The organism is Sporichthyaceae bacterium (genome assembly GCA_036493475.1).
Taxonomy (GTDB): domain Bacteria; phylum Actinomycetota; class Actinomycetes; order Sporichthyales; family Sporichthyaceae; genus DASQPJ01.
In genome coordinates, this window is sequence record DASXPS010000031.1 from 1 (window position 1) to 45,530 (window position 45,530).

Sequence of the window (45,530 nt, forward strand, 5' to 3'; positions counted from 1 at the left end):
CGGGTACTGCGCCACAGTCGGGTGGCGCCGAGGATCGCCGCGGCCACCAGCAACACGTTGCGCACGGTCACCAGCAGTACGGCGTTGCGCTGCGAGGCCATCAACTCGTCGAACCAGTACGGGAACTCCAGACAGCTCAGCGCGGTGGCGGCGAGGATCAAACAGATCGGTAGCCGCATCAGCGAGCCGTGCAGCGCGCACACCGCGGCCAGACCGACCAGCCACACCATGTACTGCGGGCTGATCACCCGGCTGGTGACCACGAACAGCAACACCGCGACCAGACTCGCGTCGGCCACCGTCGAGGCCCGCCAGGTGCCCACGCTGACCCGCCACAGCACCAGCCAGCCCAGGGCCAACACGCTGGCCGCCAGGCTCAGTTGGGTGACCAGGTGCACATGCGGGCCGAGGTACTCCATCGAGCCGTAATTCAGCGCGACCCGCCCGGACCAGCCGTGATGGATCGCGATGTGGAACGGCAGGGCGCCCAGCGATTCGATCTCGATGCCCCGACCGCCCTGCGCGGAGACGAACGACAGTGCGTCAGGCATGGTCCACCAGAACGCAAGCAGCACGGCGGCGGCGGTGACCGCCGCGCTCGCCCACACCGCCCGCGCCCGACGCACCGGGCCGATCGGCAGCAGCAGCAATGCCGGCCACACCTTCAGCAGCGCGCCGATCGAGATCAGCGTCCCGGCACCCACGCGGCGCAGCAACGGCCGCGGACCCTCGGGCAGCCGACCCGCGACCAGGACCAGACCGCACACCGCGATGGCGGTGGTGATCAGGTCGTACCGGCCGTAGGCGATGGGACCGCCCAGGGCCACCCCCACCGTCCACACCCAGGCCGCCCACGGCTGGCTGCGCCACTCCACCAGCGCGCGCCACCCGATGGCGCGCCCGACCGTGCGCCGCGGCCGGCAGGCCCCGACCAATACCGCGAACGCGAGCACATCGAAGAAGAAGGAAATCCAGTAGAAGGACACCGCGTAGCTGAACGGCAGCAGCGCGGGCGCCAGGATCACCAGCGCCGCCGCGGGCGGGTATTGCCACATCACGTCGTGATGCGGAAAGCGCCCGTGGGAGAGCACGTAGTACCACTGCGTGTAGATGTACTTCACGTCGTTGGTCACCGAGGGCAGGATGAAGTGCCGCTCGCGCACCGTGAACAACAACAAGACAGTCCGGGTGGCCACGAAGAAGGCGCTGACCAGGACAAACGGTGCGACAACGGGCCACTTTCCCGTTATCGCGCGCCCACGTGTCAGAAGCACCTGGAGTCCACTATCCGGTCGGTCGGATGCGGGCAACCGCCCGCCGGTGTGATCAACGAGCTTATCGAGGACAGGGGCACGCCAGGGTCGATAGCCTCTAATCGATCAGTCATGCCGCGGCGGCGCAGATCACAATTTGTAATCGGGGAGCCGTACGTCCATGTCCTGGCAGGTCCGGCAAATCAGCCGGGAAGAGCACCTCGCTTTCATCAGCGCCCGACCCGCGGTGAGCTTTCTGCAGTGCCCGGCCTGGGGTGCGGTGAAGAATGAATGGCGATCGGAGTCGATCGGGTGGTGCGACCCCGACGGCAAAATCGTCGGCGCCGGTTTGGTGCTCTACCGCCAGATCCCCAAGGTCAAACGCTTCCTGGCCTACCTGCCCGAGGGCCCGGCGCTGGACTGGTCGGCTGTCTCCTCGCTCACCGATCTGCGCGGATTGATGGACCCGATGTTGGCCCACCTGCGCCGGCGTAAGGCGTTCGGCGTGCGGATGGGCCCGATGGTGGTCACCCGGCGCTGGTCCGCGGAGACCATCAAGGCCGCCGTGGCGGGCGGCGCGGCAACCAAGCTCGGTGACCTGACCCCGGACCTGGTGGACCCCGACGCCACCCGCATCGGCGAGATGCTGACCTCGCTGGGCTGGATGCCACCGTCGGGGGCGGCCGGTTTCACCGCGGGTCAGCCGCAATACGTGTTCCAGGTACCGCTGGCCGGGCGCACGTTGGACGAGGTCTCGGCGGGGTTCAACCAGCTGTGGCGGCGCAACATCAAGAAGGCGGAGAAGTCGGGGGTCACCGTCGAGGTGGGCGCCCCGGCCGACCTGCCGGAGTTCCACCAGCTCTACGAAATCACCGCTGTTCGCGACCATTTCACCCCGCGGCCGCTCGGCTACTTCCAGACCATGATGGACACCCTCGGCGGCGAGGACCCGGAACGCTTCCGCCTGTACCTGGCCCGGCACTCCGGCGAGCTATTGGCCGCCACCATCTGGATCCGGGTGGGCACCCACGCCTGGTACTCCTACGGCGCGTCGGCCGACCACAAGCGAGAATTGCGTCCGTCCAACGCCATTCAGTGGCGCATGCTGTCCGACGCGCATGCCGCCGGGGCCACGGTCTACGACCTGCGCGGCATCACCGACACCCTCGACCCGAACGACCACCTGTTCGGGCTGATCCAGTTCAAGCTCGGCACCGGCGGGCAGGCGGTGGAATACCTCGGCGAGTGGGACTACCCGCTCAATCCGCTGTTGCACAAGGCCTTCCAGCTCTACCTGGCCCGGCGCGGCTGATGCTGCGCCTGGAGATCGACCGGGCCCGGTTCGACGCCGGCCTGAAGAAGGTGGCCGGGGAGTTCCCCGGCCTGGTGCCGGTGGCCAAGGGCAACGGATACGGGCTCGGCATCCCGCGGTTGGCCGTCGAGGCCGCTGCGTTGGGCGCGGACACCATCGCGGTCGGCACCGCGGCCGAAGTGAGCTCGGTGGGTGCGGTGCCCTTCGAGCGGGTCGTCGTGCTCACCCCGCACCTGCCCGGCGACGCCCCGCCGAACGGGCAGCACGTGGTGCACACGGTGGCCGGCGCCGCCGGGATACGCGAACTCACCGGCCGGGCCGTGGTCGTCGAGTGCCGCACCTCGCTGCGTCGGCACGGCGTCGACGCGGGTGAACTCGCGGCGGTTGCCGACGCGCTGACCGGTTGCCGGCCGGAGGGATTTGCGCTGCACCTGCCGATGAACCGGCCGTCCGGGGTGAACCCGGTGGCCGAGGTCGACAAGTGGCTGGGTCGGTTGGCCGGGGCCGGGTTGCCCACCGACACCGTCTGGGTGAGCCACCTGTCCGCCGCGGAGATCAACGATCTGACGCAGCGTCATCCAGGTACTCGGTTCCGGCCGCGCATCGGCACCCGGTTGTGGCTGGGCGATCGGGGCGCGTTGCGCGCCCGCGCCCGGGTGTTGGACGTCGAGCAGCTCTGCCGGGGCGAGCGATTCGGCTACCGACAACGCCGGGCCCGCGCGGCCGGACATCTGTTGGTGGTGGCCGGCGGCACCGCACACGGCATCGGGTTGGCCGCCCCGCGGGCACTGGCGGGCGTGGTGTCCCGGGCCAAGTTGGCCGCCGAGGCCGGGTTGGCCGAGGTGAACATGGCGCTCAGTCCGTTCAGCTGGGCCGGGCGGCAGCGCTGGTTCGCCGAGCCCCCGCACATGCAGGTCTCACTGCTGTGGCTGCCGGCCGGTGTGTCGCCGCCCGCCGTCGGGGAGTACCTGGACGTGGACACCCGGATGACCACCACGACGTTCGACGCCGTGGTGGATGTCTCGGGGAGACTGAGCGAGTGATGGCCCGCGCGACCAAGGCCGCCCGCGCGCAGCGTCGGCGCCGGGTGTGGCGTTTCCTGCGCAACAGCGTGCTGTTCATGGCGGTGGCCGCGGCGGTCGGCTACGGCCTGGGCTTCCACCACCGGTACGGGGCCTGGCCGGGGCTGAACGTCGGCGACCGAATCAGCTGGTGCGGGCAGAACTACCGGGCTTCGGTCACCGACCTCACCCTGACCGAGGTGAACGCCGACCCCAACCACCCGGTCGAGCAGCTGTTCAGCTATCCACCGCACCTGCCGCGGGCCGACGTGTTCGGCGTGCCCACGCCGGCCGGCTCCTGCCCCACCGCCCTATTCGTGGACAGCGGTTCGGATCGCTACACCAAGTACCTCCCACCGGCCGGTTGATCCTCAGCGCTTCAGGTTGAACACCGACCCGGTGGTCTGCAACAGCTGGCACTCGTTGGCGAAGGTGCGCTTGTAGGTGACTACGTGCCCGCGGTAGACGCCGGTCGCCCGGGCGGTCACCGGCTGGTAGATCATCGGGCAGGCGACGAACTGCTCCCGCGGGTGCAGCTTGGAGATCTTGCCGTGCGCCAGGGCCAGTGCGTGGCAGGCGTCGGCGGCATGCGGGTGCGACCCGCGGGCCGGATCGCATTTGAGCGTGGCGGTGTGTTTGCCGGCGCTGGAGGAAACACTGAGCACCAGGCGCGTCGCCGGGTACCGGTGATGGTGCGTGGTGGATGCCGAGGCGGCCGCGGCGGGCACCACACTCAGCGCCGCGGCCAGGCCGATACCGGCGGCCAGCGGACGGATGAAAATCGAACGCATGCGCTCCCCTTCGTGTGCGGTCGTCCCTCCCCCGGGACTCACCCACTCCGACGGCCGGGCGGGTGAGAACGTTCGTCATGAACCGGTGATGATTTCCCGGGCACCTGCTCACGGTCGCGCGATGAGCATGGCCTCGTAGTCCCCGCGGGTGAGCAATCGGTTGGTTTGCGCACCGTTGGCCAGTGGGGCGTTGATCGGCTTGCCGTTGAACGTCAGCCGCACCCGGCGCACGCCGGGCAGCGAGGTGGTGGTGAGCACAATCTGGGCGATCGCGGTGGTCTGGTCGGGGGGCGGCTGGTCCACGGCAAGGTCCACGATCGCCACGTCGCCCTGCAGGGAGGTCACCCGCAACCGGGTGGCCGGTGGCAGCGCGCTGCTGTAGCCGCGCTCGCGGTCCCGGCCGTCGGGACCCGCGGAAAGGTCATCGAGCAGCTCCTGCAGCGCGGGTTGACCGGGTGCTGCGTTCAGGGTGCGCATGGCCTGCACCAACACCTCGTCGCTGCTGAAGTACACGTCGCCGGTGGCCCGCGCCGGTTCCGCGGTGTTCGTCGGGGACGGCGTCGAGCTGCCCACCAGTCGCTGCGGCAAGCTCATCGGGTCGATGTCGACCACGTTGCCGCGGCCCAGCCCGCAGCCGGCGAGCACCAGGGCGAGCAGTAGCACCCGGACGATCCGACCTCGCATCACTCAGCCTCCGTCCGAGCGGCCGGTAACCGGACCACGAACCGCGCCCCGGGCCCGTCGTGCTCGGTGCACCACACCGATCCACCGTGCGCCTCCACCGATTCGGCGACGATGGCCAACCCCAGCCCGGTGCCCGAGGAGGAGCCGCGGGCGGTCCGGTTGGTCGCGAACCGCTCGAAGATCCGCTCGCGTTCGGTCGCCGGTACCCCCGGCCCGTGGTCGTCGATGAGCACCAGCACGTCGCCGGTGGATTGCTCGACGCGGACCGCGGTCAGCCCGTGGCCATGCCGCTGCGCGTTGTCGATCAGGTTGAAGAAGGCCCGCTCCAGCAGATCCTTGTCACCGTCCACCATCGAGTCGCCGTCCACGCTCAACACCCCGGCGGGCAGCCCGGCGCGGCCCAATGCGCGAACGATCAGCTCCACCACGGCCACCGGCTGCAGGCGGTCCTCCAGCCCGGCTTCGGTGCGGGCCAGGGTGAGCAGGCTGTCCATCAGTTGCTGGAAACGGTCCAGTTCGGCGGTGACCAGGTCCAGGGCCAGCCGGGAGCGATCCGGCAACTCCTCGCGGCGACGTTCCATCACGTCCACCGCGGCGACCAACGTGGTCAGCGGGGAGCGCAGTTCGTGTGCCACGTCGGCGGCGAACCGGCTGTCCCGCTCGATGCGCCGACGCAGGGTGTCCACCATCGCGTTGAACGACCCGACGATGGTGGCCAAATCCGGGTCGTTGGTCGGCGGCAGCCGGGTGTCCAACAGGCCCCCGGCCACCTGGGCCGCGGTGGCGGCCACCAGGTTCAGCGGTTGCACCACCCGTCGGCTGGCCCAGCTGCCCAACGCGATGCCACCCGCCGCAGCCACGATCGCGCCGGTGGCCAGCACGATCTGCAGGATCCGAATGGTCTCCTTCAACTCGCGCAGCGGCACCACCCGGTAGAAGTCGGCGTCCGGTCGGTGCAGCGGGATGCCGACGATAACCGTGGGCAGCCCGGTGCGGTTGACGGTGATCCGGGCCGGGTGCCCGGACTGCACCCGGCGGCTCAGCGCCGCGGGGATCACCTCCGAACCGACGCCGAGTTGGGAGGAGTACCACTCACCGGCGCGCTCGATGAGGATCGACCCGGACCCGGAGCCGGACCCGGGAGGCCCGGCCTCGGTGAGGATCGCCGGGATATCCGCGTCGGCGCTGTCCAGTTGGTCGGAGACGTAGACGGCATCCAACGAGGCCTGCCGCACCGCGGTCTGCTCCCGCTGGTGGTACAGGTACGCCCGGGAGAAGAGGAACGTCGAGATGGCCAGCGTGCCCGCGATCAGCAGCGCGCCGGCACCGAACGTCATGGCGATGCGACCACGCAGACCGCGGGGCAGGACCCGGATCATTGCCGGTCGAGGCGATACCCCATGCCACGGACCGTGACCACGAGCTCGGGGTTGCCCGGATCCCGCTCGATCTTGGTGCGCAGCCGCCGGATGTGTGCGTCGACAAGGCGCTCGTCGCCGTAGAACCCGTGCTCCCACACGCGTTCCAGCAGAATGCCGCGGCTGAGCACCACCCCCGGGTTGGCCGCGAGCTCGTTGAGCAACTGAAACTCGGTGAGGGTGAGTGCGATCTCGGTGACGCCGAGCCGCAGGATGCCTGCGGCCGGGGCGAGCACCAGCGCCCGGCTGGAGTCGAGGACCAGGTCCGGGGTGGTGGCGCGATCGGTGTTCGCCGTCGCCGCCGCGGCCCGGCGGCGCAGCGCGCGCAGCCGGGCGCTGATCTCCTTGATCTGGAAGGGTTTGGTGACGTAGTCGTCCGCGCCGGCCTCCAGGCCGGCCACGATGTCGTGCGTGTCCAGTCGGGCGCTGACGATGATGATCGGTACATCGCTGAACCGGCGTACCTCGCGAATGCAGGTGAAGCCGTCCACCTCCCCGAGCATCAGATCGACGATCATCACGTCCGGCGCCACGCGACGCATCTGCTGCAGTGCCGACTCGGCCCGATCGGCCTCGCTGACCTCGTAACCCTCGTCCTCCAGGGCCAGTCGCATCGCCGCGCGGATCCGGTCGTCGTCCTCGACGATCAACAATCGGCCCGCCTGCACGGGCGCATCGTGGCAGAGCTACCCGGGGGCCCGGCAGGCCCCACGAGCCGTCACAACGCGATCATCACAGAACCGCAAAGATCGGCCCGCACCGTTGCAACACGACGCCGCGACACTGTGTGCGGTGTCGAAGGCGCCGCGGTGGCCGGTTGATGATTCGTCATCCGAGCCGGCGCGCACTGGATCAATTGGCCCGGACCGGGCTGTGGCGGGTGCTGGAGGTCGAGTCCCGGTGAATCTTCCGCCGCGTTCGGTGCCCGACGTTGCCGAGCAGCTGATGCGTGAGTTCGAGTCGGTGTGCTCGGTCTCGTTGGTGACCGAGATCGTGATGCGGTTGAGCCGCAACGGTGCGGTGTCGCTGCCGGCGCTGGCGGAGCTGGCGCGGCGGGAACTCGCTGCGCTGGCCGGTCCCCCGCAGCCGGTGAGCGAGTTCGGGTGCGCGCCGTAGCCTCCGCCGGGTCATACCTCGACGTGTTCGCCGAGCAGCACGGTCTGGTTGCGCGGTAGGCCGAAGTGTTCCGCGGCGTCCGCGGTGATGTGCGAGGTGGCGATGAACAGCCGCTTGCGCCACATCGCGAGACCGGGCGTTCGACCGGTCTGCAGTTCGATCTTGGACAGGAAATACGTCGCGTCGGACAGGTCGATGCCCCCCTCGGTCTGCTCGGTGGTGAGCGGGGCCAAAGCCCGCGGGACGTCCGGGGTTTCCAGGTAGCCGAAGCGGATAGCGACGTGCGTGATGCCGTCGCGGGGATCACCGAGGTGATCGACGACGAGGCGATCGTCCTCGGGCACCCGGGGGATGATGTCGATTTCGACCGAGGCGATCACCACGCGCCGGTGGCGCACATGATTGTGCGTCACATTCGTGCGTAGGGCGAGCGGCGCGGTCTCCCGGCCCCGGTTCAAGAAGATCGCGGTGCCGGGCACGACGGTGGTCAACCCGCGCATGGCCCGCATGTCCTCGACGAAGGCCTGCAGCGGCCCCTCCAATTCCAGCCGGCGGCGGGTGACCAGCTGACGTCCACGCTGCCAAGTGACCATCACGGTGAACGCGGTGATGGCGATAACCAGGGGCAGCCACCCGCCATGCACGAACTTGGTGGCATTCGCGGCGAAGAACAAAAGGTCAACCGACAGCAGGCCGGTGGCGGCCACCGGAATCAGCCATCGCGGCCCGCGCCAGGTGCGCGCCGCGATGTAGAAGAACAGGATCGTGGTGATCGTGATCGTGCCGGTCACCGCGATGCCGTAGGCGTAGGCCAACGCCGCAGAGCTGCGGAACCCGAACACCAAGGCGAGTACAGACACGGCGAGCAGCCAGTTCATCCACGGCACGTAGATCTGCCCATACGTCGAGCGGGACGTGTGCACAATGCGCAGCCGCGGTAGGTAGCCCAACTGTGCGGCCTGCGCCGCCACGGAGAAGGCGCCGGTGATCACCGCCTGGGCAGCGATCACTGTGGCGGCGGTGGCCAGGATGACCAGGGGTATGCGCAGGGCGTGCGGCGCCAGCAAAAAGAACGGTGCGCTGATGTGTGCCGGGTCCTGCAGGATCAGCGCCCCCTGGCCCAGATAGCTCAGCGCACAGGCCGGAAACACGAAGAACAGCCAGGCGATGCTGATCGGCTTCCGACCGAAATGGCCCATGTCCGCGTACAGCGCCTCGGCGCCGGTGACCGACAACACGACCGCGGCCAGCGCGAAGAACGCGACCTCGAAGTGACCGGTCACGTATTGCACTGCGTAGGTCGGCGACAGCGCCTTGAGGATCGCCGGGTGGTGGTGGATACCCCAGAGCCCCAGGGCACCGATGGTGCTGAACCAGACGATCATCACCGGCCCGAAGATGCGTCCGACCGCCGCGGTGCCGAAGCGTTGGGCCAGAAACAGCAGCAAAATAATCACCGCGGTGACCGGGACGACCGCGTGTGCGAACCCCGGCCGGATCACCTTGATGCCTTCGACCGCGGACAGCACCGAGATCGCGGGGGTGATCATGCTGTCGCCCAGGAACAGCGCGGCGCCCAGGACCCCGAGGCCGGCCAGCACCAGCGCGGTGCGACGACCGGTGCGGCGCCCGGACGATCCCCACCGGCGCAGCAGCGTGATCAGTGCCATGATCCCGCCCTCGCCGTGGTTGTCCACGCGCATGGCCAGCGAGACGTAGGTGACCGTCACGATCAACACCACCGACCAGACGATCAGCGACACCACGCCGAAGACCGCGGTGGACGACACCGCAACCGGGTGCGGGTCTCCCGGATTGAAGACGGTCTGCAGGGTGTAGATCGGGCTGGTCCCGATGTCACCGAACACGACCCCCAGCGCGCCCACCACCACGCCCGCGCGCACCAGGTCGGTGGAGGCCGCCACGCGCGGCACCCTAGTCTGCGGCGCACCGACGGAAAGAAGGTGGCCATGCCCGGTGAGCTGCAGGAGGCCTGGGCCGAGTACCGGGACGCGTCCGAGCGATCCCGCGAACTGCTGGAGTCCACCGCCCGGTTCACCGGTGATCCCGACCTCCAAGGCCCGGCCTACGCCGGTCTGCTGGAGGCGCAGGCGATGGCGTACAACTTCCTGATCGCGCCCACCCGCAGCGATACGCCCGAGGTCTTCTGGCAGTCCACCTGGCACGCCGACCTCTACTGCCTGGGGCAGCCCATCTCCGACTTCCAGTACGGCGGGCTGTTCCTGGACGGCCGCGGCCGCTACCGCGTGCACGGCGGAATCGGCGACCTGCGACTGCTGCCCCTGCAGGTGCACACCCGGGTGCAGGGCGCACCCGGGTCGGCAGAGATCGGCAACTACCTGCTGGACGACCACACCGATGACCGGGGCCGGTTCAGCCTCACCGTCGGTGCGCACGACGACGCCGACATCCGGTTGGACCCGACGTCGGCAGACAACTTCCTGCTGGTCCGGCGCATCGTGGGCGACTGGTTCGACGACGTCGGCACCCTCGACGTCGAGGTGCTGGATGCGCCACCGGCACGGTCCATTGACGCGGCGACCACCGCCGCCGCGATCCGCGCAGCCGCGGGGTTCCTGGAGTACCTGGTGCGGGTGTTCACCGTCGGCCTGCACGATCTCTACATCGCCCGCGCGGACGGCCGGACGAATGCGTGGGCGGTGATGCCCGGCCAGGAAGTGGCCACCTCGCTGGTCGGCAGCCCGTCGACCACCTACGTCCCGGCGGTGTTCCAGATCGCCGAGGACGAGGCGGTGCTCGTGGAATGGGAGCCGCCGAAATCGGCGTACTGGTCATTCCAGGTCGGCGATGTGTGGTCGCGGTCGCTGGACTTCACCCATCGTCAGACGGACCTGAACATGGTCCGTGCCGCCGTCGACCCGGACGGCCGGGTCCGGGTGGTGCTGTGCCTGACCGACCCCGGCTACGCGAACTGGCTGGACCCGTGCGGGCATCGCACCGGCACGCTGGTGGTCCGCAACTACCGAGCGCCCGACGACACCGTCGTACCGACAATGCGGGTGGTGCGGCTCGCCGACCTGCCCGCTCAGCTACCCGCCGGTGCAGCCCGGCGCACTGACGAGGAACGTCGTCGCGATCTCGCCCATCGCCGCGCGGGTATCCGCGCCTTTTTCGGAGGTGACCATGTCCGTTCCTGACCGCCGCGCCGTGTGGACGCCGCCGGCCCGTCCGGAGTGGGTGGCCCGGATCAATGCCGAGGGTGCGGGGATGGACCTGCGCCACCTGGTGCCGCTGGACGCCGACTCCCTGCTCACCGCGGCGCGGGAGGCCACCGGCCTGGACGATTTCGGCGTCGACGACTGGCGGGAACCGTTCGGCATCCTGCTGCGGGCCCTGGACGATGAGGCGCAGCTGACCCTGATGGGCCGGCTGATGACGCGCACCGATCTGCTGCTGTTCCTGCAGGCCCGACTGCAGGTCGAGCAGGCGTACTGCGACCACCCGCAGATCGAGGACGAGCAGATCACCCAGCCGCTGTTCATCGTCGGCCAGGGTCGAACCGGAACCACGTTCCTGCAGGGCCTGCTCGCCGCGGATCCGGAGAACGGCACGCTGCGCACCTGGGAGGTGATGTTCCCCTGCCCGCCACCGGAGGCGGCGAGCTACGACACCGACCCGCGCATCGCGGTCGCCGATCACCTGGCCACGCAGTGGAACCGGGTCACTCCCGAGATCGAGGCCATCCATGAGTTCGCCGGTCATCTGCCGACCGAGAACATCCACCTGCATTGTTTGTCGTTCCGCTCACCCGGCTGGTTGAACCTGCTCGGCCAGGTGCCCAGCTACGTCAGCTGGACGATGACGCAGGACCCAGCGATCGCCTACCGCTACGAGAAGCGGGTGCTGAAGCTGCTGCAGTGGCGCAACCCGCGGCAGCGCTGGATTCTCAAGAGCCCGGTGTGCCTCGCGCAGATGCCCGCGATCCTGCAGATCTACCCGGACGCGGGCTTCATCTGGACGCACCGCGACCCGGTTCGCGCGGTGGCCTCGGTGGTCTCGCTGATCGGCACGCTGTACTGGATGCGCACCGATCAGCCGTTCGTCGGTGACTCGCTGGAGATGTTCACCAGTGCGGACATGGCGGCCGGGATGATGACGTTGCCCATCGGGTGGCTCGAGGACGGCGCCGTGCCGCGCGACCGGGTGCATCACGTCGCCTACCGCGATTTCGTCGCCGACCCGGTCGCGAGTGTGGAGGACATCTACCGACATTTCGGTATTGCGTTGACGCCGCAGCGCCGGGCGATCCTGCAGGACTACACCGACACCCACGCCCGGTCCTCCCGCCCGGCGCACCGCTACGAGTTCGGTTCCGAGGAATTGGTCGCCCACGAGCGCGCCGCGTTCAAGACCTATCAGGACTACTTCAATGTTCCCGACGAGCCGTGAACCCTACGATGCCCGGGTAGCTTGATCATCGGCGACCGTGGGGGGAACGATGGACAGCGGCCAGGCGATCCTGCTCGGAATCGTCGAGGGCGTGACCGAGTTCCTACCGGTGTCCAGCACCGGCCACCTGACCATCGTCGAGAAATTGATGCACCTGCCGATTCGCGACGACGGCGTGACCGCGTTCACCGCGATCATTCAGCTCGGTGCGATCGCCGCGGCGATCATCTACTTCCGCAACGACATCCTGCGGTTGGCCCTCGGGTTCATCAACGGACTGATCAGCGAATCGGTCCGCCGCGGGCCGGACTTCCGCGAGGCGCTGATGGTGATCGGCGGGACGGTGCCGATCGCGATCGTGGGGCTGGCCGCCAAGCACGCGATCGAGGGTCCGTTGCGTCGGATGAGCGTGATCGCGGTGGCGCTGATCGCGTGGAGTGCGGTGATGTATTACGCCGAACGGGTGGCGAACAAACGCCGCGGCGAGTCCGATCTCACCTGGACCGACACGGTGGTGATCGGCGTCGCGCAATGCTTCGCGCTGGTGCCGGGCGTCTCCCGTTCCGGCGCCACCATCAGCGCCGGGCTGATCCGTGGCCTGGATCGGGTCGCCGCGACCCGTATCTCCTTCCTGCTGGCCATCCCGGCGTTGACCGCGGCCGGCGCCCTGGAAGCGGTGACCAAGGCCTCCGATGTCACCCGGGCGGTGGGCTGGGGTCCGACGCTGCTGGCCACCGGGGTCAGCTTCGTGATCGCCTACGCCTCGATCGCCTGGCTGCTGCGGTTGGTCGCCGGGCACCCGATCACCGTGTTCATCGGCTACCGGGTGGTGCTGGGCCTGCTGATCCTCGACGTGCTGGTGGTGCGCGCGCTCAGTTGAGCCTGCGGGTGCCCTCCGGCAGGCCACCGCCGGCGTAGACGTCAATCGCGAGGTTCGCCAGCGCGGTCAGGGCGACGTTCTGGCTCCAAGGGCCATAGGACACCCGGGCCACCCCGAGTCGCGCGGCGGTGGCCAGGTCGATGGCGGCGGGGATGCCGATGATGTTCACCTTCTGCGGGCCCAGGGCGTCGACCAGTGCGGCCACCGTGGCCTCGTCGAGTTTGCCCGGCGCGAAGAAGTTCGACGCGCCCGCGTCCAGGTAGGCGCGGCCGCGCTCGATCGCCTCGGCGAGCACCGCCTTGGGGTCGCGGTCACCGGCCTTGATGAAGATGTCGGTGCGCGCGTTCAGCACGAACGGCACGCCCGCGGACTCGGCGGCCTTCACCGCGGCCTCGACCGCGCGCACCGCGTCGGGCAAGGGCTTCATCTGGTCCTCGAGGTTCGCGCCCACGATGCCGACGTCGATGGCGCGGGAGATCGTCGAGCCGGCATCGCCGTACCCGCCCTCCAGGTCGGCGGTCACCGGCAGGTCGCCCGCGACCCACGCGATCAGCCCGACCGCGGCGATCATCTCCTCGACCGGGATCTTCTCCCCGTCCGGATAGCCGTGGGACGCCGCGACGGAGTGGCTGGCGGTGGCCAACGCCTTGGTGCCCTCGGTCTGGGCCACCACCTTCGCGCTGATCGCATCCCACACGTTGACCACGAGCAGCAACTCGGGATCGGCGTGCAACTGCTGCAGGCGCTTGGCCTTCTCCACGATGTCGGTCATGGCTCCACTGTGCCAACGCGCTACCGACCGCGGAGGATCGGCCCCCAGTCGGTGGTCTCGCGCAACTGCCGCTTCAACACCTTGCCGCCGGGGTTGCGGGGCAGCGGCGTCTCGCTGATCGCCACGTACTGCGGGATCTTGAACTCGGCCAGTCGTCCTTCGAGGTGGGCGAACATCGCGTCGGGGTCGAACGCGGCCGGTGCGGTGGCCACCACGACCACGCCGACCTTCTCGCCCATGACGTCATCGGGCACGCCGACCACCGCCGCCTCGGCGATGCCGGGCGCGCCGGCCAACGCGTTCTCCACCTCCACGGAGTACACGTTCTCACCGCCGCGATTGATCATGTCCTTGGCGCGGTCGACGATGTAGACAAGTCCCTCGTCGTCGATGCGGGCCAGGTCGCCGGTGTGCAGCCAGCCGTCGACGAACGCGGCCGCGGTTGCCTCGGGCTTGTGCCAATAGCCGGCCACCACGTTCGGGCCACGCACCAGCAACTCCCCCACACCTGACACCAAGTCAGGGTCCTTCAGCCGTAGATCGACCACCGGTGCCGCGAAGCCGACCGAGTCGGCGTGCTCGGCGGACCACTCGTCGGGCAGGTAGGTCGCGATCGAGGAGGTCTCGGTGAGCCCGAACCCATTGCCCAACCGTGCCAAGGGGTACGCCTTCTTCAGCCGTTCGACCAGCGCAGATGCGATCGGCGCCCCCCCGTAGGCGACCCGGATCACCGAGCTGATGTCAGTGCCGGCGAAGTCAGGGTTGGCAATGGCCATCGCGTGGATCGCCGGGACGGTGACCAGAATGTTGATCCGTTCGATGGCGATCGTCTGCAGGAATGTGCTGACCCCGAATACGGGCAGGATCACCGTGGCGCCGCCGACTGCCAACTGCACCAGCAGCTGGGTGTTGCAGCCGGTGACGTGGAACAGCGGTACCGACACCAGATTGCGCAACGTCGGGCCCTGTGCACGATCGATCGGCACCACGCGGACCGCGGTCTCGATGTTGGCCACGAAGTTCTCGTGGGTGGTGATCGCGCCCTTGGGCGCCCCGGTGGTGCCGCTGGTGTAGAAGATCGCGGCTGGGTCCTCCGGCCGCAGCCCCTGGACCACCTGCGCCGCCCCGCACGGCAGCGCCTCGCCCGGTCGGAACACGTGGGTGGCGCCGGAATCGGCGAGCACGTAGTCGATCTCCGGCTCGGCGAAACGGGTATTGACCGGCACCACCACCCCGCCGGCGAACAGCGTGCCGAGGAACGCGAGCACCCACTCAACGCCGGCGGGCAGCAGGATCGCGGCCCGATCGCCGGTACGGAATCCGTCCGCCCGCAGGCCACCGGCAACCTCGGCCGCCCGATCCCAGAGCTCGGTATAGGTGAGTCGCGGGCCGCCGACCTCGACGACCGCCTCATGGTCCGGGTAGGCCGCGACGGACGCCCGGATCGCCTCCATCAGGGACTCGGGCAGGTTGTCGTAGCGGGCCACCCCGGAGGCATCGCGGGTGATGCCGTCGAGGGCGAACGGTCCGTGCTTGGTCTCGGTCACGCCCTCAGTCTTTCGTTCGCCTCCTCGGCTGGGGAAGGTCGCAGCGGGCCGGGTCGCCGTTGCGATATCCGACGCTGAGTTCGCGTTCCCGCTGCCGGGGGGTGCCGTGGTGGTCCGGTGAGCGGTAGTCGTAATCCCCCAGCGCGTACAACGCCTGCCCGGCACCCGCCAGATCGCCCGCGTCGAGTAACCCCCGGTCCCCCGCATCGTGCGCCCACACCCCCGCCCAACAGTCGGCCTGCAGCTCGGCGATCTCCACCGTGGGCGGATGCAGTTTGTGCAGCCGCTGTACGTGGTGGGACCACTCGTGTGCCAGCGCCACCGCCGCGGCGAGGTCCCCGAAGTTTCGATAGATCACCCGGTACAGCCAGCCCGCGGACATGTACACGGTGTCGTCGCGCGGGCAGTAGAACGCGGGCGACGCATCATCGGCGCCGTCCACCGGATCGGCCACGGCCACGCCGCACGCGCTGTTGCGGGACCGACCCTGCGGCGCAAGTACCAGCCGAGCCGAGTGGTACGGCGCGGAGTGCTCGCGAGACCAACTCGCCCAGAAGCTGTCCACGTCGTCGGCCACCGCCTGCTCGAAGGCCACGAAGTGGTTGTAGGTCAAGCCGTCGTCGGCCCGCGCCGCTTGCATGGGCGTGCCCACCAGGGCCGCCGCCACCAGCACGCCGAGGAACCCCACCCGCCGCATAACCGCCCCTTCCGCGTCGGGCCGGGCGCCCGAGTGCAGCCGCGACGTTAGGCGGCCGGCGGAGGATTTCGCGGGGTTTTGGCGGCTCTGTGGATAAGCCCTGCGTCAATCAAAGAAGAGGTGAGCCGTACATATTGCCGAGCGGATCGGAGATGAGCTCCAGGCGCGCACCATCGGGGTCGGAGAAGTACATGGAAGAGCCGCCGTGGATCACGTGCTCCACCCCGGCTGCGGTCAACCTGTCGCGCAACCGCGTCCAGCTCTCCGGCGGTACCGAGATCGCCAGATGGTGCAGGCCGCCGAGCACCTCCGCGTACGGGCCGAGGTCGAGGCCGGGGAAGTCGAAGAACGCCAGCAGGTTGCCGTTGCCGATGTCGAAGAAGAAGTGGTTGGAGCCCTGGTAGTCCCGGTTCTCGAAGATCTCGGTCAGCGGGAACTCCAACAAGCCCTGGTAGAACTCGATCGTGCGCCGCACGTCCTGCGAGAGCAGCGCGATGTGGTGCACGCCGCGCGCGCTGCTCGGTGGTCGCTTCCCCGGTTCGGCCAGATATTGCGCCTGGATCCGCTCGCGGTCGGCGTTGATGGCGGCCAGATCGATACCCATATCTCCCCCTCAGACGCCCGCAACCGGTTCGGGATCGGTGAGGAAGGGTTCAGCGTCCAGGTCACGCGCGGAGACCGAGAACTCCAGGGAGATGCCGTTCGGGTCGGTGACGTACACCGACCGGACGATGCCGTGATCGATGATCTCGCTCACGTCGGCGCCGACGTCGGTCAACCGCTCGCGCAACGACTCCAGGTCAACGTCGGATTCGACGCTGACCGAGACGTGATCGAACTGTCTGCCCGACCCGGGCACACCGGAATCCTTCCGGGGTGGCAGTTCGGCGTCCTTCCACTCGAAGAACGCGATGGCCGCGCCGCGTCCGATGGACAGAAAATAGTGACGGTACGGCAGGTGCTCGTTGTTGCCCAGGGTCGCCACCACCGGCATGCCCAGCACGTCGCGGTAGAACCGCACAGTGGCGTCCATGTCGTTGGTGACCAGCACGATGTGGTTCGCCCCGGCGTAGTTAATCTCGGACATCGGATTCCCCGTCAGATCTGGAAGGACAGCGAACGGAAGCGATCGGCCACCGCCGCGTCGCCGCGAGTGGTACCGCCGCGGATCCGCCCGTAGGACGTGAGCACGAGCGAGGCCGGGTCGAAGTCGATGACGGCGGGCAGGTCGTCGACCGGGCCGGGCTCGTAGGCGAGGGGTGCAAGACCTGCATGCCCATCCAGTCCTCGGCGGAGAGGCTTTCGTAGATGCCGGTAGCGGTGTCCAGGTCGGACTGGAGCCGGTCGAGGGCCTCACTCTGCGACAGCACCCGGTGGGACCGGGCCCGCTCGTCCAGCCGGGCCGCCATGGCGCGCAGACCGATCGGCATGTCCGTGGATTCCTGGTTGGCCCGGGCCAACTCGAAGCCGGGGAAGTAGCCCTCGGTGGCGTCGATCATGTGCCCGACCTGGTCGCGCACCTGCCAATTGCTGCACGCGGTCGGCGCCTCCCACGTATCGGATTCGGAGGCCAATCCGATCAAACCCGCCGCCTCCCGACGGACCAACCCCAACAGGGTGTCCTTCGCGGCGAAATCCATGGCGTTGAACTTCGCGGACGTGGTGCCTCCTCGGTGGGGGGATCCGTCCTGTGGTGGCATCCTTCAGGACGCTTCGCGCTGCGTGAAGCCCCCGAGCGCCACCGAATACTCGTCGCGGGTCGCGTCGTAATGAACGGTGTACGTGGTCGGGTAGAGACCACTGCGCTGGTAGGCGGCCGGCTCCTTGAGCTGCTCGTCGAGCGGGGTGTGGGAGAGCAGCCAATCGCGGGTGATCATCGGCTCGAGAAAGATGACGTTGCCGTTCCAGGAGCCGCGGATCATCTCCTCGGTGAAGTCGTACTGGTGCGGCGTCCGGATGATTGCCTTGTCCGCCCAGTGCAGGCCCATCAGCGGAACGGTGTTGCTGACCGCGGTACCCGGCGGCGGGGCAAAGTCCGTCGGCATGTACTTGGTATCGGGTAGGTTCTCCGCCTTGGTGGCGAAGTCCTCGTTGGCCGGATCGACCTCCTTGGACACCGACTCGTCCGCGATGAAGAAGTGGTAGTCGAAGTGCGGCTTGTCCCAGATGCCGGGCGGCTCGTGCCCCATCGGGTTCCAGTAGAACTCGACGTGGTTGAGCACACCGGTACCCACCGCGCTGGGGAACTCGAGCATCACCGGCACGGGGTGTCCCTCGGGCATGTCGTTCGGCAGTGCGCGCAAGGCGGCCCCAGTCATCCGCACCCCGACCTCGACCGGCTTCCCCGCCGCGTCATTGACCACGTAGGTCCATACGGCGCCATCGCCCATCGGCTTGCTCGGCCCGGTCGCCGTCTGGCCCGGAGCGGCTGTGGCCGTGGCCGTGGGAACCACCGCGGCGGACGCGGTGGAGTGCCCGTCGGTGCAGCCGGCCAGCAGGGTCACCGCGACGGACGCGGCGGCCGCCGCACAGATTGCTTTCATGGCACAACCTCTCGGGTGCGGCCCACGACGACCTCGGAGCGGTCGATGGGCACCTCGTATGTGGGGACGTGGCGACGTGCGTTGAGGCGATGCACTGCGAATCAGGGATGCGCGGTGGCCTGGTGCGCTGTGAGCACGATGGTCGGCACCCGCTCCGGGCCGAGCCATCGCCCGAACCGGTGCTACTTGCGCGCGATCGCTGCGGAGGCGGGCCCGGCCAGCGGCAGGATCTCGACCGAACGGAAGCCGGCTTCGGCGCACCAGCCGCGGAAGTCCGCGCCGGAGAAGTCGAAGGCGTCCCCGAACTCGATGAGCATGTTCAGCGACATCATCAGACCGAAGGCGTTCTCCCGACGGTCGTCATCGATGATATTCTCCACCGCGATGAACACACCGCCGGCGGGCAGCGCCTCGTAGGCCTGGCGGATCAAGTGCAGTTTCCGCTCCAGGTTCCAGTCGTGCAGGATCATGCCCATCGTGATCACGTCGGCCTTGGGCAGCCGGTCGGCGAAAAAGTCACCGCCCACCGCCTCGACGCGGTCGGTCAGCTTGGCGTCGGTGATGGTGCGCTCGGCGATCGGCACCACGACCGGCAGGTCGAAGCTGGTGCAGCGCAGATGCGGATGGTGCTGCGCGAGGATGATCGAGAGCTGACCGGTGGCCCCGCCGACGTCGCAGGTGGTCTGGTACGGCGAGAAGTCGAACTTTTGCGCCAGTGCGGTGAAGTTGCCCACCGAGATACCGGCCATGGCCCGCATGAACTGCTCCAGCCGCGCCGGGTCGGCGTAGAACTGCTCGAACATCGAGGTGCCGGTCTGCTTGACCTCGTTCTGCGGCCGGCCCGTCTGCAGCGCCTCGGTCAGCCCACCCCAGAACGGGTACAGCCGCGCGTCGGCCATCTCCAAAAAGCCGCCGAAGTAGGCGGGCGACTTCTCGTCGAGGAAGGTCCCGGTGTCCAGGGTGTTGCGGTAGGTCGCGGACGGCCCGGAGCCGTCGCGCTCCAACAGCCGCAGGGCGACCAGCGTATCGAGGAAGTCATAGGTGGCCCGCGAGCCGAAGCGCAGTCGGTCGTGGAGCTGGTCGCCGGTCATCGGCCCCTCGCCGAGCACCGTGAACAGGCCGAGACCCACCGCGGACAGCAACGTCTTGGACGGCCAGAAACCCATACCGATCTGCAGGATCGCGGTGGGGTCCGGCGCGGTGGGTTGAGCGCTCATGGTGGCTCCGATCGGCAGTGGGCGCCCGGCAGGGCACGGGCGGGGTATTGCGGTCCGGCCGTCATCCGCGGCGGTACGGATACCGTGATACACGCTCACCTTCGGACGCGCCAGAGACGCGCGGGCACGGGCAGTCGGCACGCCACTGCCGGCCCATCGATTTGCCGAGATCAGTGGCTGACGTCAACGCGTAGCGCGAAGCTTGGGCAGCGGCGCCCAGGTGACTGGAACCTCCCGCATGATCAGCGCCGAGTCGAGCACCACGCTCCCGGCCGGGAAACGGGTCCGGTCGTCGAAATATGACGAGTGCGCGCGGATGACCACCGCCGGCTCGACCTTCCATGCGGCAGTGCGCAGCTCCAGGCCGTCGAAGTGTGCGGAATCACGGGTGGCGGAGAAGCCCACGGCGCCCCTTTCGAAGAAAGCCGAGGCCTCCGCAACGTTCCGGAAGATAGCGCTCCCTTCCAGCTCGTCGACGACGCGGATCGCGACGTCGACCTCGGCTGAACCGTCGCGCGCGGTGTACGCGACGTGCACCTCGCTCGGCGTTTCCTGCACCCGGAACGTGGCCGGGAAGTGCAACCCCGGATACAGCCGGCCGCCGACTGCTCGGTTCACCATCGAATCGCTGTCCCGTCGGGGAATGTAGACCCCGGTACCGCGCCCTTGCGGGGATTCCCATTCAACAGCGACCCGATGTGCCGCGTTCTCACTGCGCAACCCCAGCTGCCGGGGCAGGCCCTTGATGCGCATTCCGCCGAGCCGGATCAGACAGATCCCGGCCACCGCCGCACCGTCGACCAGGTGCGGCTCAAACGGTGCAGGAAGGTGGCGGGCCATAACCTCGGGATCCACCCGATAGTTAATGAGCAATCGGCGTTCGATCTCGCCCTGAATCAGCGGCGGCTTCATTGCGACCCCCTCGGGCTCCGGGCCATCCGTCTTCAGGATGCGCCACCACAACGTCGGCCGCGTCCTGACCGCCCAATTCGGGGCTCGGAATGCAGGTTGCAACGAGGGTGGCGTCAGAGGCGCCGCGATCGCCTCAATCGGCGCAACGTGCATCCCGAGCCGCGCCGCGGCCATCTTTTGTGGAGCTGAGGGGATTCGAACTCCTGACCCCTTCCATGCCATCACGGTCCGAGGGGTCCTTTACAGCCCGTGTAGTGCGAGGTCAGGATCCTGGCCGTCCGCCGCCGTCGGCCCAAATCCAGGGCGGTTGCTACAGAATCTGCTACACGCCGTAGCCGGAGAAATGGTCATCGGCTCGCGCCGGGCGCGGACTCGACCACGTCGATGATGCGGCGGCTACAGGGGCGGATCTTCCAGCGGTGGCCCGATGATCTGGATGCCGTTCTCGGCCGCTGCCCGCATCAGTCGGTCGATGTCAGGAGGGGTCGGCGCGGGCAGGCCGGGGGCCGACGCCGGTTCGCCGGCCGCCCGGACGAAGTCCTCGAACCCCGCGGGGGTGGTCAACAAGAGGAAGTGGGCTTCCTCGGAGTCGACGCGGAAGCGGTGCTCGACATTGCGTGGGCCGAAGACGAAACCGCCGTCCGTGACCGTGCGCTGCTCACCGGCGAATTCGACCGTGAGTTGGCCATTCAGCACGTAGAACATCTCGTCCGCGGCGGTATGCACGTGCAGCGGCGCTCCGTGGCCGCGCGGAGCGTGAAACTCGGCGAGGAACAGTCCGCCGCCGTTCTGCGTGCTCGTCGTCTTGTAGGTGACGCGGGCACCGAGGAACCAGTGCGGCTCTCCTTCGGTGGCGTCCAGTACGTAGCCGATCGGAGCACTCACTTGTGCCGTCCTGTCCGTGGCAACGGGTCGCGCCCAGCGGAACGTGGCCGCCAATAAAGACTTTCATATGGTCACGGGACAACGAGGCACTGATGCGGCCGTGTCATCGGCACGACGCGAGTCGCCAGGTGTTCGGCAATGCGTCAGGTGGCCCACGAGAAACGCCCCCGACCGATTCGGTCGGAGGCGCTCGGGCGGCTCGAGTGGAGCTGAGGGGATTCGAACCCCTGACCCCTTCCATGCCATGGAAGTGCGCTACCAACTGCGCTACAGCCCCGATCGACGCCCCTGGCGTCGGGGATGCAGGCTAGCAGCCGACGGCCGTCGCCCGCGAAAACACCGTCAGCGGGCGCCCTCTTCGCGGCTTTGCTGCAATGACGGCGCCCCGGCATCGTGGGAGTCCCACGGCGGGCGCACCACGTTGACGCAGGCCGACGTCGACTCTGCCTGCTCCGATCCGGACGCGTCGCCGCCAGGACGCGCGTCCTGCTCGGCGCCGCGCAGAAGGTCGCTCGTGGAGCCCGAGTTCACGCCCTCGGGCTCCACCAGGTCGCGGCGGTGTTTTCCCTCACTCATCCGGCGTGCAACGGTGCCTCGGCGGGCGCCTTCTTTTGGCCGGCCTGTGCGGCCGGGGGCGCTGCGGTTTCGGCGGGCATCCAGTCGTCGCTGTCGTGCGGCAACTTCCAGGCCTTCCAGGCCGCGGCGGCACCCGCGCCGAGCAGCGTCAGCATGAGGGCCTTGCGGCCCCAGCGGCGCGACTTCGGCTCCACCATCGCATGGCCGGCCAACGCCTGCGCGGCCGCGCTGCCGCGGCGGGCGGCCTCGGCGCGCCACGGCTCGGTGGCCGCGATGCCGTCCTTCACCCGGGGCAGCACCTCATCGACCATCATGTCGCGGGTCTTCATGCCTGCGGTGGCCAGCGCCGGGGCAACCACCTCTCGGGTCTTGGCACCCGCGGTGGCCAGCGTCGGGACGACGTAGCTCCTCAGGTCCTCGGCGTTGTCGCGCAGCACAGCAGTGGCCTGGTTGCGGCTCATTCTGGGTTCCCCTTTCAATTTCGTCTCCCCTGTTCCTTCCCGCCCGTGGCCCCGCCACTCCCGCGCGCTCTCGCGTGCAAGGATTGTCACGACCGCCGAGCGGGCGGTCGTTGTGCCGGGAAGAGGTGCCAGTGGCCGCGCAGCACGCCGTCATCCACACGAACTTGGGCGACATCAGGGTTCGCCTGTTCCCCGACCACGCTCCGACCACGGTGAAGAACTTCACCGAACTGGCCGAGGGCAAGCGGGAGTGGACCGATCCGCGGACCAACGCGCCCTCCACCGAGCCGCTGTACAACGGCACGATCTTCCACCGGGTGATCTCCGGGTTCATGATTCAGGGCGGTGACCCGCTGGGCACCGGCACCGGCGGCCCCGGCTACCGGTTCAAGGACGAGTTCCACTCCGAGCTGATCTTCGACCGGCCGTACCTGCTGGCCATGGCCAACGCCGGCCCGAGCACCAACGGCTCCCAGTTCTTCATCACCGTGGTGCCCACTCCGTGGCTGACCATGAAACACACGATCTTCGGTGAGGTGGCCGACGAGAGCAGCCGCGACGTGGTGGAGGAGATCGGCGCCGTACGCACCGGCCCGCGCGACCGTCCGACCCGAGACGTCGAGATCACCAGCATCGACGTCGAGTACAGCTAGCCCAGCGCGCTCGTGGCCAATATCGACAGCGTCCCCGGCGGTCCCCCGGTCTGTTACCGCCACCCGGATCGGGAGAGCCATGTCCGCTGCGGGCGGTGCGGCCGGTACATCTGCCCGGACGACATGGTGTCCGCGGCGGTCGGTTTCCAGTGCCATGAGTGCGTCCGGGCGGGCAACAAAGGGGTTCGCACCCCGCGCACGGTGACCGGCGGGGTCGCGCGAACCAACACCGGCGTGATCACCATGGCGATCATCGGGATCAACGTCTTCGTGTTCCTCGCCGTGCAGGGCTCGGATCGATTGCTGGAACGGCTGCTGCTGACCGCGTACTCCAGCGACGGTCACGGGGTGGCCCAGGGCGGCTGGTACCGACTGATCAGTGCGACATTCCTGCACCAGCAGACCTTCCACATCCTGCTGAACATGATCGTGTTGTGGATGTTCGGCCGACCGCTGGAGGCTCAGCTCGGCCGGGTCCGCTACATCGTCACCTACCTGATCTGCGGACTCGGTGGCTCCTGCGCGTCCTATTTGTTCAACCCGCCGGGTACCGCGTCGCTGGGTGCCTCCGGCGCGGTGTTCGGGCTGATCGGCGTGCTGCTGGTGGTGGAACGCCGGTTCGGCTCGAGCACCCCGAGCGCGCTGATCTACCTGGCCATCCTGCTGTTACCGGGCATCGTGATCAGCAACGTGGACTGGCGCGCGCACGTGGGCGGGCTCATCGTCGGCTTCGCGCTGGGCGGGATCTACGCCTACACCCCGCGGTCGAACCGCACGTATTGGCACGCCGGGCTGTGCGTGGCGATCACCGCAGCGCTGCTGGTCTCCGTCGGCGTGCGCACGCATCGGATCAAGGAGCAGGTGGCCCAGCGGTTCGGGCCGGGCATCTCCTTCGAGCTGGTTGTCCACACTGGGGACAACCCATGTGGAGAACTACAGCGGTGTAACTCGGTCCGCGGCTAGCGCCACTGGGTGGCGGTGACGAACCCGCCGGTGATGAACGCGAAGCCGACCAACAGATTGGCGTTGCCGATGCCCGGCATCGGCCAGTCGCCGTTGCTCACGTAATAGACGACGATCCACAGCAGCCCCACCATGAACAGGCCGACCATCAGCGGCGCCACCCAGTTCGCGCTCGGACCCAGCTTGACCGCCTTGGGCGTGGGCGCCGACTTGTCATCCTTCTTCCGCACCCGCGACTTGGGCATGTCCCCTCCTGCTGCGCACCATTCCCGACGTCAACGCTGAGCTAGCGTAGCGGCCATGACCGTGCCCGGGCCGCCGTCGGGGCGTTCCGCCTGGCGGGTCGGGGTGCCGCTCGTGCTGGCCATGGCCGGCCTGCTGTTCGCGATCACCGCGAACACCGCGCGTGGCACCAACCTGCGCTCCGCGGAGAACACCCGGTTGGTCGACCTGATCCGGGCCGCCGAGCAGCGCAACGACCGGGTCAGCGCCACCGGCGACCGGTTGCGCGCCGAGGTGGACCGACTCTCTGCCGGCGCGCAGGACCCCCAGGCGCAGCAGGTGCGTGCCGATGCCGACGCGATCGCTCCACTGGCCGGGCTCACGGCGCTGACCGGGACCGCGCTGACGGTCACCCTGGACGACGCCCCGCCCGCAGCGGCCGACCGCAGCTACCCCGGGCTGCCGCAGCCCACGCCGGACGACCTGGTGGTGCACCAGCAGGACCTGCAGGCGGTGGTCAATGCGTTGTGGTCCGGCGGTGCCAACGCCATCCAATTGATGGACCAACGGATCATCTCGACCAGCGCGGTGCGATGCGTGGGAAATGTGCTGATCCTGCAGGACAGGGTGTACTCCCCCCCATATTCGGTGACCGCCATCGGTGATCTGTCCCGTCTGTCCAACGCGCTGAAATCTTCCTCGGCGATTTCCAACTACCGGGACTATGTCGCCGCCTATGGTCTTGGGTATCGGGTGGTCAAGCATGCACGGCTGACCGTCCCGGCGTACTCGGGCACGCTCGATCTGCAGTACGCGTTGGAATCCACGGGGAACGAACCGAGCGCTTCGCCGACCAGGGGGAACGGTTGAGCACCATCATCACGGCGCGGCCTGCCGGGGTACCGCGCCCGCGGCGGACGTCTCCCGGTCGCGCCCTTGTGCACGTGGTCGGCGAGCTGATGATCACCGTCGGCGTGGTCATGCTGCTGCTGGTCGTCTATCAACTCTTCTGGACCAACATCGAGTCCAACCACAAGGCCCACCAGATCGAGTCGCAGCTGCGCGAACAGTGGACGCAGCCGCCGACCAAGGGCGCGAAGATCCCCGGCGACGCGATCGGGATCATGTACATCCAGCGGCTCGGCAAGACCTGGGAGAAGCCGATTGTCGAGGGTGTCGACCTCGACGACCTGGCCAAGGGTGTCGGCCACTTCATCGGCACCCAGGATCCCGGCGACGTCGGCAACTTCGCGGTGGCCGCGCACCGGGCCACGCATGGTGAGCCGTTCGCGAATCTGAACGAGATCCAGGTCGGCGACAAGATCGTGGTGGAGACCCGCACCGACTACTTCACCTACACCGTGGACAAGATGCCCGGTGGCTCGGCCGAGCACCCGGCCTGGAAGCTGGTCGACCCCAACTTCGGCGCGGTCGTGTTGCCGGTGCCGGAGAAGCCGGGCGCGGTGCCCACCAGGAAAGAAATCACGCTGGTCACCTGTAACCCACGGTGGGGCCACACCACCCGGCTGATCGTGTACGGGCACCTGACCGATGACGTGAAGAAGAGCTCGGGCCAGCAGCCCGCCGCACTCACCTACTTCAAAGGCTGAACCGATGTACGGATGGATCTGGCGGCACCTGCCGGGCAACACCCCGATGCGCACCATGCTGAGCGCCCTGCTGCTGGCGCTGGCGCTGTACCTGCTGTTCACCCAGTTCTTCCCGTGGCTGGACCCGAAGCTGCCGTTCAACCAGGTCGGCCCCGAGGGCGGAGCGACCACCCCGTAATCGCGGGGCGGTGCGGGCACCCGTCGGTTAGGTTTGCCGGCGTGACCCGCATCCTGGTCGTGGACAACTACGACAGCTTCGTGTTCAACCTCGTGCAGTACCTGCAGCAACTCGGCGCCGAGTGCGACGTCCGGCGCAACGACACCCTCGGCGTGGACGCAGCCGAGGACTTCGACGGGGTGTTGCTCTCGCCGGGCCCCGGCACGCCGGAGTCGGCCGGGGTGTGCATCGACATGGTGCGCCACGCCGCGACGGTCGGCGTCCCGCTGTTCGGGGTCTGCCTGGGCCTGCAGTCGATCGCCGTCGCCTACGGAGCAGTCGTCGACCGGGCCCCGGAACTGTTGCACGGCAAGACCAGCCTGGTGCGCCACGACGGGCTCGGCGTGCTGGCCGGCCTGCCCAACCCGTTCACCGCGACCCGCTACCACTCACTGGCGGTGGACCCGGCAACCGTGCCGGCCGAACTGGAGATCACCGCGCGCACCGATTCCGGTGTGGTGATGGGCGCGCGGCACCGGGTGCACGACGTCGAGGGCGTGCAGTTCCACCCCGAGTCGGTGCTCACCGAGGGCGGGCATCGCATGCTGGCGAACTGGTTGGTGCGCTGTGGTCACCCCGACGCCGTTGCTCGCTCGGCGGGCCTGGCGCCGGTGGTGGCCGGCAGTCAGTAGCCTCGACGACCCAGCGGTGGGGTCGCCGGACCGGGCTTGGCCGGCGCGGCCTGCGCCGGGTCCGGCTGCTGCACCGGCGGCGGAGGGTTCTGGATGCCGCAGAACGGCGGAGTGCAGTTGCTCGGCGCCGGCGAGGCACTCGGCTGCGGCTGGCCCGGCGTGGTCGGCTGCCCCGGTCCGGGCACGGGCTGTCCCGGCTCCGGGGCCTTGGCCACGATGATCGAGACAATGCCGCCCTGCGGGATGCGTTTGCCGGCGTTCGGCGTCTGGCTGAGCACGTAGCCGTCCGGTTGCTTGTCGGAGATCTGCTGACCGGCCTGCGGGACCTGGAAGCCGGCCTGGGTCAGTGTTGCGTACGCGGTCGCGTACGGCATGCCGACCACGTTGGGCACGTCGACCAGCGGGACGCCGTTGGACACCGTGAGGTCCACCTTGGTGCTCGGCGGCAGTGCCTTGCCCGCCGGCGGGTTCGCGGTCAACACCTCGCCATTGGGTCGGTCGGAGTTCTGCGGGGTGACCTTGCCCAGCGTCAACCGGGCGTTCTTGATCGCCTTCTTGGCCGCATCCAGCGGCAGTCCGACCAGATTGGGCACCACCGATTTCACCTCGCCCTGCGAGATGAAGATGTTGACGTGCGATCCGCTGGATACGGTCGACTTGCCGTCCGGGTCCTGGGAGATGACCAGGCCCTCGGAGACGTCGGGGGAGTTCTCGAAGGAGACCACGGGGTCCAGCCCCTTGGCCTTGAGCGCGTCCTCGGCTGCCTTCTGCTCCAGGCCGGTGACCACCGGAACCTCGATCTTCGACGCGGAGGAGCTGAACACGTTGTGACCCACGGTCAGACCCAGCACGGCCACCACGATCGCGGCCACCACCAGCGCCGCGATGGAGGCGTAGCGTCGACCGCGGCCGGTCTCCGGCGGCAGCGGGGGCATCGCGGTGGTGGTCGAGCCGACCCGTCGCACCTCGGTCGGCGCGTCGATCATCACGGTGGGTGCCTGCACCGCGCGGCCGTCCAGCGCCCGCTCGATGTCCTCGCGCATCTCCGCGGCGCTCTGGTAGCGGTTGTCCGCGTTCTTCGCCAACGACTTCATCACGATGGCGTCCATCGCCGGGGTGACCGCCGTGTCGATCTGCGACGGCGGCTTCGGGTTCTCCCGCACGTGCTGGTAGGCCACCGCGACCGGGGAGTCGCCGGTGAACGGCGGCACGCCGGTGAGCAGTTCGTAGAGCAGGCAGCCGGCGGAGTACAGGTCCGAGCGCGCGTCGGTCTTCTCGCCCTTGGCCTGCTCGGGCGACAGGTACTGCGCGGTGCCGATCACCGCGGCGGTGGCGGTCATCGTGGAGGACGCGTCGGCCACCGCGCGGGCGATGCCGAAGTCCATCACCTTGACCGTGCCGGCCCGGGTCAGCATCACGTTGCCGGGCTTGATGTCGCGGTGAACGATCCCGTTGTGGTGGCTGTAGTCCAGCGCCGCCAGGGTGCCCGCGGCGATCTCCATCGCCCGCTCGGGCAGCAGCTTGCGCCCGGAGTTGAGCAGCTCGCGCAGCGTCTGCCCGTCCACGTACTCCATGACGATGTAGGGCACCGGCATGCCGTCGGCGTAGTCCTCGCCGGTGTCGTAGACGGACACGATCGCCGGGTGGTTCAACGATGCCGCGGATTGCGCCTCGCGGCGAAACCGCGCCTGGAAGCTGGAGTCCAGGGCCAGGTCGGAACGCAGTGTCTTCACCGCGACGGTGCGACCAAGCCGGATATCCCGGCCCAGCCGCACTTCGGCCATCCCGCCGCGGCCGAGAACCTCGCTCAGCTCGTAGCGCTCCCCCAGGAGCCGAGCCTGCTCCATCACCGGTCGTTCCTTCCGCTGCTCAGCCATGAATACGTGCTGCCCCCCGGCGGCGGGTTGTACCTCGCCCCGCTGACGGCAGGTCCGACCACGCTGACCGTCACCGTTGCGCCGACCGGCACCGCTCCGTGCGGTGCGACGTCGGTCACCGTACCCGGCGCACCGCCGCCGACCACCTGACGACGCACGACCACCAAGCCCTGCGCGGTCAGGGCACGGGAAACCTCGGTGAACTGTCGGCCCAACAAGGCCGTCGGGTCGAGGGTCACCGCGTTCGGTCCGGCGGAGACCACGATGGAGATTGCCGAGTGGGTGGCCGCCCTGGTGCCCGCCGCGGGGGACTGGGTCAACACCACCCCGGCCGGTACCGACTCATCCACGGTGCGGGCCACCCGAATGTCGAAGCCGCCGGCCCGGATGACCTTGGTGGCGTCGTTCTCGGCGGTGCCGGCCACGGCGGGCACCACGGCAACCGCGGGACCGTCGTCGTCGTTCAGCCACAGCACGCTCAGACCGATCGCGGCCACCGCGATCGCGACGCCGAGGGCCACCGGGCGGTGCCCGGTCAACCATCCGGACTCCGCGGTGGCGCGGTGCCCGCGCCGGGGGGCGGCGCCCGCGGCGCGGTGTCGCCCCGCGGCGGATTCCTCCGGGCTGAGTTGGTTCGGAATGGCGGTTTCGCCGGTGCCCAGCACCACCGCCTCGGGCAGCGCGATCGCGCGCGGGTCGGGCGGGGCGGCCACCGCCACGGCCTGGGTGCGCCGGTGCCCGCCGAGCCGCGCGGAACGGGACGCGGCGCGACGCACCACGGCCGAGTCGGCCTGTGCGCCGATGGACCGGGCCACCTCGTCGGGGGTTGGCGTCCCGGCGGCCAACTCGATACGCAACGCCAACAGTTGATGGGCCAGGGCCTCCGCGGAGGCCGGGCGGTCGGCCGGGTCCTTGGCCAGCGCCCCGTCCAACACCCTCTGCACCGCGGGATGCAGACCGGGGATGGGCGGCGGTGTGGAGTTCAAATGCTCCATGGCCACCGACAGCGGGTTCTCCCCGATGAAAGGTCTACGCCCGGCCAGGCACTCGTAGAGCACCACGCCGAGGGCATAGACGTCCGAGGATGCCGAGGCCACCCCGCGGCCGTTGACCAGCTCCGGGGCCAGGTAGTGCGCGGTGCCCATCACCGTGCCGGTGCGGGTCAACGGCAGCGCGTCGCCCGCCCGGGCGATACCGAAGTCGGTGATCTTCACCGTCCAGGTCGGGGTGACCAGCAGGTTGGCGGGCTTCACGTCGCGGTGCACCACACCGCCCTCGTGGGCGGCGTGCAGCCCGCGGGCGGCCTGGGCGCACAGGTCCAATGCGCGGTCGCGGTCCAGCGCCCCGTCCCGCTCGATGATCTGGGACAGCGGCCGGCCGGGCACCAGCTCCATCACGATGAACGGCACCGTGGTGCGGGCCAGGGTGGCCTGCCCGAAGTCGTAGACCGCGGCGATGCCGGTGTGCACCAGAGCGGCGGTGTTGCGCGCCTCGTTACGGAAGCGCTCCAGGAACACCTGTTCGTCGGCGTACTCCGGACGCAACACCTTGACCGCCACCGGCCGGCCCAGCACCTCGTCGAAGGCGCGCCACACCTCGCCCATGCCGCCCCGGGCGATCCGCTCCACCAGGCGATAGCGGCCACCCAGCGCGGGCAGCGCGCCCTCGGGAGGTGTGGCCGTCATGGCAAAAGCTCCGGTTTGTCCGGGCCCGGGGCTACCGGGCGGTCAACAATCCAGGATCCCGCCGAGCGACCCGCCACGTTCGCGGTTCGACCGATTGCGCGCTCGGTTCGTGACGTCCTCACTGCCCCAGCACCGCCCGCATCACCGCGCGTGCAATCGGTGCGGCCAACAAGTTGCCGCCCACCTCGATCTGCCGGTCGCTGCCGCCGTTCTCCAGCACCACCGCAACGGCGATTGTCGGGTTCAACGCCGGGGCGAAGGAGACGAACCAGGCGTGTGGGTTCTTCCCGTTGCCCACCTGGGCGGTGCCGGTCTTGCCGGCCACCTGCACGCCGGAGATCTGCGCGTTGGTCGCGGTGCCGTTTTCCACCACCGAGACCATGATCTTGGTCAGCTCCGCGGCCACCTGCGGGGACATGGCCCGGCCCAACTCCTGCGGGTCGGTGCGGCTGAGCACGTCCAGGTCGCGGGCACGCAGTTCCTCGACCAGGTACGGGGCCATCAGCACGCCCTGATTGGCGATCGCCGCGGCCACCATCGCCATTTGCAGCGGGGTCGCCCGCACGTCGAACTGCCCGATCGCGGACTGCGCGGTCTGCGGAGCGTTCAGGTTGGACGGGAACACACTGCGGGCCACCGGCATCGGTACGGCGAGGCTCTCCCCGAAGCCGAATGCCTCGGCCTGGCGGCGCAGCGCGTCCTGGCCGAGGGCCATGCCGATCGCGCCGAACGTGGTGTTGCAGGACTTCTCCAGCGCGTGGGTGATCGTGGTCTTGTCGCTGCCCGGTGTGCAGGTGCCCTTGAAGTAGTTGGGCAGATCCACGCTGGTCTGCGGCAGGTTCAGCTTCTCCGGTCCGGGCACCGGCGAGGTCGGGGTGTACTGGCCCGAGGACAGCGCCGCGGCTGCGGTGACCAACTTGAAGGTGGAGCCGGGCGGGTAGGTCTGGCTCAGCGCCCGGTCCAGCAGCGGCGTCGCCTCATCGGTGGTGAGCTTGTCCCAGGCCTTGCGCACGGTGTCGCTGTCGTGCGCGGACAGGTCGTTGGGGTCATAGGACGGGGACGAGACCAACGCCAGGATCCGCCCGGTGGACGGCTCGATCGCGACCACCGCACCGCGCCGACCGTCCAGGCCCTTCCAAGCGGCCTCCTGTGCGGCGGCGTTGAGCGTCAGCGTGACGTCCCCGCCCTTGGTGCCCTCTTGAGTGAGCAGTTCGACGACCCGCTTGACGAACAACCGGTCGTCGGTGCCGGCCAGGATGCTGTTCTCGTAGCGCTCCACCCCGGTGGAGCCATAGATGTGGGAGTAATAGCCGGTGGCGAACGCGTACATCATCGCGTCGGAGTAGGTGCGCAGGTATTTCAGGACGTCGTCGGTGGCCTTGGAAATGACGATTGGCTCGTTGCCCACCAGGATCGCGCCGCGTTCCCGGTCGTACTCCTCCAACAGCACCCGACTGTTGCGTGGGTCGGTGCGGTAGTCGTTGGCCTTGATCACCTGCAGGAAGTTCAGGTTCAACAGCAGTACGACCATGAGCACGCCGCAGGCGACGGCGACGCGACGTAGCGGACGGTTCATCGCGCGCCTCCGAGCGGTAGCGAGGAGGCCATAGGCACGAGTTCGAGCGGTAGCGAGAGGGCAATCAACGCAGCACCATCGTTTCCGCTTCCTGGGTGGGCGGCAGTACCGGCGCGGGGCGGCGCGCGGTGTCGCTGATACGCAGCACGAGGGCGATCAACGCCCAGTTGGCCACCAGGGAGGAACCCCCGTAGGACAGGAACGGAGTGGTCAGACCGGTCAGCGGGATGAGTCGGGTGACGCCGCCGACCACCACGAACACCTGCAGGGTGACGATCACCGCGAGGCCCGCGGCGAGCAGCTTGCCGAAGGAGTCCCGCGCGGCCACCGCGGTGCGCAGCGTGCGGTGCACGATCACGGCGTAGATCAACAGAATCGCCATGGTCCCGGTCAGGCCGAGTTCCTCCCCTGCGGTGGCCATGATGAAGTCGGTCTTCGGGTAGGGCACCGTGCTTGGTCGGCCGTGACCCAGGCCGGTGCCCAGGATGCCGCCGGTGGCGAAGCCGAACAGCGACTGCACCAGCTGGTAGGAGCGGGAGCCGGAGTTCGCCGGGTCGAAGGCGTGCAGCCAGATGTCCACGCGCTCGTGCACGTGGCCGAACGCGTGGTAGGAGAAGTAGGCGCCGGCCATGAACAGGATCAGCCCGAAGAACAACCAGGAAACACGTTCGGTGGCGATGTAGAGCAGCACCACGAACACCCCGAAAAACAACAGCGAGGTGCCCAGGTCGTGCTCGGCGACCAGCAGCAGCAGACTGCCCCCCCAGGCCACGAGAATCGGGCCGAGGTCACGTCCGCGGGGCAGGTCGATGCCCAGGAACCGACGGCCCGCCAGCGCCAGAACGTCGCGTTTGACCACCAGGTAGCCGGCGAAGAACACGATCAGCGCGAGCTTGGCGAACTCACCGGGCTGGATGGAGAACCCGGCGAGGCGGACCCAGATACGCGCGCCGTTGACTTGGGAGTATCGCGCGGGCAGTACCGCGGGCAGGGCGAGCAGCACCAGACCGGCCGCGCCCAGGGTGTAGGTGTATCGCTGCAGCACGCGGTGGTCGCGCAGGGTCATCAGGACGCCGATGAACAACGCGATGCCGATCGCGGTCCAGACGAGTTGAACCCCGGAGTCGCCATGCGGGGTGAACGAGCCGATCTCCCGGCCCGCCTTCTTGTCGTCGAAGTCCAGCCGGTAGATCAGGGCCAGGCCCAGGCCGTTGAGCAGCACCACGCAGGGCAACAGCACCGGGTCGGCGTACCGGGCGAACTGACGCACCGCCAGGTGGGCGATGAACGCGTAGGCGCCGAGGGTCGCGGCGTAGCCGCCCAGGCCGCTGGGCCAGCGCCCGGCGACCCCGTAGCCGGCGTTGGCGTAGGCCGCCACCGAGATGCCCCAGGCGAAGACCAGCAGCACGAACTCGGTACCCCGGCGGGCCGGTAGCTCCTCGGGGGCGGCCATGGCGTTCATCCGGTCTCCCCCGAACAGCCGACTGCCGCAGGGGTTGGCTCCGGGCTGGGGGCGGTGCTGGGCTCGGAGATGTCCGTCGGGCTCGGGGAGGCGGTGGCCCGGCCGCTGCTCACCCCGGCGATCGGTTCCGTGGGCGTTGGTGACGGCGTCGCGGACGCAGCGGCCGCGGCCACGCCCGCAGCCGTCACGTTCGCCCGGTCTTGCCGGCAACTTGCCGCGGCCACCCGCAGTCGGGAGAGCACCTGGTGTGCCTCGTTCAGACTCGAGGCGAAGATCGAGTCCTGGACCTTGTCCCGGTCCAGCGTCGGCAGGTCGGACAGTGGCACTTCGGTGACTTCCACGCTGTGCGAAAGCGATTTGCCCAGCACCTGCTGGCGCAGCCCCTTGTAGATGGCGACCTGCCCGTTCTGCGCACCCACGTAGTACTGCGCCTGCGACCAGGCGTAACCCGCCCAGCCGACGGCGATCAACGCGACAACGACGCCGGCGATGAGCGCCCGCAACCACCAACCCTGCAGGCGCCGCCCGCCACTCTCGCGCAGCGCGGCCTGCGCGACGGGCAGCCCGGACAGGTCGATCTCCGAGGTGATCGGACCGCCCTGCTTGTATTTGCCGGCCGCGGCGCCCACCACCACCGGGTGGGTGGGGGACGGCTCCCCGACGTCGACCACGTCAGCCACCACGCAGGTGATGTTGTCCGGACCGCCCGCGCGCAGCGCGAGCTCGATCAGGGTGTCCGCGACGGTGGCCAGGTCATCGCCGGCCAGCGCCTCGGCGAGTTGGTCATCGGAAACCACGCCGGACAGGCCATCGCTGCAGACCAGGTAGCGGTCACCGAGCATTACCTCACGCACGGACAGGTCCGGCTCGGGGTTGCTGCGCCCGTCCAGGCAACGCAGCAGCAGCGAGCGCTGCGGGTGTACCGCGGCCTCGTCGGCGGTGATCCGTCCCTCGTCCTGCAGTTGCTGAACGAAAGTGTGGTCGTGGGTGATCTGCTGGATCTGACCGCCCCTCAGCAGATAGGCGCGCGAATCGCCGACGTGCACCAGGCCGAGCCGGCGACCGGACCACAGCACCGCGGTGAGCGTGGTGCCCATGCCGTCGAGTTGCGGGTGTTTCTCCACCATGTCGCTGATCGCCTCGTTGGCCTGATTCACCGCGCCGGCCAGGGCATCGAGCAACTCCGTGGACGGGACGTCGTCCTCCAGCGTGGCCAGCGTGGACAGCGCCACCGAACTGGCCACCTCGCCCGCCGCGTGCCCGCCCATGCCGTCGGCGACCGCGAGCAGGAACGGGCCGGCGTACCCGGAGTCCTCGTTGCCCTCGCGGATCAGCCCGACGTCGGAGCGGGCGACATAACGCAGCGCCAGAGTCATCCGGGCCCGTTACTTCCGCAGCTCAAAGGTCGTCTTGCCGATGCGGATCGCCACACCCAGCGGCACCGGGGTGGGTCCGAGCACCCGGTCCCGACCCAGGTACGTGCCGTTGGTGGAGCCCAGGTCCTCGACCAGCCACTGGCCGTTGGCCGGGTAGATGCGGGCGTGCCGGTTGGAGGCGTAGTCGTCATCGAGCACGAGCGTGGAGTCCGGGGCGCGGCCGAGGTTGACCGGTACGCCGTCGGTGAGGGTGACCGCGGTGCCGGACAGCGCCCCGGCAGTGACCACCAGTCGGGACGGGGTGCCGCGGCGTTGCTTGGGTTGCTTGGGCGGCTTCGGTTGCCGCGGCGGCGGGGCGACGGGGACCGGGCGGGCGCCGGTCGGCCGGGTGCCGAACAGGTCCGAGCGCATCACCGAGACCGTCGTGAGCACGAACAGCCACAGCACGGCAAGGAAGCCGAGCCGGATGACGGTGATGGTGAGTTCGGACACGGCGCCCCGGCCTACTCGGCGGGCTGCCGGTATACGAGCACGGTGTCGCCAATGCCGATGCACGCCCCGTCGTACAGCTCGGCCTTCCCGACCTGGGCGCCGTCCAGATGGGTGCCGTTGGTGGAGTCCAGGTCCACGATCAGGGCCGGCGGTCCGAGGTGGATCTCGGCATGCCGGCGGGACACGCCGGCATCGTCCACCCGCAGGTCGACCTGCGTGCCCCGGCCGAGGATGGTGATCGGGCGGGTCAGCGGATGTTGGTCCCCGTTCACCTCCAGGTATGGGGGCGCCGCCGGGGTCGGCGCCGGCTCCGGGCGCGGCTCGGCAATGACCTCGGTCTCCGCGCGGGCGTGCGAGGCGCGACGGGGGCGCGGGGGTTCGGCCTTTATCGGTTCCGGCGACTCCACCGCGGTCACGCTGGCCACCACGGTGCTCTTGATCCGGTGCACGCCGATGTCCAGGTCGGGCGCCTCGGTGAAGGTGACCTCGACGTCGCCGCGCAGTTGGTACTTCTGCTCCCGGGCGTGGTCGCGGACCACCTCGGCGAGTTCGATGCCGAGTGTCTCGGCGTACATGGCCAGGCGCTCGTAGTCGTGCGCGGACAGTTCCACGACGAACCGGTTGGGCACCAGCGTGGCGCCCTTTCCGACGATCGCCGCCCGGTCGTCGAGTTCCCGCTGCAGGGCGCTGGCGATCTCCACGGGCTGGACGTCGGCCTTGAAGGCCTTGGCGAAAGCGCCGCTGACCATGCCCTCGAGCCGGCGCTCGAAGCGCTGGAGAACTCCCACGTCCACCTCCCCTGGCGCGCGCCGGAATCCGGCGCGAGTCGAGTGCCCACAGTGCGCGCGACTTGTGCAGGGCCGATCGTATCGGCGCCGGGTGGTGCTGCCCCGGATCTGAGCCTTGCCCACAGGTCACAGAACGAACGGGCCGGGGCGTGATTTCCGCAGGGGTTTGGCTTGGTCCGAGCCCCATGTGGCTGGTGTTAGCCTGTCCCCCACACTCGCGCGGGTGGCGGAATAGGCAGACGCGCTGGATTCAGGTTCCAGTGCCCGCAAGGGCGTGGGGGTTCAACTCCCCCCTCGCGCACGGTACGAACATGGCCCCTGACCTGCATGAATAGGTCGGGGGCTGCGTTGTGCCGGTTGGGTGGGTCAGGAGCGCTCGGCCAGCACCGCGATGCCGGGGCCGGTGAGATCCCCAAGGGCGGCCTGGCGGCCGCCGGCCGCCAGCAGCAACGACATAACCGGGCCCTGCACCAGCGGCCCGGAGCCGACCCGGTAGTCGATATCGGTCGCGGTGAGGGTGAGCCCGGCGACCCTCTTGCGGCTGTGGATAACCGCCTGGCTTTTGGCGTAGAACGCGAGCGCGCGGGCCACCTGCTCGAGCGGGTAGTCCCGCTTGATCCCCAGTGGGCGGCGGATGTCCTCGCCGTGCACAAAGGCCTCGCCGAGCCACGTTTCCTTGGGCCCCGGCGGCGCGTTCGTCCGCCCCGACTCGGCGCGGAATGCGGCCAGCGTGGCTGCCGGGCCTTCCGCACCCTCGATGCGGACCTGCTTGCCGGCGAACCGGGCGAAATCGAAGCGGGCGGCGGCAATGTTCTTCAGGAACTTCGGCGGCGTCATCTTCGCCGCGGAGAGTTGGTGCGCCAGCACGTCGTGGATGGTCCACCCATCGCACAGCGACGGCGTGGCCCACTGCTCGGGCGTGAGGTCGGCCAGGTCGTCGGCGAGGGCGCGGCGTTCGGCATGGATTGTGGGCCAGATGCTCTCCGACACGGTGATCCTCCTCGATCGCCCGCATCATGGCACCACCCGGTCTGTGGTGGGCCTACGAGCGCCCGGGCAACCTGCGCCCGCTGCTCAAGGACCGCTGACCTCGGCCTCCAACCGCTTGCGGGCCTCGGCGAGAGCCTCAAGGCGCTCCGGGGTCTGTTCGGGCACCCGCAGCTCCATGTTCTCCAGGGTGTGCAGAACGATGCCGCAGACCATCGCGCGCATGGCGGGTTTGTCGTCGGCGGGGATGACGTACCACGGGGCGTACTTGGTGGAGGTCTGGCTGATCGCTTCTTCGTACGCATCCTGATACGCGTCGAAGAACTCGCGCTCGGCCAGGTCCGCGGTGGAGAACTTCCAGTTCTTCTCCGGATGCTCGAGGCGATCCAGCAACCGGCGGCGCTGCTCCTTGCGCGAGACGTGCAGGAAGAACTTCGCCACCGTCGTGCCGCTGCGCACCAGGTGATGCTCGAAGTTGTTGATGTCGGAGAAGCGGGCCTTCCACAGCCGGGCACCGGGCGGCGTGGCCTGCTCGGCCGCGAGTAGCTCCGGGTGCACCCGGACCACCAGCACGTCCTCGTAATATGACCGGTTGAACACGCCGATCAACCCGAGTTCGGGCAGCGCCTTCACGCTGCGCCACAGGAAGTCGTGGTGCAGCTCTTCCTGGGACGGTTGTTTGAACGAGGACACCCGGAATCCCTGCGGGTTCAGCGGGTCCAGCACCCGCTCGATCGTGCCGTCCTTCCCGGCCGCATCCATGCCCTGGAAGATCAGCAGCAGCGCCTTGCCGTGATCGGCGAACAACATCTCCTGCGCCTCGCGTAGCTCGGACTGCAACGCGGCGAGCCGTTCGTTGGTCGCGTCCTTGCCCTTGCCGGTCAACCAGTCCGCGGAGATTTCGTCGGTGCGGCGTTTGCCCAAATCGGCCGCGTCGCCGGGCGTCACCGCCAACTCCTTGATCGCCGATTTCGGCAACCGCACGTCCTTGCCCATGCACTGACCCTTCCACGCCGGCCGGGGACCACGCACGACCTACTCCGCGAACGAGGCATGTGGCAAGGTCGGCTTCGGTGGGTGAACGGCACCGAAATCAGCAACGAGAGGACCAACCATGCAGCTTCGTGGCCGTGATGTGCTGTTGCCGACGACGCAGGTCGGGTCGTACCCGCGGCCGATCTACATGCAGGGTCGGGTCTTCGACGTCGGCGCCGAGGCGCCGGAGTTCCCCAGCTACCGGACCCGTGAGCTCTACCGGGCCGCGGTCTCGGCGGTCGTGCACGACCAGGAGCGCATCGGTCTGGACATCGTCACCGACGGCGGGCAGCACTACGAGAACGAGACCGACTACGAGCTCTCCGAGCTGTTCCATTACCTGCCCAACCGGCTGGCGGGCATCCGTCCCTACGGCGATCGCGTCCAGGTCGGCAGCTACGACATGCCGATCTACAAGCCCACCATCGTCGGTGAGATCGGCTGGGTGCGTCCGGTGTTCAAGCCGGTCGCCGAGGCCACGCTGGACGCCACCGACGGCCCGGTGAAGATCAATACCGGGATGGGCCCGCTGACCATGGCGCTGCTGTCCACCGACACCTACTACAACGACCTGCCCGCGCTGGCGATGGCCTACGCGCGGGCCTACAACGCTGAGTTCTCCGACCTTGCCGCGCGCGGCGTGGATCAGATCCAGTTCTCCGAGGCCTACCCCGTCCTGTTCGCGTTGCTGGACCCGGCCGACTGGATGCTCGACGTCATCAACACCGCGCTGGACGGCGTGGACCTCTACAAGGTCGTGCACATGTGTTACGGCCACGAGGAGGGTCAGGCCGCAGTGCCCGACTCGGGGCCGATGGGTTCGAAGATCTTCCCCTGGGCGTTCGACATTCACGCCGACCAGCTGCACCTGGAGATGGCCAGCCAAAACTTCGAGGACACCAAGGCACTGGCCGCGTGGCCCGCGGACAAGGACCTGGGCATTGGCGCGGTCACCGTGAAGAACCTCAACGTTGATCCCACCGCGCGGATCGCCGACTGGATCCGGGCGACTATCGCTATGGTCCCGCCCGAGCGGGTGTGTATCTCCACCGACTGCTCGATCGCTTCGATGCGCCGCATCGTCGCGCAGAAGAAGCTGGGCTCGATGGTCGCGGCGCGGGACATCGTGCGCCGGGAACTCACCGGGTGAGCATCGTGCACCTGCCGTCCCGTTCCCCCACCGCGAGCGCCGACCCACTGCCCGGCGACATGCCCGAAGTCGCCCAGCTGCTCACCGATGCCGGATTCCTCGACGGGTTGAGCAGGGTGGCGGAAAAATACGGCATCCCGCCGGGCGCGGCGCCGAGCCAAGCGGGCGCGTGCCTGCGGGAGATGTCCGCCGTACACAATGCGCGGGTCAGTGAGCTGTGGCAGCGCGCCGGTCGGTGGATGATCCGCGGGTACGACGTGCTGGTCGACGACGACGGGCTGGCCGAGCTGCGTCGGCTGGACCGCAAGCACACACTGATCTTCCTGATCTCGCACCGCTCCTACCTGGACGAGTTCGTGCTGCCGGCCGCGCTGGTCAACGGCCACATGTCGCCGCTGTTCGGCATCGCGGGCGGCAACCTGAACTTCTTTCCGCTGGGCGATCTGGCCCGCCGCAACGGAATCGTGCACGTGCGCCGGGACACCTCCGACGCACCGATCTATCGGTATGCGCTGCGTTCGTTCATCGGACAGCTGGTGGCCAACAAGCACAACCTGTGCTGGTCCATCGAGGGTGGCCGGACCCGCACCGGCAAGCTGCGCCCGCCGCGCTACGGACTGCTGCGGTACGTGGCCGATGCGGTCGACGCGATCCCGGACGCTGACCCCCTGCTGGTCCCGGTGTCGCTGATGTACGACCAACTTCCGGTGCACGAGGTGTCCCGAATGGCCTCGGAGGCCCGGGGGCGCGCCAAGGAGGCGGAGAACCTGCGCTGGTTGGTCTCCTACGCCGCCGGGCTGAAAGAACGCCGCGGGCGGATCTACCTGGACTTCGGGGTGCCGCTGCCGCTGCGCGCCCGGTTGGACGAACTGCGCGCGGAATCGGTGACGCAGAATCAGGTGGAGCGGGTGGCGTTGGACGTCTGCCATCGACTGAACGCGGCCACCCCGATCACCCCGACCGCGGCGGTGTGCATCGCATTGCTGGCCCAGGACCGGGCGTTGACCCTGGACGAGGTGCTGGCCACGGTTCGTCCGCTGGCCGACTACGTCGCCACCCGGCATTGGCCGGTGGCCGGTGCGGCGAACCTGGCGGACCGGTCCACGCTGCGCTGGGCGTTGCGGGAGCTGGTGCGCTCCGGGGTGCTCACCGAGTACAGCGGCGGCACCGAGACGGTGTGGCGGGTCGGGCGCGACCAGCATCTGATCGCCGCGGTGTACCGCAACAGCGTGCTGCACGTGCTGCTCATGCGCGCGGTCGGCGAGCTGGCGCTGCTGGCCGTGGCCGAGGGCCGGGTGCAGGGCGCGACCGGTGGGCTGGGCGTGGCCACCAGGCTGCGCGAGCTGTTGAAGTTCGAGTTCTTCTTTGCCCAACGCGGCGGCTTCGTCGCCGACCTGCGCCGCGAGATCGAGATCCTGGCCGGGGACGTCGAGGAGTTCGAGGACCTGACGGCGGATCAGGCCGAGACATGGTTGGGTAAGTCGCGGCTGATGGTGTCCCCGCTGGTGCTCCGGCCGTACCTGGACGCCTACCGGGTGGTGGCCCGGTGCCTGGCCGATCTGAACGAGGAACCCGCCGATGAGGCCGAGCTGGTTTCCGCCGCGCTGGGCATCGGGCACCAGTGGGCGATGCAGCGCACGCTGGCCAACGAGGAATCGGTGTCCGGGGAGATGTTCACCACCGCGCTGAAGCTGGCCGCGCACCGCAACCTGCTCACCGCCGATGCACCGGAGCTGGCCGAGCGTCGGCGGCAGTTCGCAGAGGAGATCGAGGAGTTCGCGGCGGCCATTCGCCGGGTGACCGCGCGGCGCCCGGAACAGGAGGTCTGACGTGGCGGCGGAGCCGGGCGTGACGCGGCTCATCGAAGAGATCCGGGCCGGTGCGCGCGGGCCGAAGCTCGGCGCGATCTTCGACTTCGACGGCACGCTCATCGACGGGTATTCCGCGGCGACGCTGTACCAGTACCGGCTGCTGCACGGCGATCTCGGACCGTTCGAGATGTGGCGCACCATCCAACGCATGCGCGGTCCGACGCTGGACGAGGACGGCTTTGTCGAGTTGGTGCACGACGGTCTGAAGAGCTGGAACGGTCGGTCCTGGGAGGACTTCCTCGCGGTGGGTCGCGAGCTGTGCTGCGGCACCGCGGGTGGGTTCATCGGCAACCTGTTCCACGACGCCTGGCGTTTGGTGCGCGCGCACAAGGCCATGGGTCACACCGTGGTGATCGCGACCTCGGCCACCGAGATGCAGGTCGCGCCGCTGGCCGAACAGCTCGAGGTGCCGCACGTGTTGTGCACCCGGCTGGAGGTGGTGGACGGCCTGCTCACCGGCCGGGTTGCGGGCCGCACGCTGTGGGGCGCCGGGAAGATCGCCGCGGTGAAGGAGTTTGCCGACGCGCACGATATCGATCTGACGCTCAGTCACGCTTACGCGAATGGCGACGAGGACGTGCCGCTGTTGGCCGCGGTCGGAGAGCCGCACCCGGTGAACCCACAGCCGGAGTTGGCGGTGGCCGCTGCCGCGGCGGGATGGACCCCGTTGCGGTTCGACTCCGGGAAGGCCGGCCGGCTGGACGTCCGCCCGGCGCTGCGCACCGCGACGCTGTTCGGCACGTTCTTCGGCGCCGCGGGCGCCGGGGCGGCCTTGGGTCTGCTCAATCGCAGTCGCCGCGCCGGGGTGGACGTGGCGGGCACCTTCTTCGACGCCTTCGCCGGGCCGCTCACCGGCATTGACGTCAAAGTGATCGGCCAGGAGAACGCCTGGGCGGCGCGTCCCGCCGTGTTCCTGATCAACCACCAGAGTCACCTCGTCGACTTCCTGGCCACGGTGCATGTGCTGCGTCGCGGCTTCACCGCGGTGGCCAAGGCCGAGGTCAAATCGATGCCGTTGGTCGGTCCGCTGTTCGACCTGGCGGGCGTCGCGTTCCTGGACCGTTCGGACCGGGACAAGGCCATCGAGGCGCTGGGCCCGGCGTTGGACAAGCTGCGCGAAGGCACCTCGATCGTCGTCGCCCCGGAGGGCACCCGCTCGCTGACCCCACTGCCGGGGCCGTTCAAGAAGGGCGGGTTCCACCTGGCCATGCAGGCCGGGGTGCCGATCGTGCCGGTCGTCATTCGGAATGCCGGTGAGCTGATGTGGCGGCGGGCGCGCACTGTGCGGTCCGGCACCGTCGAGGTCGCGGTGCTGCCGCCGATCCCGACCGTCGGCTGGACCAAGCAGGACCTCGACGAGCACGTGGATGCCGTCCGGCAGTTGTACATCGACACCTTGGAGAACTGGCCGTCATGACCACCTACCTGCCCGCTGCCGGTGCCACGCACGAGGTCGACAACCAGCCGCCGCCGCTCGCCCCGTACGACGCGTCAGCGGACATCGCGTTGCTGGAGGCGTTGCGGCGCGAGGGTGGCGCCTGGGCCGAGCCGGACATCCGGCGGGTGGGACGGCTGGCCGGCAGCGAGGAAGCACAGGAGTGGGCCGATCTCGCCAACCGCAACGAGCCCGTCCTGCGCACCCACGACCGGTTCGGCAACCGGATCGACGAGGTGGATTTCCACCCGGCGTGGCATCACCTGATGCGGGTGGCGGTGGCCGAAGGACTCGGCGGTAGCGCCTGGACCGAGAGCAAACCCGCGGCGCACGTGGTCCGTTTCGCCACCGCGCTGACGTGGGATCACACCGAACTCGGGCACGCCTGTCCGATGGCGATGACCTATGCGGTGATCCCGGCGCTGCGCAAGGAGCCCGCGTTGGCCGCGCAGTACGAGGCGTTGTTGGGCAGCCGGGTCTACGACCCGGGTCTGCGTTTGCCGACGGAGAAGCGCGGCCTGCTCGCGGGCATGGGCATGACCGAGAAGCAGGGTGGCTCGGATGTGCGGGCCAACACCACGGTGGCCACGCCCACTGGTGAGGAGGGTGTCTATCTGCTGCGCGGGCACAAGTGGTTCACCTCGGCGCCGATGTGCGACCTGTTCCTGGTGCTGGCGCAGGCTCCGGACGGGTTGACCTGTTTCCTGGTGCCGCGGGTGTTGCCGGATGGTTCCCGCAACCCGTTCCGGATTCAGCGGTTGAAGGACAAGCTCGGGAACCGATCGAACGCGTCGAGTGAGCCGGAGTTCGACGGCACGCTGGCCCGACGGGTGGGGCCGGAAGGCCGTGGCGTCAAGACCATCATCGAGATGGTCAATTGCACGCGGTTGGACTGCATCAGCGGTTCGGCGACGCTGATGCGTAAGTCGTTGGTGGAGGCAGCGCACCATGTGCGACACCGTCGCGCGTTCGGGACGTTGTTGATCGATGCGCCGTTGATGCGCAATGTCTTGGCGGATTTGGCGTTGGAGTCCGAGGCGGCGACGGTGTTGACGTTGCGGTTGGCGGGGGCGACGGATCGGGCGATGGCCGGGGATGCGCAGGAGGCGTTGTTCCGGCGGATCGGGACGGCGGTGGGGAAGTACTGGGTGACCAAGCGGACGCCGCCGTTCACCGCGGAGGCGTTGGAATGCCTCGGTGGTAACGGATATGTCGAAGAGAGCGGGATGCCGCGGATTTATCGCGAGGCGCCGTTGAACTCGATCTGGGAGGGGTCGGGGAACGTCAACGCGTTGGATGTGTTGCGGGCGTTGGGGCGGGAGCCGGAGACGGCGGAGGCGTTTCTCGCGGAGTTGGAGTTGGCGCGGGGCGGGAACGGATACCTGGACGAGGAAATGACGGGGATCCGGGAGCATCTGGTCGCCGGGAATCACCTGGATACGCAGGCCCGGCGCGGTGTGGAGATTATGGCGGTGGCGCTGCAGGCGTCGCTGTTGGTGCGGTACGCGCCGAGTGCGGTGGCGGATGCGTTTTGTGAGACGCGGATCGGGCGGCGGGGCGGGTTGGCGTTCGGGACGTTGCCCTTGTCTGCCGACGTGAACGCGATCCTCGAGCGGGCTGTGGTGGCCTGAGTTCTCTGGTTGCCTGACGCGACTGTTAGTACGGCCTGGAGGTGGGGGGCGGGCGGGGTCTGCGTCACGGGTGCGGGCGGTCGGGGCGACGGGGGTCGAACAAAGATTCGAGTAATACTAAAATATTGCTTACAGGGTGACGATGCCGTGAGAAAATAAGTCATGTTCATCGACCGGGGGGACGACCCGCGGCACAGCGGCGGCGGCGGCGGCCGTTCGGGCGCGGCCGGGGTTGATCATCTGGGCGAGATCGCCCGGTTGGACGTCGAGATCGCGAAGTTGCAGGGCCGCCAGTTGGTGCACATGGCCGCCCAGGTCGCCGCGGTGGAGCAATCAGACCGCCACCTGCACACCTTGAATCCGCTCAAGTCCGCCTACGCCGAGATCAACCTGATGCTCAACGCCTCGGGCCGGCACGCGGACGATCGCATCGGCGCGGCGTGCGCGATGGCCACCGACTGCCCGCGCACCCTGGCCGCGGTGTGCACCGGGGAGATCACCGAGTACCGCGCGATCGTCATCCTGGACCAGACCTGCGGATTGCGTGGTGCCGAACGCGCCGCGGGCGAGGCCGAGGCGCTGGGGGTGGCCGCGGGACTGACCCCGGCGCGGTTGCGCGAGAAGGTGCAGCGCATCGTGGCCCGGATCAACCCCGGCGCAGTGATCAAGCGGCGGCAGGCCGAACGCAGCAAGCGCAACGTCTCTGTCTATCCCCAACCCGATGGCATGGCCACCCTGGTCGCCTATCTGACCGCGGAGGACGCGCACGAGATCTTCGGGGTCATCGACACCGCCGCCCGCGGGGCCAAAACCCCGGGTGATGAGCGCAGCATCGAGGGGCGCCGCGCCGATGCCCTGCACGATCTGATCTGCGCACCGAGCACCGGTGAGAAACGCGTTGGTTGGCACGCGCAGATCCTCATCCCGCTCGGCACGGTGCTCGGCTTGAACGGGGAACCCGGCTACCTACCCGGCTACGGGCCCATCCCCGCCGAGATCTGCCGAGAACTCGCCGCGGATGCCACCTGGCGGCGGATCCTCACCGACCCGGTCACCAACACCACCCTGGATGTTGCACCCAAGCGTTACCGCCCCGGCGCGCGGCTGTCCGAGCTCATCCACACCCGCGACAAAACCTGCCGTTGGCCCGGCTGCAACCGCACCCGCGTCGAAACCGACCACACCATCCGACGCGAACACGGCGGACTGACCGTGCGGGCCAACCTCGGTGACTTCTGCACCCACCACCACCAACTCAAGGACGCACCCGGCTGGAAGGTCTACCAGGACCCCGACGGGAACTTCACCTTCA

General features: G+C 68.9%; 46 protein-coding genes and 2 tRNA genes. 19 read left to right on the top strand and 29 right to left on the bottom strand.

Annotated features, from left to right (window positions below):
• Positions 1 to 1,196: glycosyltransferase family 87 protein (locus tag VGJ14_03490; GenBank protein ID HEY2831463.1), on the bottom strand; the 1,196-nt coding region annotated here is incomplete at its 3' end.
• A gap of 238 nt (positions 1,197 to 1,434) precedes the next feature.
• Between VGJ14_03490 and VGJ14_03495 the strand changes: the two genes are divergently transcribed.
• The 3 genes from VGJ14_03495 to VGJ14_03505 are packed head-to-tail and all read left to right on the top strand — an operon-like array spanning position 1,435 to position 3,994.
• Positions 1,435 to 2,565, top strand: a complete 1,131-nt coding sequence (locus tag VGJ14_03495; GenBank protein HEY2831464.1) for a peptidoglycan bridge formation glycyltransferase FemA/FemB family protein — start codon at positions 1,435 to 1,437, stop codon at positions 2,563 to 2,565.
• Complete coding sequence (locus VGJ14_03500; GenBank protein HEY2831465.1) at positions 2,565 to 3,608, top strand: alanine racemase; 1,044 nt, start codon at positions 2,565 to 2,567, stop codon at positions 3,606 to 3,608. Before VGJ14_03495 ends, VGJ14_03500 begins: the two co-directional genes overlap by 1 nt.
• A complete protein-coding gene (locus VGJ14_03505) occupies positions 3,608 to 3,994 on the top strand; it encodes a hypothetical protein (protein HEY2831466.1) in 387 nt (128 codons plus the stop codon). Before VGJ14_03500 ends, VGJ14_03505 begins: the two co-directional genes overlap by 1 nt.
• A 3-nt stretch (positions 3,995 to 3,997) precedes the next feature.
• Here the strand turns inward: VGJ14_03505 and VGJ14_03510 are convergent, their stop codons facing one another.
• The 4 genes from VGJ14_03510 to VGJ14_03525 form a co-directional block, all read right to left on the bottom strand.
• Positions 3,998 to 4,417, bottom strand: a complete 420-nt coding sequence (locus VGJ14_03510; protein ID HEY2831467.1) for an SSI family serine proteinase inhibitor — start codon at positions 4,415 to 4,417, stop codon at positions 3,998 to 4,000.
• 108 nt (positions 4,418 to 4,525) lie between these two features.
• A complete protein-coding gene (locus VGJ14_03515) occupies positions 4,526 to 5,101 on the bottom strand; it encodes a GerMN domain-containing protein (GenBank protein HEY2831468.1) in 576 nt (191 codons plus the stop codon).
• Positions 5,101 to 6,438 carry a HAMP domain-containing sensor histidine kinase gene (locus VGJ14_03520; GenBank protein ID HEY2831469.1) on the bottom strand — a complete coding sequence of 446 codons (1,338 nt, stop codon included), beginning with the start codon at positions 6,436 to 6,438 and terminating at the stop codon, positions 5,101 to 5,103. Before VGJ14_03520 ends, VGJ14_03515 begins: the two co-directional genes overlap by 1 nt.
• A 38-nt stretch (positions 6,439 to 6,476) precedes the next feature.
• Positions 6,477 to 7,187: a response regulator transcription factor gene (locus VGJ14_03525; GenBank protein ID HEY2831470.1), complete on the bottom strand. Its 711-nt coding sequence runs from the start codon at positions 7,185 to 7,187 to the stop codon at positions 6,477 to 6,479.
• 232 nt (positions 7,188 to 7,419) lie between these two features.
• On the opposite strand from VGJ14_03525, the gene VGJ14_03530 reads away from it, so the two are divergent.
• Positions 7,420 to 7,635: a hypothetical protein gene (locus VGJ14_03530; GenBank protein ID HEY2831471.1), complete on the top strand. Its 216-nt coding sequence runs from the start codon at positions 7,420 to 7,422 to the stop codon at positions 7,633 to 7,635.
• A gap of 11 nt (positions 7,636 to 7,646) precedes the next feature.
• Here the strand turns inward: VGJ14_03530 and VGJ14_03535 are convergent, their stop codons facing one another.
• Positions 7,647 to 9,560, bottom strand: a complete 1,914-nt coding sequence (locus VGJ14_03535) for a KUP/HAK/KT family potassium transporter (GenBank protein ID HEY2831472.1) — start codon at positions 9,558 to 9,560, stop codon at positions 7,647 to 7,649.
• Positions 9,561 to 9,605: 45 nt separating this feature from the next.
• On the opposite strand from VGJ14_03535, the gene VGJ14_03540 reads away from it, so the two are divergent.
• Genes VGJ14_03540 through VGJ14_03550 form a run of 3 tightly spaced genes read left to right on the top strand, consistent with a single transcriptional unit; the run spans position 9,606 to position 12,946 of the window.
• Complete coding sequence (locus tag VGJ14_03540) at positions 9,606 to 10,814, top strand: hypothetical protein (GenBank protein HEY2831473.1); 1,209 nt, start codon at positions 9,606 to 9,608, stop codon at positions 10,812 to 10,814.
• On the top strand, positions 10,801 to 12,066 hold the full coding sequence (locus tag VGJ14_03545) for a sulfotransferase (GenBank protein ID HEY2831474.1): 1,266 nt from the start codon (positions 10,801 to 10,803) through the stop codon (positions 12,064 to 12,066). Before VGJ14_03540 ends, VGJ14_03545 begins: the two co-directional genes overlap by 14 nt.
• A gap of 49 nt (positions 12,067 to 12,115) precedes the next feature.
• The gene (locus tag VGJ14_03550) at positions 12,116 to 12,946 is read left to right on the top strand and encodes an undecaprenyl-diphosphate phosphatase (GenBank protein HEY2831475.1); all 831 of its coding nucleotides are present in this window, start codon (positions 12,116 to 12,118) and stop codon (positions 12,944 to 12,946) included.
• Here VGJ14_03550 and VGJ14_03555 read toward each other — a convergent pair.
• The 13 genes from VGJ14_03555 to VGJ14_03615 all read right to left on the bottom strand — a co-directional run bounded on the left by VGJ14_03555 (position 12,939) and on the right by VGJ14_03615 (position 22,556).
• A complete protein-coding gene (locus tag VGJ14_03555; GenBank protein HEY2831476.1) occupies positions 12,939 to 13,718 on the bottom strand; it encodes an isocitrate lyase/phosphoenolpyruvate mutase family protein in 780 nt (259 codons plus the stop codon). The genes VGJ14_03550 and VGJ14_03555 overlap by 8 nt on opposite strands.
• A gap of 20 nt (positions 13,719 to 13,738) precedes the next feature.
• The gene (locus tag VGJ14_03560; protein ID HEY2831477.1) at positions 13,739 to 15,265 is read right to left on the bottom strand and encodes an AMP-binding protein; all 1,527 of its coding nucleotides are present in this window, start codon (positions 15,263 to 15,265) and stop codon (positions 13,739 to 13,741) included.
• A 4-nt stretch (positions 15,266 to 15,269) separates the two neighbouring features.
• Positions 15,270 to 15,962 carry a neutral zinc metallopeptidase gene (locus VGJ14_03565; protein HEY2831478.1) on the bottom strand — a complete coding sequence of 231 codons (693 nt, stop codon included), beginning with the start codon at positions 15,960 to 15,962 and terminating at the stop codon, positions 15,270 to 15,272.
• A gap of 109 nt (positions 15,963 to 16,071) precedes the next feature.
• On the bottom strand, positions 16,072 to 16,566 hold the full coding sequence (locus VGJ14_03570; protein HEY2831479.1) for a VOC family protein: 495 nt from the start codon (positions 16,564 to 16,566) through the stop codon (positions 16,072 to 16,074).
• Positions 16,567 to 16,575: 9 nt separating this feature from the next.
• Entirely contained in the window at positions 16,576 to 17,049 is a 474-nt protein-coding gene (locus VGJ14_03575) for a VOC family protein (GenBank protein HEY2831480.1), read from the bottom strand.
• On the bottom strand, positions 17,036 to 17,602 hold the full coding sequence (locus VGJ14_03580) for a maleylpyruvate isomerase N-terminal domain-containing protein (GenBank protein HEY2831481.1): 567 nt from the start codon (positions 17,600 to 17,602) through the stop codon (positions 17,036 to 17,038). Before VGJ14_03580 ends, VGJ14_03575 begins: the two co-directional genes overlap by 14 nt.
• Positions 17,603 to 17,665: 63 nt before the next feature.
• Positions 17,666 to 18,505: a DUF5602 domain-containing protein gene (locus VGJ14_03585; GenBank protein ID HEY2831482.1), complete on the bottom strand. Its 840-nt coding sequence runs from the start codon at positions 18,503 to 18,505 to the stop codon at positions 17,666 to 17,668.
• Between the two features lie 182 nt (positions 18,506 to 18,687).
• Complete coding sequence (locus VGJ14_03590) at positions 18,688 to 19,722, bottom strand: methyltransferase (GenBank protein ID HEY2831483.1); 1,035 nt, start codon at positions 19,720 to 19,722, stop codon at positions 18,688 to 18,690.
• Between the two features lie 183 nt (positions 19,723 to 19,905).
• Positions 19,906 to 20,634, bottom strand: a complete 729-nt coding sequence (locus VGJ14_03595; protein ID HEY2831484.1) for a DUF2071 domain-containing protein — start codon at positions 20,632 to 20,634, stop codon at positions 19,906 to 19,908.
• A gap of 396 nt (positions 20,635 to 21,030) precedes the next feature.
• Positions 21,031 to 21,519: a quercetin 2,3-dioxygenase gene (locus VGJ14_03600; protein HEY2831485.1), complete on the bottom strand. Its 489-nt coding sequence runs from the start codon at positions 21,517 to 21,519 to the stop codon at positions 21,031 to 21,033.
• 204 nt (positions 21,520 to 21,723) lie between these two features.
• A tRNA-Ala gene (locus VGJ14_03605) sits at positions 21,724 to 21,796 on the bottom strand.
• A gap of 65 nt (positions 21,797 to 21,861) precedes the next feature.
• On the bottom strand, positions 21,862 to 22,095 hold the full coding sequence (locus VGJ14_03610) for a hypothetical protein (protein HEY2831486.1): 234 nt from the start codon (positions 22,093 to 22,095) through the stop codon (positions 21,862 to 21,864).
• Positions 22,092 to 22,556, bottom strand: a complete 465-nt coding sequence (locus VGJ14_03615) for a hypothetical protein (GenBank protein HEY2831487.1) — start codon at positions 22,554 to 22,556, stop codon at positions 22,092 to 22,094. The genes VGJ14_03610 and VGJ14_03615 overlap by 4 nt, the downstream gene beginning before the upstream one ends.
• Before the next feature lie 131 nt (positions 22,557 to 22,687).
• Between VGJ14_03615 and VGJ14_03620 the strand changes: the two genes are divergently transcribed.
• Positions 22,688 to 23,209 (top strand): peptidylprolyl isomerase, encoded by a 522-nt coding sequence (locus VGJ14_03620; GenBank protein ID HEY2831488.1) that lies wholly within the window; start codon positions 22,688 to 22,690, stop codon positions 23,207 to 23,209.
• 12 nt (positions 23,210 to 23,221) lie between these two features.
• Entirely contained in the window at positions 23,222 to 24,172 is a 951-nt protein-coding gene (locus tag VGJ14_03625; protein ID HEY2831489.1) for a rhomboid family intramembrane serine protease, read from the top strand.
• On the opposite strand, the gene VGJ14_03630 is transcribed toward VGJ14_03625, so the two are convergent.
• Positions 24,169 to 24,417, bottom strand: a complete 249-nt coding sequence (locus tag VGJ14_03630) for a cell division protein CrgA (protein ID HEY2831490.1) — start codon at positions 24,415 to 24,417, stop codon at positions 24,169 to 24,171. The two genes, VGJ14_03625 and VGJ14_03630, sit on opposite strands and share 4 nt — an antisense overlap.
• Positions 24,418 to 24,472: 55 nt before the next feature.
• On the opposite strand from VGJ14_03630, the gene VGJ14_03635 reads away from it, so the two are divergent.
• Genes VGJ14_03635 through VGJ14_03650 form a run of 4 tightly spaced genes read left to right on the top strand, consistent with a single transcriptional unit; the run spans position 24,473 to position 26,853 of the window.
• Entirely contained in the window at positions 24,473 to 25,264 is a 792-nt protein-coding gene (locus VGJ14_03635) for a DUF881 domain-containing protein (protein ID HEY2831491.1), read from the top strand.
• The gene (locus VGJ14_03640; GenBank protein HEY2831492.1) at positions 25,261 to 26,004 is read left to right on the top strand and encodes a class E sortase; all 744 of its coding nucleotides are present in this window, start codon (positions 25,261 to 25,263) and stop codon (positions 26,002 to 26,004) included. Before VGJ14_03635 ends, VGJ14_03640 begins: the two co-directional genes overlap by 4 nt.
• Positions 26,005 to 26,008: 4 nt before the next feature.
• Positions 26,009 to 26,182 carry a hypothetical protein gene (locus tag VGJ14_03645; GenBank protein HEY2831493.1) on the top strand — a complete coding sequence of 58 codons (174 nt, stop codon included), beginning with the start codon at positions 26,009 to 26,011 and terminating at the stop codon, positions 26,180 to 26,182.
• Between the two features lie 41 nt (positions 26,183 to 26,223).
• Positions 26,224 to 26,853 (top strand): aminodeoxychorismate/anthranilate synthase component II, encoded by a 630-nt coding sequence (locus VGJ14_03650; protein HEY2831494.1) that lies wholly within the window; start codon positions 26,224 to 26,226, stop codon positions 26,851 to 26,853.
• On the opposite strand, the gene pknB is transcribed toward VGJ14_03650, so the two are convergent.
• The 7 genes from pknB to VGJ14_03685 form a co-directional block, all read right to left on the bottom strand.
• Positions 26,847 to 28,730, bottom strand: a complete 1,884-nt coding sequence (pknB, locus tag VGJ14_03655) for a Stk1 family PASTA domain-containing Ser/Thr kinase (protein HEY2831495.1) — start codon at positions 28,728 to 28,730, stop codon at positions 26,847 to 26,849. The genes VGJ14_03650 and pknB overlap by 7 nt on opposite strands.
• Complete coding sequence (locus VGJ14_03660) at positions 28,700 to 30,415, bottom strand: protein kinase (GenBank protein ID HEY2831496.1); 1,716 nt, start codon at positions 30,413 to 30,415, stop codon at positions 28,700 to 28,702. Before VGJ14_03660 ends, pknB begins: the two co-directional genes overlap by 31 nt.
• Before the next feature lie 118 nt (positions 30,416 to 30,533).
• The gene (locus tag VGJ14_03665) at positions 30,534 to 31,991 is read right to left on the bottom strand and encodes a penicillin-binding protein 2 (GenBank protein HEY2831497.1); all 1,458 of its coding nucleotides are present in this window, start codon (positions 31,989 to 31,991) and stop codon (positions 30,534 to 30,536) included.
• 64 nt (positions 31,992 to 32,055) lie between these two features.
• Positions 32,056 to 33,453, bottom strand: coding sequence for an FtsW/RodA/SpoVE family cell cycle protein (locus tag VGJ14_03670; GenBank protein HEY2831498.1), 1,398 nt, complete (start codon positions 33,451 to 33,453; stop codon positions 32,056 to 32,058).
• Positions 33,450 to 34,829: a PP2C family serine/threonine-protein phosphatase gene (locus VGJ14_03675; protein ID HEY2831499.1), complete on the bottom strand. Its 1,380-nt coding sequence runs from the start codon at positions 34,827 to 34,829 to the stop codon at positions 33,450 to 33,452. The genes VGJ14_03670 and VGJ14_03675 overlap by 4 nt, the downstream gene beginning before the upstream one ends.
• A gap of 9 nt (positions 34,830 to 34,838) precedes the next feature.
• The gene (locus tag VGJ14_03680; protein ID HEY2831500.1) at positions 34,839 to 35,321 is read right to left on the bottom strand and encodes an FHA domain-containing protein; all 483 of its coding nucleotides are present in this window, start codon (positions 35,319 to 35,321) and stop codon (positions 34,839 to 34,841) included.
• Between the two features lie 11 nt (positions 35,322 to 35,332).
• Complete coding sequence (locus tag VGJ14_03685) at positions 35,333 to 36,109, bottom strand: DUF3662 and FHA domain-containing protein (GenBank protein HEY2831501.1); 777 nt, start codon at positions 36,107 to 36,109, stop codon at positions 35,333 to 35,335.
• A 217-nt stretch (positions 36,110 to 36,326) separates the two neighbouring features.
• Between VGJ14_03685 and VGJ14_03690 the strand changes: the two genes are divergently transcribed.
• Positions 36,327 to 36,410 (top strand) — tRNA-Leu (locus VGJ14_03690).
• 65 nt (positions 36,411 to 36,475) lie between these two features.
• On the opposite strand, the gene VGJ14_03695 is transcribed toward VGJ14_03690, so the two are convergent.
• Together VGJ14_03695 and VGJ14_03700 are read right to left on the bottom strand one after the other, a co-directional pair.
• Positions 36,476 to 37,099, bottom strand: a complete 624-nt coding sequence (locus VGJ14_03695) for a maleylpyruvate isomerase family mycothiol-dependent enzyme (GenBank protein HEY2831502.1) — start codon at positions 37,097 to 37,099, stop codon at positions 36,476 to 36,478.
• 84 nt (positions 37,100 to 37,183) lie between these two features.
• On the bottom strand, positions 37,184 to 38,092 hold the full coding sequence (locus VGJ14_03700; GenBank protein HEY2831503.1) for a PPK2 family polyphosphate kinase: 909 nt from the start codon (positions 38,090 to 38,092) through the stop codon (positions 37,184 to 37,186).
• A 118-nt stretch (positions 38,093 to 38,210) separates the two neighbouring features.
• On the opposite strand from VGJ14_03700, the gene VGJ14_03705 reads away from it, so the two are divergent.
• From VGJ14_03705 to VGJ14_03725, 5 genes are all read left to right on the top strand, one after another.
• The gene (locus tag VGJ14_03705; GenBank protein HEY2831504.1) at positions 38,211 to 39,281 is read left to right on the top strand and encodes a hypothetical protein; all 1,071 of its coding nucleotides are present in this window, start codon (positions 38,211 to 38,213) and stop codon (positions 39,279 to 39,281) included.
• The gene (locus tag VGJ14_03710) at positions 39,278 to 41,110 is read left to right on the top strand and encodes a 1-acyl-sn-glycerol-3-phosphate acyltransferase (protein HEY2831505.1); all 1,833 of its coding nucleotides are present in this window, start codon (positions 39,278 to 39,280) and stop codon (positions 41,108 to 41,110) included. Before VGJ14_03705 ends, VGJ14_03710 begins: the two co-directional genes overlap by 4 nt.
• A gap of 1 nt (position 41,111) precedes the next feature.
• Positions 41,112 to 42,569, top strand: coding sequence for an HAD-IB family hydrolase (locus tag VGJ14_03715; GenBank protein HEY2831506.1), 1,458 nt, complete (start codon positions 41,112 to 41,114; stop codon positions 42,567 to 42,569).
• Positions 42,566 to 44,218 (top strand): acyl-CoA dehydrogenase family protein, encoded by a 1,653-nt coding sequence (locus VGJ14_03720; protein HEY2831507.1) that lies wholly within the window; start codon positions 42,566 to 42,568, stop codon positions 44,216 to 44,218. Before VGJ14_03715 ends, VGJ14_03720 begins: the two co-directional genes overlap by 4 nt.
• Before the next feature lie 162 nt (positions 44,219 to 44,380).
• A partial coding sequence (locus VGJ14_03725) for a DUF222 domain-containing protein (protein HEY2831508.1) occupies positions 44,381 to 45,530 on the top strand: 1,150 nt, incomplete at its 3' end.

Coding starts and splice junctions, on each gene's coding strand:
- VGJ14_03495 (HEY2831464.1), top strand. CDS start 1,435: ATGTCCTGGCAGGTCCGGCAAATCAGCCGGGAAGAGCACCTCGCTTTC.
- VGJ14_03500 (HEY2831465.1), top strand. CDS start 2,565: ATGCTGCGCCTGGAGATCGACCGGGCCCGGTTCGACGCCGGCCTGAAG.
- VGJ14_03505 (HEY2831466.1), top strand. CDS start 3,608: ATGGCCCGCGCGACCAAGGCCGCCCGCGCGCAGCGTCGGCGCCGGGTG.
- VGJ14_03510 (HEY2831467.1), bottom strand. CDS start 4,417: ATGCGTTCGATTTTCATCCGTCCGCTGGCCGCCGGTATCGGCCTGGCC.
- VGJ14_03515 (HEY2831468.1), bottom strand. CDS start 5,101: ATGCGAGGTCGGATCGTCCGGGTGCTACTGCTCGCCCTGGTGCTCGCC.
- VGJ14_03520 (HEY2831469.1), bottom strand. CDS start 6,438: ATGACGTTCGGTGCCGGCGCGCTGCTGATCGCGGGCACGCTGGCCATC.
- VGJ14_03540 (HEY2831473.1), top strand. CDS start 9,606: ATGCCCGGTGAGCTGCAGGAGGCCTGGGCCGAGTACCGGGACGCGTCC.
- VGJ14_03545 (HEY2831474.1), top strand. CDS start 10,801: ATGTCCGTTCCTGACCGCCGCGCCGTGTGGACGCCGCCGGCCCGTCCG.
- VGJ14_03550 (HEY2831475.1), top strand. CDS start 12,116: ATGGACAGCGGCCAGGCGATCCTGCTCGGAATCGTCGAGGGCGTGACC.
- VGJ14_03555 (HEY2831476.1), bottom strand. CDS start 13,718: ATGACCGACATCGTGGAGAAGGCCAAGCGCCTGCAGCAGTTGCACGCC.
- VGJ14_03565 (HEY2831478.1), bottom strand. CDS start 15,962: ATGCGGCGGGTGGGGTTCCTCGGCGTGCTGGTGGCGGCGGCCCTGGTG.
- VGJ14_03570 (HEY2831479.1), bottom strand. CDS start 16,566: ATGGGTATCGATCTGGCCGCCATCAACGCCGACCGCGAGCGGATCCAG.
- VGJ14_03575 (HEY2831480.1), bottom strand. CDS start 17,049: ATGTCCGAGATTAACTACGCCGGGGCGAACCACATCGTGCTGGTCACC.
- VGJ14_03580 (HEY2831481.1), bottom strand. CDS start 17,602: ATGGATTTCGCCGCGAAGGACACCCTGTTGGGGTTGGTCCGTCGGGAG.
- VGJ14_03585 (HEY2831482.1), bottom strand. CDS start 18,505: ATGAAAGCAATCTGTGCGGCGGCCGCCGCGTCCGTCGCGGTGACCCTG.
- VGJ14_03590 (HEY2831483.1), bottom strand. CDS start 19,722: ATGAGCGCTCAACCCACCGCGCCGGACCCCACCGCGATCCTGCAGATC.
- VGJ14_03595 (HEY2831484.1), bottom strand. CDS start 20,634: ATGAAGCCGCCGCTGATTCAGGGCGAGATCGAACGCCGATTGCTCATT.
- VGJ14_03610 (HEY2831486.1), bottom strand. CDS start 22,095: ATGAGTGAGGGAAAACACCGCCGCGACCTGGTGGAGCCCGAGGGCGTG.
- VGJ14_03615 (HEY2831487.1), bottom strand. CDS start 22,556: ATGAGCCGCAACCAGGCCACTGCTGTGCTGCGCGACAACGCCGAGGAC.
- VGJ14_03630 (HEY2831490.1), bottom strand. CDS start 24,417: ATGCCCAAGTCGCGGGTGCGGAAGAAGGATGACAAGTCGGCGCCCACG.
- VGJ14_03635 (HEY2831491.1), top strand. CDS start 24,473: ATGACCGTGCCCGGGCCGCCGTCGGGGCGTTCCGCCTGGCGGGTCGGG.
- VGJ14_03645 (HEY2831493.1), top strand. CDS start 26,009: ATGTACGGATGGATCTGGCGGCACCTGCCGGGCAACACCCCGATGCGC.
- pknB (HEY2831495.1), bottom strand. CDS start 28,730: ATGGCTGAGCAGCGGAAGGAACGACCGGTGATGGAGCAGGCTCGGCTC.
- VGJ14_03660 (HEY2831496.1), bottom strand. CDS start 30,415: ATGACGGCCACACCTCCCGAGGGCGCGCTGCCCGCGCTGGGTGGCCGC.
- VGJ14_03665 (HEY2831497.1), bottom strand. CDS start 31,991: ATGAACCGTCCGCTACGTCGCGTCGCCGTCGCCTGCGGCGTGCTCATG.
- VGJ14_03670 (HEY2831498.1), bottom strand. CDS start 33,453: ATGAACGCCATGGCCGCCCCCGAGGAGCTACCGGCCCGCCGGGGTACC.
- VGJ14_03675 (HEY2831499.1), bottom strand. CDS start 34,829: ATGACTCTGGCGCTGCGTTATGTCGCCCGCTCCGACGTCGGGCTGATC.
- VGJ14_03700 (HEY2831503.1), bottom strand. CDS start 38,092: ATGGGCAAGGACGTGCGGTTGCCGAAATCGGCGATCAAGGAGTTGGCG.
- VGJ14_03705 (HEY2831504.1), top strand. CDS start 38,211: ATGCAGCTTCGTGGCCGTGATGTGCTGTTGCCGACGACGCAGGTCGGG.
- VGJ14_03720 (HEY2831507.1), top strand. CDS start 42,566: ATGACCACCTACCTGCCCGCTGCCGGTGCCACGCACGAGGTCGACAAC.